The organism is Bacillus gaemokensis, from assembly GCF_001590835.1.
In the GTDB taxonomy this organism is placed as follows: Bacteria; Bacillota; Bacilli; order Bacillales; family Bacillaceae_G; genus Bacillus_A; species Bacillus_A gaemokensis.
The window spans coordinates 173015-230685 of the sequence record NZ_LTAQ01000001.1; the positions used below are offsets into that span (position 1 = coordinate 173015).

The 57671-nt window shown below is 36.9% G+C and carries 53 protein-coding genes, 1 pseudogene and 1 other annotated feature (1 of these 55 cut by a window edge); of the genes and pseudogenes, 8 read left to right on the forward strand and 46 right to left on the reverse strand.

The window, feature by feature from the left end; genetic code table 11:
* A protein-coding gene (locus AZF08_RS00875) for a YicC/YloC family endoribonuclease (RefSeq protein ID WP_033672139.1) crosses the window boundary here: on the reverse strand, positions 1-787 show its 5' portion. It extends 89 nt beyond the left edge of the window; only the first 787 of its 876 coding nucleotides appear in the window; it begins with the start codon at positions 785-787; its stop codon lies off the left edge, out of view.
* 99 nt (positions 788-886) lie between these two features.
* Positions 887-3607, reverse strand: coding sequence for a calcium-translocating P-type ATPase, SERCA-type (locus tag AZF08_RS00880; protein ID WP_033672140.1), 2721 nt, complete (start codon positions 3605-3607; stop codon positions 887-889).
* A gap of 104 nt (positions 3608-3711) precedes the next feature.
* On the opposite strand from AZF08_RS00880, the gene AZF08_RS00885 reads away from it, so the two are divergent.
* The 5 genes from AZF08_RS00885 to AZF08_RS00905 all read left to right on the forward strand — a co-directional run bounded on the left by AZF08_RS00885 (position 3712) and on the right by AZF08_RS00905 (position 9080).
* Complete coding sequence (locus tag AZF08_RS00885) at positions 3712-5421, forward strand: Rqc2 family fibronectin-binding protein (RefSeq protein WP_033672141.1); 1710 nt, start codon at positions 3712-3714, stop codon at positions 5419-5421.
* Positions 5422-5607: 186 nt separating this feature from the next.
* On the forward strand, positions 5608-5925 hold the full coding sequence (locus AZF08_RS00890) for a hypothetical protein (RefSeq protein ID WP_033672142.1): 318 nt from the start codon (positions 5608-5610) through the stop codon (positions 5923-5925).
* A 130-nt stretch (positions 5926-6055) separates the two neighbouring features.
* Positions 6056-6991 (forward strand): DUF4018 domain-containing protein, encoded by a 936-nt coding sequence (locus tag AZF08_RS31710; RefSeq protein WP_265182886.1) that lies wholly within the window; start codon positions 6056-6058, stop codon positions 6989-6991.
* Positions 6992-7317: 326 nt separating this feature from the next.
* Positions 7318-8385 (forward strand): M24 family metallopeptidase, encoded by a 1068-nt coding sequence (locus AZF08_RS00900; protein ID WP_033672144.1) that lies wholly within the window; start codon positions 7318-7320, stop codon positions 8383-8385.
* Between the two features lie 170 nt (positions 8386-8555).
* On the forward strand, positions 8556-9080 hold the full coding sequence (locus tag AZF08_RS00905) for a DinB family protein (protein WP_033672145.1): 525 nt from the start codon (positions 8556-8558) through the stop codon (positions 9078-9080).
* Between the two features lie 34 nt (positions 9081-9114).
* On the opposite strand, the gene AZF08_RS00910 is transcribed toward AZF08_RS00905, so the two are convergent.
* The gene (locus tag AZF08_RS00910; protein ID WP_033672146.1) at positions 9115-9492 is read right to left on the reverse strand and encodes a YoqO family protein; all 378 of its coding nucleotides are present in this window, start codon (positions 9490-9492) and stop codon (positions 9115-9117) included.
* A 41-nt stretch (positions 9493-9533) separates the two neighbouring features.
* Positions 9534-9820: pseudogene (locus AZF08_RS28155) on the reverse strand (YoqO family protein).
* 169 nt (positions 9821-9989) lie between these two features.
* Between AZF08_RS28155 and AZF08_RS00915 the strand changes: the two are divergent.
* Complete coding sequence (locus tag AZF08_RS00915; RefSeq protein WP_033672147.1) at positions 9990-11375, forward strand: hypothetical protein; 1386 nt, start codon at positions 9990-9992, stop codon at positions 11373-11375.
* Positions 11376-11540: 165 nt separating this feature from the next.
* Positions 11541-11792, forward strand: a complete 252-nt coding sequence (locus AZF08_RS00920) for a YbeF family protein (protein ID WP_033672148.1) — start codon at positions 11541-11543, stop codon at positions 11790-11792.
* 177 nt (positions 11793-11969) lie between these two features.
* Here AZF08_RS00920 and pyrE read toward each other — a convergent pair whose 3' ends face one another.
* The 40 genes from pyrE to panE form a co-directional block, all read right to left on the reverse strand.
* Positions 11970-12602 carry an orotate phosphoribosyltransferase gene (gene pyrE / locus AZF08_RS00925; RefSeq protein WP_033672149.1) on the reverse strand — a complete coding sequence of 211 codons (633 nt, stop codon included), beginning with the start codon at positions 12600-12602 and terminating at the stop codon, positions 11970-11972.
* Positions 12599-13315, reverse strand: a complete 717-nt coding sequence (pyrF, locus tag AZF08_RS00930) for an orotidine-5'-phosphate decarboxylase (RefSeq protein ID WP_033672150.1) — start codon at positions 13313-13315, stop codon at positions 12599-12601. Before pyrF ends, pyrE begins: the two co-directional genes overlap by 4 nt.
* A complete protein-coding gene (gene pyrD, locus AZF08_RS00935; RefSeq protein WP_033672151.1) occupies positions 13300-14229 on the reverse strand; it encodes a dihydroorotate oxidase B catalytic subunit in 930 nt (309 codons plus the stop codon). The genes pyrF and pyrD overlap by 16 nt, the downstream gene beginning before the upstream one ends.
* Entirely contained in the window at positions 14226-15005 is a 780-nt protein-coding gene (gene pyrK / locus AZF08_RS00940; protein ID WP_033672152.1) for a dihydroorotate oxidase B electron transfer subunit, read from the reverse strand. Before pyrK ends, pyrD begins: the two co-directional genes overlap by 4 nt.
* Positions 15002-18220, reverse strand: a complete 3219-nt coding sequence (gene carB / locus AZF08_RS00945) for a carbamoyl-phosphate synthase large subunit (RefSeq protein ID WP_033672153.1) — start codon at positions 18218-18220, stop codon at positions 15002-15004. Before carB ends, pyrK begins: the two co-directional genes overlap by 4 nt.
* Complete coding sequence (locus AZF08_RS00950) at positions 18205-19302, reverse strand: carbamoyl phosphate synthase small subunit (RefSeq protein WP_033672154.1); 1098 nt, start codon at positions 19300-19302, stop codon at positions 18205-18207. The genes carB and AZF08_RS00950 overlap by 16 nt, the downstream gene beginning before the upstream one ends.
* On the reverse strand, positions 19299-20585 hold the full coding sequence (gene pyrC / locus AZF08_RS00955) for a dihydroorotase (RefSeq protein WP_033672155.1): 1287 nt from the start codon (positions 20583-20585) through the stop codon (positions 19299-19301). The genes AZF08_RS00950 and pyrC overlap by 4 nt, the downstream gene beginning before the upstream one ends.
* A complete protein-coding gene (gene pyrB / locus AZF08_RS00960) occupies positions 20569-21483 on the reverse strand; it encodes an aspartate carbamoyltransferase (RefSeq protein ID WP_033672156.1) in 915 nt (304 codons plus the stop codon). The genes pyrC and pyrB overlap by 17 nt, the downstream gene beginning before the upstream one ends.
* Positions 21484-21631: 148 nt before the next feature.
* A complete protein-coding gene (gene uraA, locus AZF08_RS00965; protein ID WP_033672157.1) occupies positions 21632-22915 on the reverse strand; it encodes a uracil permease in 1284 nt (427 codons plus the stop codon).
* A gap of 147 nt (positions 22916-23062) precedes the next feature.
* On the reverse strand, positions 23063-23605 hold the full coding sequence (gene pyrR, locus AZF08_RS00970; protein WP_001156487.1) for a bifunctional pyrimidine operon transcriptional regulator/uracil phosphoribosyltransferase: 543 nt from the start codon (positions 23603-23605) through the stop codon (positions 23063-23065).
* Between the two features lie 204 nt (positions 23606-23809).
* Complete coding sequence (locus tag AZF08_RS00975; RefSeq protein ID WP_033672158.1) at positions 23810-24718, reverse strand: RluA family pseudouridine synthase; 909 nt, start codon at positions 24716-24718, stop codon at positions 23810-23812.
* 4 nt (positions 24719-24722) lie between these two features.
* Positions 24723-25181, reverse strand: a complete 459-nt coding sequence (lspA, locus tag AZF08_RS00980; RefSeq protein ID WP_033672159.1) for a lipoprotein signal peptidase LspA — start codon at positions 25179-25181, stop codon at positions 24723-24725.
* Between the two features lie 123 nt (positions 25182-25304).
* Positions 25305-25634: a TraR/DksA C4-type zinc finger protein gene (locus tag AZF08_RS00985; protein ID WP_033672160.1), complete on the reverse strand. Its 330-nt coding sequence runs from the start codon at positions 25632-25634 to the stop codon at positions 25305-25307.
* A 248-nt stretch (positions 25635-25882) separates the two neighbouring features.
* The gene (gene ileS2 / locus AZF08_RS00990; protein WP_033672161.1) at positions 25883-28648 is read right to left on the reverse strand and encodes an isoleucine--tRNA ligase; all 2766 of its coding nucleotides are present in this window, start codon (positions 28646-28648) and stop codon (positions 25883-25885) included.
* Between the two features lie 74 nt (positions 28649-28722).
* Positions 28723-28946 (reverse strand) — a binding site (T-box leader).
* A gap of 51 nt (positions 28947-28997) precedes the next feature.
* Positions 28998-29504: a septum site-determining protein DivIVA gene (gene divIVA, locus AZF08_RS00995; RefSeq protein WP_001131610.1), complete on the reverse strand. Its 507-nt coding sequence runs from the start codon at positions 29502-29504 to the stop codon at positions 28998-29000.
* 91 nt (positions 29505-29595) lie between these two features.
* The gene (locus AZF08_RS01000; protein ID WP_033672162.1) at positions 29596-30369 is read right to left on the reverse strand and encodes a YlmH family RNA-binding protein; all 774 of its coding nucleotides are present in this window, start codon (positions 30367-30369) and stop codon (positions 29596-29598) included.
* A gap of 15 nt (positions 30370-30384) precedes the next feature.
* Complete coding sequence (locus AZF08_RS01005) at positions 30385-30648, reverse strand: YggT family protein (RefSeq protein ID WP_033672163.1); 264 nt, start codon at positions 30646-30648, stop codon at positions 30385-30387.
* Between the two features lie 6 nt (positions 30649-30654).
* On the reverse strand, positions 30655-31125 hold the full coding sequence (locus AZF08_RS01010) for a cell division protein SepF (RefSeq protein ID WP_033672164.1): 471 nt from the start codon (positions 31123-31125) through the stop codon (positions 30655-30657).
* A 19-nt stretch (positions 31126-31144) separates the two neighbouring features.
* Positions 31145-31819 (reverse strand): YggS family pyridoxal phosphate-dependent enzyme, encoded by a 675-nt coding sequence (locus AZF08_RS01015; RefSeq protein WP_033672165.1) that lies wholly within the window; start codon positions 31817-31819, stop codon positions 31145-31147.
* A gap of 5 nt (positions 31820-31824) precedes the next feature.
* The gene (pgeF, locus tag AZF08_RS01020; RefSeq protein WP_033672166.1) at positions 31825-32634 is read right to left on the reverse strand and encodes a peptidoglycan editing factor PgeF; all 810 of its coding nucleotides are present in this window, start codon (positions 32632-32634) and stop codon (positions 31825-31827) included.
* Positions 32635-32750: 116 nt separating this feature from the next.
* Positions 32751-33035 carry a YlmC/YmxH family sporulation protein gene (locus AZF08_RS01025; RefSeq protein WP_200875196.1) on the reverse strand — a complete coding sequence of 95 codons (285 nt, stop codon included), beginning with the start codon at positions 33033-33035 and terminating at the stop codon, positions 32751-32753.
* A 142-nt stretch (positions 33036-33177) separates the two neighbouring features.
* The gene (gene sigG / locus AZF08_RS01030) at positions 33178-33957 is read right to left on the reverse strand and encodes an RNA polymerase sporulation sigma factor SigG (RefSeq protein ID WP_003199794.1); all 780 of its coding nucleotides are present in this window, start codon (positions 33955-33957) and stop codon (positions 33178-33180) included.
* Between the two features lie 182 nt (positions 33958-34139).
* Complete coding sequence (gene sigE / locus AZF08_RS01035) at positions 34140-34859, reverse strand: RNA polymerase sporulation sigma factor SigE (RefSeq protein WP_033672168.1); 720 nt, start codon at positions 34857-34859, stop codon at positions 34140-34142.
* A 19-nt stretch (positions 34860-34878) separates the two neighbouring features.
* Complete coding sequence (gene spoIIGA, locus AZF08_RS01040) at positions 34879-35796, reverse strand: sigma-E processing peptidase SpoIIGA (RefSeq protein WP_033672170.1); 918 nt, start codon at positions 35794-35796, stop codon at positions 34879-34881.
* A gap of 353 nt (positions 35797-36149) precedes the next feature.
* A complete protein-coding gene (gene ftsZ, locus AZF08_RS01045) occupies positions 36150-37304 on the reverse strand; it encodes a cell division protein FtsZ (RefSeq protein WP_033672172.1) in 1155 nt (384 codons plus the stop codon).
* A 39-nt stretch (positions 37305-37343) separates the two neighbouring features.
* Complete coding sequence (gene ftsA / locus AZF08_RS01050; RefSeq protein WP_033672174.1) at positions 37344-38645, reverse strand: cell division protein FtsA; 1302 nt, start codon at positions 38643-38645, stop codon at positions 37344-37346.
* Between the two features lie 158 nt (positions 38646-38803).
* Complete coding sequence (locus tag AZF08_RS29575) at positions 38804-38938, reverse strand: DUF1290 domain-containing protein (protein ID WP_407639449.1); 135 nt, start codon at positions 38936-38938, stop codon at positions 38804-38806.
* Between the two features lie 107 nt (positions 38939-39045).
* Complete coding sequence (locus AZF08_RS01055) at positions 39046-39834, reverse strand: cell division protein FtsQ/DivIB (RefSeq protein WP_033672176.1); 789 nt, start codon at positions 39832-39834, stop codon at positions 39046-39048.
* A gap of 98 nt (positions 39835-39932) precedes the next feature.
* Positions 39933-40838 (reverse strand): UDP-N-acetylmuramate dehydrogenase, encoded by a 906-nt coding sequence (gene murB / locus AZF08_RS01060; RefSeq protein WP_033672178.1) that lies wholly within the window; start codon positions 40836-40838, stop codon positions 39933-39935.
* A gap of 50 nt (positions 40839-40888) precedes the next feature.
* Positions 40889-41992, reverse strand: coding sequence for an undecaprenyldiphospho-muramoylpentapeptide beta-N-acetylglucosaminyltransferase (murG, locus tag AZF08_RS01065; RefSeq protein ID WP_033672180.1), 1104 nt, complete (start codon positions 41990-41992; stop codon positions 40889-40891).
* Positions 41993-42097: 105 nt separating this feature from the next.
* A complete protein-coding gene (spoVE, locus tag AZF08_RS01070; RefSeq protein ID WP_033672875.1) occupies positions 42098-43189 on the reverse strand; it encodes a stage V sporulation protein E in 1092 nt (363 codons plus the stop codon).
* 89 nt (positions 43190-43278) lie between these two features.
* Positions 43279-44631, reverse strand: a complete 1353-nt coding sequence (gene murD, locus AZF08_RS01075; protein ID WP_033672182.1) for a UDP-N-acetylmuramoyl-L-alanine--D-glutamate ligase — start codon at positions 44629-44631, stop codon at positions 43279-43281.
* Positions 44632-45606 carry a phospho-N-acetylmuramoyl-pentapeptide-transferase gene (gene mraY / locus AZF08_RS01080; RefSeq protein WP_033672184.1) on the reverse strand — a complete coding sequence of 325 codons (975 nt, stop codon included), beginning with the start codon at positions 45604-45606 and terminating at the stop codon, positions 44632-44634.
* Between the two features lie 22 nt (positions 45607-45628).
* Entirely contained in the window at positions 45629-47104 is a 1476-nt protein-coding gene (locus AZF08_RS01085) for a UDP-N-acetylmuramoyl-L-alanyl-D-glutamate--2,6-diaminopimelate ligase (RefSeq protein ID WP_033672186.1), read from the reverse strand.
* 268 nt (positions 47105-47372) lie between these two features.
* A complete protein-coding gene (locus AZF08_RS01090; protein WP_033672188.1) occupies positions 47373-49289 on the reverse strand; it encodes a stage V sporulation protein D in 1917 nt (638 codons plus the stop codon).
* A gap of 153 nt (positions 49290-49442) precedes the next feature.
* Positions 49443-51590: a penicillin-binding protein gene (locus tag AZF08_RS01095; protein ID WP_082245962.1), complete on the reverse strand. Its 2148-nt coding sequence runs from the start codon at positions 51588-51590 to the stop codon at positions 49443-49445.
* Positions 51591-51611: 21 nt separating this feature from the next.
* Positions 51612-51974, reverse strand: coding sequence for a cell division protein FtsL (ftsL, locus tag AZF08_RS01100; RefSeq protein ID WP_033672192.1), 363 nt, complete (start codon positions 51972-51974; stop codon positions 51612-51614).
* Between the two features lie 15 nt (positions 51975-51989).
* Positions 51990-52922 (reverse strand): 16S rRNA (cytosine(1402)-N(4))-methyltransferase RsmH, encoded by a 933-nt coding sequence (gene rsmH, locus AZF08_RS01105; protein ID WP_033672876.1) that lies wholly within the window; start codon positions 52920-52922, stop codon positions 51990-51992.
* Between the two features lie 360 nt (positions 52923-53282).
* On the reverse strand, positions 53283-54899 hold the full coding sequence (bshC, locus tag AZF08_RS01110; RefSeq protein ID WP_033672194.1) for a bacillithiol biosynthesis cysteine-adding enzyme BshC: 1617 nt from the start codon (positions 54897-54899) through the stop codon (positions 53283-53285).
* Between the two features lie 79 nt (positions 54900-54978).
* The gene (panE, locus tag AZF08_RS01115; protein WP_033672196.1) at positions 54979-55866 is read right to left on the reverse strand and encodes a 2-dehydropantoate 2-reductase; all 888 of its coding nucleotides are present in this window, start codon (positions 55864-55866) and stop codon (positions 54979-54981) included.
* A 315-nt stretch (positions 55867-56181) separates the two neighbouring features.
* Between panE and AZF08_RS01120 the strand changes: the two genes are divergently transcribed.
* A complete protein-coding gene (locus AZF08_RS01120; RefSeq protein WP_033672198.1) occupies positions 56182-56655 on the forward strand; it encodes an N-acetyltransferase in 474 nt (157 codons plus the stop codon).
* 162 nt (positions 56656-56817) lie between these two features.
* On the opposite strand, the gene AZF08_RS01125 is transcribed toward AZF08_RS01120, so the two are convergent.
* Both AZF08_RS01125 and rpmF read right to left on the reverse strand, forming a co-directional pair.
* On the reverse strand, positions 56818-57339 hold the full coding sequence (locus AZF08_RS01125; RefSeq protein ID WP_033672200.1) for an RsfA family transcriptional regulator: 522 nt from the start codon (positions 57337-57339) through the stop codon (positions 56818-56820).
* 130 nt (positions 57340-57469) lie between these two features.
* Positions 57470-57643, reverse strand: a complete 174-nt coding sequence (gene rpmF / locus AZF08_RS01130; protein WP_001984764.1) for a 50S ribosomal protein L32 — start codon at positions 57641-57643, stop codon at positions 57470-57472.
* Between the last annotated feature and the right edge of the window lie 28 nt (positions 57644-57671).

The window sequence follows — 57671 nt, forward strand, 5'->3', positions numbered from 1 at the left end:
TAGATCCAATCGTATTAATTTCACGATGCATCTCCTGGACAATGAAGTCCATTTTTCTACCAACAGGCTCTTTAATATGTAATGCCTCTTGAAATTGATCTAAATGACTTTGCAAGCGAACTAGTTCCTCGTGAATATCACACCGCTCTGCAAACATTGCAACTTCTGTCAGCAATCGTTGTTCATCTAAATCCTGATTATGTAATTCCTTCAAGCGATTTTCCAATCGTTCACGATATTTTTGAATTACAATTGGCGCATGCGGAATAATTCCATTGACACAATTGTGAATCTCTTGCAAACGATATGATATATCTTTATATAATCGCTCTCCTTCGCCATCTCTCATCCCTTTTAACATACGAGCAGCTTGACGAACAGCTTCATATAAACTTTGTTCAAATTGTTCGTTTCCATTTTCCATTTCCTCAATTGCCGTTACTTCTGGCATTCCCATTAATTGTTGAAGTGTAATGGAATCTTGTAATTGAAATTTTGTTTTCACGTCTTCCATAATGGATTTATACTGCTTGAGCAGCGGCCAATTCACACTCAGCTTTCTTTCCACAAGCCCTTCGCCTGTAATACTAATAGACACTTCAATACGTCCACGGCGAACTTGCTCTGCAATTAATTTACGGATTTTGTCCTCAAAAACCATCATTTGTTTCGGAAGTCGAATGTTCATCTCTAAAAAGCGATGGTTCACTGACTTCATTTCTACTGTAATTTGAAAAGCCTCGTTTTCTACCTTCCACCTTCCAAATCCTGTCATACTAGAAATCATCTTTATCACATCCAAGCCATGAAATAACTCAATGAAAAAGGTAATAGAGATGCAACTCTACTACCTTTTGTAAATTATATCACATTTTCATATCATTGACTATTTCAAGTTTACGCCTCTTTTATATAATATCGACTTCTTTTTTTCCTTTTTCCCAGTCAGTAAAGAACCTACTAACAAAAATGTTGGAATCGATGATAAACCACCGATTAATAACCAGTCTCTCGCTTGAATTGGCATTGTGCTAAAAATCGGTTGCAACGGTGGATAATAAATGACAACTAACATTAACAACATTGAAATAATAACTGCCCCTACTAGATACAAATTACCAAATGGATTACGGTGGAAGATAGAATGCTCGCTACGGCAATCAAACACATGAATAAGCTGCGCTAACACAAGTGTTGCAAACGCTACTGTTTGTGCATATTTCAATTCGTTTGGATGCTGATTATACGCAATAATAAATGCGAGCAAGGTTACAATACCAATCAAAAATCCTCGACTCACAATTTTCCAGGCAAGCCCTCTCGCAAACACCCCTTCTTTTGGATGTCTTGGATGTCTTCGCATTACATCACCCTCAGCCGCATCTAGTCCTAACGCCATTGCTGGTAAACCATCTGTTACTAAATTCACCCATAGAATTTGGATTGGTACCATTGGAAGCGGTAATGCGAGCATCATCGCAAACAACATAACCAAAATCTCCCCAACGTTTGATGCTAATAGATAACGAATGAATTTCCGAATATTTTCATATATATTTCTACCTTCTTTAATTGCTGATTTAATTGTAGCAAAGTTATCATCTAACAATACAAGAGAAGAAGCTTCTTTTGCCACATCCGTCCCTGTAATTCCCATTGCAATTCCAATATCAGCTGTTTTAATAGCAGGAGCATCATTCACTCCGTCACCTGTCATTGCCACAATATGATCTTTATTTTGAAGTGCCTTTACAATCTTTAACTTATGTTCCGGTGATACACGTGCAAACACATACGTATCTTCAACAATATCCTCTAGTTCGTCTACGGACATACTCGCTAGTTCCACGCCTTCTACAACGCGGCCATTCGGTGGCAAAATCCCTAACTGCTCTGCAATTGCCATCGCAGTTACTTTATGATCTCCCGTAATCATTACGGTTTTAATACCCGCCTCTTTACACTCTTTTACAGCCTGCTTTACTTCTGGCCTTGGCGGGTCTATCATTCCTTGTATACCAACAAGCATAAAATCTTTTTCGACTTCTCGTTCATGTTCAATCGAATCCGTTACTTTTAATGGTTTAAACGCAACTGCAATTGTCCGTAGCGCTTGACTTCCAAGGCTATGAATAGCCGCCTGTACTTCTTTACGATATAATTCACTTAACGGCTGCTGTTTATTTCCCCATAAAATGGTTTGGCTCATTTGCAAAAGAACATCCGGGGCACCTTTCGTAATAACAAATTTTTTACCATCACGATCGCGAACGATTACACTCATCATTTTACGTGTTGAATCAAAAGGAAATTCATGTACAATTTCAAATTTCCCCTGCAAGGCTTCACGGGATACCCCCGCTTTCATCGCTGCAGCAACAAGTGCACCTTCTGTCGGATCCCCATCTAACACATACGTTTTTTTCTTTTTAACAATATTAGCGTTATTACATAAACAACCAAATGTTAACAATTGATAGAGTGATTTAGTTGATGCTGGATTAATCTTCTGATCATCTTTCATAAATGATCCAGTCGGTTCGTAGCCTTGCCCTGTTACATGCCACGTTTCCCCACCTGACCACAAATGCGTAACCATCATTTTATTTTGTGTCATCGTTCCAGTTTTGTCCGAACAAATCACTGAAGCACAGCCTAGTGTTTCTACAGCTGGTAGTTTTCGTACAATTGCTCTCTTTTTAATCATACGCTGCACACCAAGTGATAAAGCGACAGTCACAATAGCTGGTAATCCTTCTGGAATTGCTGCAACAGCAAGTGATACACCAGCTAAGAACATGTGATATACTTCATTTCCTTGGTATACACCAGCTAATACGACAAGTGCTGTTAAAATAAGCGCTACAATGATTAAAATCTTCCCAAGCTGCTCTAATCTCCTTTGTAGCGGTGTTTCCATTTGCTCTGCATTTTGCAACATATTCGCAATTTGTCCCATTGCGGTATTCATCCCAGTCCCTACTACTACACCTATCCCAGATCCTCTCGTTATCATCGTTCCCATAAAAGCCATATTTTTTTGATCACCAATTGCAACACTCTCACCTTGTAATGCTTCTACTTTCTTTTGAACAGGTACAGACTCCCCTGTTAACGCCGATTCTTCAATATACAAACTTGATGCTTCAATAAGACGAATATCAGCGCCAATACGATCACCACTAGAAAATTTAATCACATCACCGAGGACAAGAGCTTTTGACGGTGCTTTTATCCATTTCCCATTTCGTAAAACTGTCACTTGCGGGGCTGCTAATTCTTTTAAAGCTTCCAATGATCTTTCTGCTTTTCTTTCTTGAAAAAAACCAAGAATCCCATTAATAATAACAATTGCGACAATCGCAATTGCATCGATGTACTCTCCCAAAAATGCTGAAATAATTGTTGCACCAAACAAAACAAGTACCATAAAATCTTTAAATTGCGCCAAAAATACAAGAAGTGCAGAAGGCCGCCTTGCTTCTTGCAACTCATTTGGACCAAGTTTCTTTAATCGCCCTTCTGCTTCTTGCTCTGTGAGCCCTATTTTTACATTCGTATTCGTTCTTTCCTCCACTTCATGTGCACGCATTTCATACCAATTCATCTCGCTATCGACCTCCTGATTGCAGACATGCTCTAATGAAAGCTTATTCAGCCTCGTCCAAAAAAATGCTATAATTAATATTTAGTTAGAAAGGAGTGTTCATAATGGCATTCGATGGATTATTTACAAGAGCGATTACACATGAAATTGCAAATTCTCTTCAAACAGGAAGAATTTCAAAAATATATCAACCCTCAAAATATGAGATTTTATTACATATGCGAGCAAACGGAAAAAATCAAAAATTAATTCTTTCCGCACACCCTACATACGCACGTATGCATCTTACAAATCAAAGTTATGATTCACCGGCACTACCACCCATGTTCTGTATGCTGCTTCGCAAACATTTAGAAGGTGGATTCATTGAAAAAATTGAACAAATCGATTTAGAACGTATCATTCAAATTACCGTTCGGAGTCGTAATGAAATTGGTGATGAATCACTAAAAACATTAGTAATCGAAATCATGGGTCGCCACAGTAATATTATTTTAATAGACACGAAAACAAATGTTATTTTGGATAGCTTAAAACACGTTTCTTTAGCCGTAAACCGACATCGTACCGTATACGCTGGAGCGGAATATGTTGCACCGCCAGCGCAGCATAAAGCAAATCCATTACAAGTTGAAACGAAAGAAGAATTCATAAGACCGCTAGACTTTTTATCAGGAAATATGGATAAACAGCTTGTTGGAGCCTTTATGGGGATCTCCCCGCTATTTGCAAAAGAAGTTGTAAAAAAAGCTGGGATGGTAAACGAAACTGCATTATCAGAGGCATTTTTCTCATTACAAAAGCCACTGCAAGTGCATCAATATGAACCAACGATGATAACCGTAAATGGAAAAGAGTTCTTTTACCTATTGCCTCTCGAACACTTAAAAGGTGACAAGAAATCTTTCCCATCTGTAAGTGAATTATTAGATCGTTTCTTCTTCGGAAAAGCAGAGCGCGACCGTGTAAAACAACAGGCTCACGATTTAGAACGATTTATGCACAATGAAAAAACAAAAAATGAAAAAAAATTAATTAAGCTAGAAAAAACATTACAAGATGCAGGAAAAGCCGATAAATATCAATTATTTGGTGAACTACTTACTGCTAATATATATGCATTAAAAAAAGGTGACAAAGAAATTGAAGTTATTAATTACTATGATGAAAATAGTGGTACAGTAAAAATTACGCTAGACCCACTGCGAACACCATCGCAAAATGCACAACGTTATTTCCAAAAGTATCAAAAAGCGAAAAATTCCGTTTCAATCGTCGAAGAACAAATTGAAAAAACAAACGAGGAAATCCTTTACTTTGATAGCCTACTACAACAAATGGAAGCAGCTTCCTCAAAAGATATTGAAGAAATTCGGGAAGAATTAGCTGAAGAAGGTTATATGCGTAATCGCAAAGCGAAAAACGCAAAGAAAAAGCAGGCGAAGCCGGTATTAGATAAGTATATCGCAAGTGATGGAACAGAAATTTTAGTTGGGAAAAACAATAAACAAAATGACTATTTAACAACCAAATTTGCACGCCGTGATGAAATTTGGTTACACACAAAAGATATTCCTGGTTCTCATGTTGTCATTCGCTCATTAGAACCTGCCGAGGAAACTTTATTAGAAGCTGCCAAACTTGCTGCTTATTACAGTAAAGCAAAGGACTCTAGCTCTGTCCCTGTCGATTTCACAAAAATTCGTCATGTCAAAAAACCGAGCGGTGCAAAACTTGGCTTTGTGACATATGATAATCAACAAACTCTATATGTTACGCCTGATGCTGATATGGTGATGAAGTTGAAAGCTTAATACAAAAAGGTAATAACGATGTTAAACGAATCGTTATTACCTTTTTTTATACTTATCACTTAATAAAAACTATTTTTTAACAAAAAGTTATTTTATCTTAATTTTCCGTTAAAATATTTTTAAACAGAATAGACTTCAAAAAATGATTCTAATACCCTATTAGAGGAGAAACGATGTTACACGAACATGGAAGACCTTATTTCTTATACAGCTTTTATTTGCCAAACTGCCACGGAAAAAAATATCCCCTTTGAATTATTTATTAGCATTCTATCCGATAGTAAACCGCTCCATATTCCAATAAATGAAGGTACCGAACACTATGCACAAGTTCTAGAAAACTTAGCGCGCATTGAGCAAAGAAATATATTATTACCCAAAAATCGATTTATTCATTATTTCTTAAATAAACGCAACAACTCTTCTTCTGGTATTAACAAAAAAGATATCCCCTCTGTTCAACAGCCTGTATATATCGTAACAGATAAAGGAGTTGTTGAGTAAAATGAGAAAATATGCATTATATATCATTGACATAACCTTGCTTCTTTTACTTTCATCTTTATTAGGAATGGCACATCCAGTATCTCTATTTCTCCTTTTAATTCTATGTTATTCCTTACATTACATTGTAATGAAATATATACCTAACTATTTGGGATACTTTTTCTTATGCCTCTTCCAAATCATCAGTAGTTATTTTGTATTTTCTACTTCCGTACTGAACACACTTATTTTTTCAGTTGTGTTCTTTATACTCTTATTCAAAAAGAATGTATCTTTAATAGAAAAAATTATATTTCTGTTCTTACACATGCGCCCACCATCATTTTTTGATGTTTTTTTACTTTTATTACAAGGAATTTTCACACTTCAACTAACAAGTCATAACAAACACCAACAAATCGCACGTGCTACACTCTTAAGCAGTTTAAGCATCGTTAGCTTAATTCTTTTATATGTAGGAAATTATTTTCGGATACTGTTATTTCATGTAATAAACATACTTCTTCCTGGTATTGGCTATATAATAACTCCTTTATTTGAATCAATTGAATTAAAACACGGTGACAAAATTATACAAGTATTGGACAAGACATATAGAGGTCACTCTGAATTACAAAAAATTAGCACCCGTTCTTCTGAACATTCATACAGTCTCTTCTACATACTGTTTTGGAGCATACTTATAGTGATTATTTTTTATACCACATATCGCCTTTTGAAAAGAAAAAATGTCTCCAAACTAAAAGAGGCTTCTATCCTTTCTGTTTTCTCTGCAACAAATATAAGTACGAAAGAAAAGAAAAAAGCCAAAGCGCCAAACGATCCTTCTCGTCTTATTATCTTTCGTCTAGAACAACAATTACAGGGTCCGTTCTCTCGAAAATGTGGAGAAACTTTAGAAAACTGGTTACTTCGTTTAAAAAGATTAGGGATTTCAATGAATGAGCGGTTAATCATTCAATCCTATAACAAGACTCGCTATTCTCAAAATAAATTAGACTCTCATCAATTAACCTCACTAGAAAGCGAGGTTAATTGTATTATTCAACAGCAAAAAAACTAAAAAAATCAAAATGGTAGGAATAAAAGCTGATTAAGCAATTAAAAATATATCATGTTAAAAAGTTTACATCATAGATTTTCATGTCAAAAAATGTAGACATATCTAATTTTATATGTCTACATTTTTTGACAGTGTATTCATTACTATGTATTTTTCCTCATAAAACGAAGCTTCCATCAATGAGATATTTTTTCATCTTCCCCCTCCTTCCCTTGTTCCTCTCTGAATCTTGAGGTGGGAGGCTTATTGCCCACGAACAGCTAAATTAAGAAGAGAATATTGGCATACTTATTGCTTGATCTAGAAAATGAAAGGGAGGAATCAAAATGACCACAAGAATCAAAAAAATTCAAGAACAACTAAACAAATATGGAATAGACGGATTACTCATTACAAAAAAGGAAAATTGCCAGTATGCAACTGGATTTACAGGAAGCGCTAGAGTCGTATTACTATCCGCAACTGAAGCTGTATTCATTACAGATTTCCGCTATGTCAATCAAGCAAAAGCACAGGTGCAAGAAGCTGAGATCATTATGCATAAAGGAAACATGGAGCAAGAAATTGCGAATCAGACAACTAGATTAGGCATCCAAAGGCTAGGCATCGAAGAAAACAATATGACTTTAAAACAATATAGTGCGTTAAAAAAGAATACAAATATTGAACTTGTACAAGTAAGTGAACTAGTAGAAACAATCCGTGCCATTAAAGAAGAGTCCGAAATCGAAACAATTAAAATTGCAGCTAACATTGCTGATCAGGCATTTCAGCATGTTACAAGTTTTCTAAAATCCGGTATATCTGAATTTGATGTTCGAGATGAATTAGAATTTTTCATGCGAAAACACGGCGCTTCCTCCTCATCATTTGACATTATCGTAGCTTCTGGAGTCCGATCTTCTCTTCCACACGGAGTTGCTACAAATAAGACGATTGAAAATGGGGATATTGTTACATTAGATTTCGGTGCACTTTATAACGGATATTGCTCTGATTTAACACGTACGGTTGCAATTGGAAGTTACCCCAAAGAATTTGAAAAGATATATGGTATTGTATTAGAAGCATTAAAACGAGGAACCGAAGCAATCCGGCCTAGTGAATCCGCAAAAACAATTGATGATGTGACAAGAAATTACATTACAGATCACGGATATGGCGAATACTTCGGTCATTCTACAGGACACGGCGTTGGATTAGAAATTCATGAGCCCCTTCGATTATCACAAGAAAGTAAGGCTACTTTACAAGAAGGCATGGTTGTCACTGTTGAACCTGGTATTTATATCCCGAACTGGGGTGGTTGTAGAATTGAAGATGATATTGTTATTACAAAAGATGGGCATGAAGTGATTACACAGGCGAATAGAGACCTTCTTGTTATTTGTTAACAATTGACCCTCCCCCCTAAAGAAGCAAACTAACTATCATAGTGGGATCCTTGAATAAACGTCTTCAGGTAATCTCTTATATTTATCGATTCTTTCGTTTACTAACAGGAATTTCTTTCTATATAGAGAAAACCTTCTCTGTAACTATCATTTATGAGGGGGAATTTCGATTGAATTTTGTAATCGATAAGATGGACGGATTAAACTTAGAGTTCTCAAAACTTGTTTCTATGATGGATTATGCTCGCTATACAACGATGCAAGCTGTGCAAGACTTAACAATGGAAGAACTCGATTATTTATACGATGATGAGGCAAATTCTATTGGCATGCTTTTGTATCATATGGCTGCAATTGAATTTTACTATCAGATTCATACCTTTGAAGATCGCGAGCCAACAGAAGCTGAATTAGAGCGCTGGTTACCAGGAGTTGAATTAGGCGACCTTGGACGGCAAACGATTAAAAATCATCCAATAGACTACTACATAAATGCGTTACAAGAAGTTCGCGCTAAAACAATTGCAACGTTTCAGTCACTGCCTGACGAATGGCTATATAAAACAACACCGTTTTGGCATGACAAACCAGCAAATAACTATTTCAAATGGTTTCACGTCTTCGAGGATGAAATCAATCATCGCGGACAAATTCGATTAATTAAAAAGATGCAAAAAGTTCATTCTGTAAAATAGTAAAAAGTGCTATCTCTTAGCGAGGTAGCACTTTTTATGTTATAGATCCGTCATCTACTAATATTTTTTTGTTTATTTTTGTGACGATTATTCCAACCACCAATAAAATTACAAGTAAATATACTAGTTCAGCAAAAAATAGCCACCCTTGAAAGATTGGCATCCTATTTATTTGTTTGTTACCTGCCATTAATATGAATGGTAGTGTAGATACTAAAATGACAAACTCAATTCCTAAAACAATCTTCTTTTTTCTACTATATGTTTTTAATTCATCCCAACGACCTACGAATGCACACACCACGCCTACTGCAAGAATAACTGCTATCCAATCACTATCTATAAAACTCCTTAAAATAATAGATAACAAGAAACAAATCATTACACCATAAAACCCTATTTTTTTCTTCATACACTCCTCCTATCTAGTAGTAAAAAATTTATACCGCTTCATTAATTCCTTGAATCATTTTCTTTTCCTAAAATATATCCCCCTATTCTCATCACAATTCTCATAAGAATAACAATAATAATTAAAATATAAAGGCCTTTTGCCGACGTTAACCAATCTTGAAAAATTGTCACCTTTTCCATTTCCCTCTGGTCCCCTATTAAAATAAAAGAAAGATCCCCCCTATAACAGACAGTACATCTATCCATTCGTTATCCGTAAATTGCCGTAATATTATTAAGAAACCGCAAGAAATAATAAATCCCCAAAAACCTATTTTCTTGAGCATAAGCCCCTCCCTTTATACCATTTTTAGGATTATTTGTATTGTATCATCCATTTATTCACCTTGTCATTACAGTACGTGAAATTATACTTTTTTCTTTCTTCCCTATGCTCACAAACTCCTACTCCCTTCATACAATAAACGACACGAACACCTAAAGGATGTGATCATCATGGGAGTAGAATTAACAATTCTGCACGCCATTTATATTCTTTGTTTACTTACAATTATCACTTTTTTTATTCTGCGAAAAGATACGACAATTATTTGTATCGTTTTTATCTTTTTATTAGGTCTAACCGCGACATATTCCATTCCTCTTGCCGTTAGCGGCATCTTTCAAAGCTTTATTTATGCCATTACCGAACTACTACCAACTATTTTAATTATCTCTATTATTGTTTCGATGAGTAATCTACTCGTGCATACAGGGATTAATGATACGATGATTTCACCATTTACAAAAATGATCCGTACACCTACTCTTGCCTACTGGATTGTCGGTCTCTTAATGATGACCATTTCCTTCTTCTTTTGGCCATCTCCTGCTGTTGCGTTAATGGGAGCAATTTTGTTACCAGTTGCCATTCGCGTCGGTCTCCCGCCAATCGGTGTAGCGATTGCTATGAACTTATTTGGTCACGGAATTGCTTTATCAGGTGACTTCGTTATCCAAGGTGCTCCCAAATTAACCGCAGATGCTGCTGGTCTTCCTGTTTCTAGTGTTGTTTCTGCCAGCGTTCCCCTCGTTATTGTCATGGGAGTCGTGACAACGACTGTCGCTTTTTTCTTCTTACGAAAAGAATTTAACAAAGGTGCATTGTATACAAATCATATAGCTCCTACTGAAGCACCAAAAAACCTCACCGCTCTTACTCCTCGCGTTAAAAAGTGGCTTGCAATTTGTATCCCTATCATTTATGCCATTGATATTCTTTGTATGATTCGATTTCATTTACAAGGCGGGGATGCAACAGCACTTATTGGAGGAACGACTGTTGTTATGATTATTATCATCTCCCTCATTGCATATAAGAGAAAAGGACTCGATAAAACAACCGAGTACTTTATAGAGGGCCTCCAATTTGGTTTTAAAATTTTTGGTCCAGTCATCCCCATTGCAGCACTCTTTTATTTAGGAGACAGTGGTTTTGTCAAAATCATTGGAGACTATTTACCAAAAGGATCACACGGAATTATTAACGATTTAGGGATTTCCTTATCACAAACTGTCCCTCTCAATCCATATATATCTGCGGTAACATTAACTGGTGTTGGTGCCATCACTGGTTTAGATGGCTCTGGCTTCTCTGGTATTTCCCTTGCCGGCTCTATCGCAAGTCTTTTTGGAACAGCACTTGGGCATGGAACAGCTACATTAACAGCACTTGGGCAAGTAGCTGCAGTCTGGACCGGGGGCGGTACATTAATTCCATGGGCACTCATTCCTGCAGCAGCGATTTGTAAAGTGGATCCATTTGAACTCGCACGGCGAAACTTTTTACCGGTCATTATCGGATTAATTGTTACTACGATTGTAGCGATGTTTCTTTTATAACGGTAAGCAATGTTTTCTTTGCTTACCGCTTTCTTGTAAAAATAGTTTGAATATACTGATTTTAGAAGGGGGTTTTGAAGCATATATCGAAATTATATTAGGAGAACAATTATTTCAAAACGTTTCCAAGCAACACATTACTTCTTAAGAAAAGGGGACATGACCATGAATGAATTGATTTTCGTCTTATTTGTTTGTCCATTACTTATCTTTATTGTTTCAGTAATTGGAACGCGTAGAACAAGAACGTATTACGTAATGCCAATTGTAACGTTTGCTATTTTTCTTATATTAGGAGTTATATTGTTTACCCCACTATTTTTCTTTTGGGTTGGCATGTATAGCATTTTCTCATTTATCGTTTCTTATATGACTTTATTATTTGTAAAGGGGTATGAAGCTGTAGAGAGGACTTAATGAAAAATTTCATTTAAAGAGCTCCATTTATGATTTTCTTTGATATTGAGGGTACTTTACTCGATTATGAACTTTTACAAATACTATAACTTATCTATGAAAGGATTTTTTTATTACCTACCTTATTTTCTATGAGAAAACACGACCGCGTTTCCCCCCGCAGTCGTGTTTTCTTTGTTACGCTGTAATCCATGCCTCATCAGCTGGATTTGTACGCCACTCTTGTAATTTCTTTGTTTCAGCTTGTCCGATCATACCTTTTTCTGCTGCTACTTCAGTTAATGCACTGTAGTCGCTTAGTGAATATGACGCTACATTTGCTGTTGCTAATTTTTCTTTTCCTGCTTCAAGCTCATACGTGAAGATTGATACAATTCCTAATACTTCACAACCTGCCTCGCGAAGTGCCTCTACACAAGTAATTGCACTACCACCAGTTGAAATTAAGTCTTCTACTACGACTACCTTTTGACCTTTTTCTGCTTTTCCTTCAATCTGGTTCCCTTTACCATGACCTTTTGCTTTACTACGTACGTAGCACATTGGTAAATTCATACGATCACTTACCCAGGCAGCATGTGCAATACCAGCAGTTGCTGTTCCGGCAATAACTTCTACAGTTGGGAAGTGTTCTTGAATTAATTCTTCTAATCCTGCTGCAATTGCTTGACGCACTTTTGGATAGGATAACGTTAAGCGATTATCACAATAAATTGGTGATTTCATACCAGAAGACCATGTAAATGGATCATTTGGTTGTAAAAATACTGCTCCAATTTCTAATAAATGAGATGCGATTTCTTTTTTCATATTGTTACACCTTCCCACTGTTGTTTTACTGTTTTATACGCTTCAAGCGGATTTTCTGCTTTTGTAATACTACGTCCCACTACAATGTAACTTGAACCAAGTTCCCTCGCACGTTTTGGTGTTGCCACGCGCACTTGATCATTCACATCATCGCTTGCAAGACGAATCCCCGGTGTTACTGTTACAAATCCAGGGCCACATACTTCACGTAATTTTGGTACTTCTAGCGTTGAACAAACAACGCCATCAAGTCCGCTTTCTTTCGTTAATTTTGCATAATGAGTAACCGCTTCTTCTAACGTTTTCTCAATGCCAATCTCTTTTTTCATCATAGCTTCCGATGTACTTGTTAGTTGTGTAACTGCAATACAAATCGGCCTCTCTTTTCCTTCTTGCTTACCTTCCTCTAATCCCTCAAGCGCAGCTTTCATCATGCTGCTTCCCCCAGCAGCATGAACATTTACCATATCAACATCTAGACTAGCTAGGCTGCGCATTGCGCTTTTTACTGTATTCGGAATATCATGAAGCTTTAAATCTAGAAAAATTTGATGTCCTTTTTCTTTTAAGTACGTAATAATAGCAGGTCCCTCTTTGTAAAATAGCTCCATACCAACTTTGACAAATAATTGTTCCCCTTCAAAGTGATGTAAAAACTGTTCTACCTCTGCTTTACCTGGAAAATCCAGTGCAACGATTAAAGACTGTGACATGTTTGTTTCCAGCTCCTTCCTTGACATTCCGAAATGTGGTCGAACCCTAGTTCATCTAATAATGCTGGTAATTCTTCAATAATTGTCGGACATACGAACGGATCCACAAAGTTCGCTGTACCAACTGCAACTGCGCTTGCACCAGCGTAGAAGAACTCAATTACATCTTCCGCTGATTCAACACCGCCCATTCCGATAATCGGAATGTTAACCGCTTGACTTACTTCATGTACCATACGGATCGCTACCGGCTTAATTGCAGGCCCTGATAATCCACCTGTACGGTTTGCTAAAATTGGTTTTGCTGTTTTTAAATCTAGACGCATACCAAGCAATGTATTAATCATCGTTAACCCGTCCGCACCTGCATTTTCGATTGCCTTTGCAATCTCCACAATGTTTGCCACGTTCGGTGACAATTTCACATATACCGGTACTTCAGAAACCTCTTTTACTCGCTTCGTTAAATCAGCAGCAATTTCTGGGACAGTACCAAAAGCGATACCACCCGTTTTTACGTTTGGACAAGAAATATTTAATTCTAGCGCATGAACATTTGGTGCTTTCGAAATTTCCTTTGCAACCGCTACATAGTCCTCAGCTTGTGAACCAGCAACGTTTGCGATAATCGGAAGATCGAATTGCTCTAGCCAAGGTAATTCTGCATTCATTACCTTTTCTAGCCCAGGGTTTTGAAGTCCAATGGCATTTAGCATTCCGCCTGGTGTTTCAGCTACACGCGGCGTTGGATTTCCAAAACGGGGTTGCTCTGTCGTTGCTTTAATCATAATGGATCCAAGTACGCTTAAATCATAAAACTGTGCGTACTCACGACCAAATCCGAAGCAGCCAGATGCTGGGATGATTGGATTTTTTAATGATAATCCTGGTAATTCAACTTGCAATCTGTTCATAGTACAACCTCCCCGATTGGAAATACTGGTCCGTCGCTGCACACCTTCTTATAAGAATGTCCACTTGGATCTTCTTGCAAGTGGCATACACATGCGAAACATGCCCCAATACCGCAGCCCATACGTTCTTCTAGTGAAATGTAGGCTTTTTTCTCTTTGTAGCGACCTTCTAATGCTCGTAACATCGCAAGAGGACCACATGAGTATAAAATGTCAAAGTCAATTCCATACGCATCGATAACATCTGTTACAAATCCTCTTGTACCATGCGTACCATCAACTGTTGCAACATACGTATCACCAAGCTCTGCAAATTTCTCTTCGTAGAAGACAACATCTTTTGTTTGGAAACCTAAGATGTGAATGACACGTACTCCTTTTGCAACCAAACGTTGTGATAACTCATAAAGTGGAGGTACACCAATTCCGCCGCCTACTAATAGAGCTGTCTGTCCAGCTTCCGCTTCTTCTACAGGAAATCCATGGCCTAATGGTCCTAATACGTCTACAAGTTCACCTTGCTTTTTCTTTGCTAGCGTTTTTGTTCCTTGTCCTTCCGCACGATATAGCATTGTAAATTCGTTTTTCTTTTGATCAACGTTACAAATACTAATTGGGCGGCGCAGCAGAGGCGTAATGCCTTCTGCTACTTTAATGTGTACAAACTGCCCTGGTTCGTTCATTTGCTGTACAAGATTTCCTTGAAGCACTAATTCGTAAATGTTTTTTGCGATTTCTTTTTGGTTAACGACAACCATATTTTGCTTTTGCATCATGCATGTACCACCTCGTGACGTTTCGTTGGCGCGATTTCTTTCATTGCGTGAGCTGAGAATGTCATAGATTCTAACACTCTTAGAATCGCTCTTGTTGTATCAAGTGATGTTAAGCAAGCTACACCATTCTCTACAGACTCACGGCGAATACGGAAACCATCACGCGCTGGTTGTTTTCCTTTTGTTAATGTATTGATGACAAACTGTGCTTTTCCTTGACGAATGATATCAAGTAAGTTGTAGTCTTCAGAATCAATTTTGTTTACAACTTGAACTGGAATGTTTTGCTCTGTTAATGTTTTTGCTGTTCCTGCTGTCGCTAATAAGTTATAGCCAATCTCATGGAAGCGTTTCGCGATTTCCATTGCTTCTTCTTTGTCTTTATCCGCAACCGTGATGATGACAGATCCATGTGTTGGAATACTAATTCCAGAAGCAACAAGACCTTTGTATAACGCTTTTTCAAGCGTCATGTCTTTCCCCATTACTTCTCCTGTTGATTTCATTTCAGGTCCTAATGTTGTATCAACCGAACGCAGTTTTGCAAAAGAGAATACCGGTGCTTTTACATATACTTCTTTCTCTTCAGGGTGATAGCCTGTTTTGTATCCTTGTTCTACTAATGATACGCCTAGAATTACTTTCGTTGCGATGTTTGCCATCGGTACGCCTGTAATTTTGCTTAAAAATGGTACTGTACGGCTCGCGCGTGGGTTTACTTCTAGTACATATACTTCATCTCTGAACACAACAAACTGGATATTTAGTAATCCAATGATATTTAATCCTCTTGCAAGTGAAATTGTATTTTCAATGATTTGTTCTTTAATTTTTTCAGATATACTTTGCGGTGGATATACACCGATTGAGTCACCTGAGTGAACACCAGCTCGCTCAATATGCTCCATGATACCTGGAATGTATACATTCTCACCGTCTGAAATTGCATCTACTTCAATTTCTTTCCCGACCATGTAACGGTCAATTAATACCGGATGCTCCGCATGAACTTTCACTGCATTTTTCATATAGTGCAGTAATTCTTCTTGACGATATACAATTTCCATCGCACGCCCACCAAGTACATAAGACGGTCTTACAAGTACTGGATAGCCAATTTCTTCAGCATTTGCTACCGCTTGTTCTACTGTTGTTGCTGTTTTACCAACTGGCTGCGGGATGCCTAATTGTGTAAGTGCTGCTTCGAATTTATCACGGTCTTCTGCACGATCTAAATCTTCAAGTGATGTACCTAGAATCTTCACACCGTGTTCTTCTAATTTTGCAGCTAAGTTAATTGCTGTTTGTCCACCGAACTGAACAATAACACCTTCTGGTTTCTCTAAATCGATAATGTGCATCACATCTTCAATTGTTAATGGTTCAAAGTATAATTTGTCAGAGATACTAAAGTCTGTTGAAACTGTTTCTGGGTTGTTATTTACAATAATCGCTTCATACCCAGCTTCTTTAATCGCCCATACAGAATGTACTGTTGCATAATCAAATTCAACACCTTGACCAATACGGATTGGACCAGACCCAAGAACAACTACACTTTTACGATCCGTAACAATTGATTCATTTTCATCACCATATGTGCTGTAGTAGTATGGTGTTGCAGATTCAAATTCTGCCGCGCAAGTATCTACCATTTTGTATACTGGAATCATATTGCTTTCTTTACGCATGTCGTATACTTCACGCGCTGTTTTGTTCCATGCTGCTGCAATATAATGATCACTAAAGCCCATTACTTTCGCTTCTTGTAACACTTCCATATCGCCTACATGCTCTTTCACAATACGTTCCATGTTGACGATATTTTCGACTTTTTGTAAGAAGAAGAAGTCCATTTCACACCATTCGTTAATTTCTTTCTTCGTTACGCCTTGACGAATTGCTTCTGCTACGATGAACAAGCGTTCATCATCTGCTTTTATAATGCGTTTTTTCATTGTTTCTTTATCAAGTTCTTTTAGATGATCTAGCTCTAAATGATAAATACCAAGCTCTAGAGAGCGAATCGCCTTTAACAATGACTGTTCTAGGTTACGACCGATAGACATAACTTCTCCAGTCGCTTTCATTTGTGTACCAAGCGTTCTGTTCGCTGATTCAAACTTATCAAACGGCCAGCGTGGAATTTTCGAAACGACATAATCTAATGCCGGCTCAAAGCATGCGTAAGTTTTTTGTGTAACTGGGTTTATAATTTCATCAAGTGTTAAGCCAACTGCTATTTTTGCTGCCAATTTTGCAATCGGATATCCTGTCGCTTTAGATGCTAGTGCAGATGAGCGACTTACACGTGGATTTACTTCGATTACGTAATACTGGAAACTATGCGGATCAAGTGCTAGCTGAACGTTACATCCACCCTCGATGCCAAGTGCACGAATAATTTTTAATGATGTATTACGAAGCATTTGATATTCGCGATCACTTAGCGTTTGACTTGGCGCAACAACGATGGAGTCTCCTGTATGTACACCAACTGGATCAATATTTTCCATGTTACATACTACGATGGCATTGTCGTTTGCATCACGCATTACTTCATATTCAATTTCTTTACAACCTGCGATGCTTTTTTCTAGTAAACATTGTGTTACTGGACTATGTTTTAATCCACCTGAGACAATTTCAATTAGTTCTTCTTCATCATTACAAATTCCGCCGCCTGTTCCTCCCATTGTGAATGCTGGGCGAACAATAACCGGATAACCAATTTCTTTTACAAATTCATGTGCTTCTTCTAGCGTGTGAATAATTGTACTAGATGGAATTGGCTCATTTAATTCCTGCATTAATGTACGGAATAAATCACGATCTTCCGCTTGCTCAATTGCTGATAATTTCGTTCCTAAAATTTCCACTCCACACTCTTCTAATACACCTGATTTGGCAAGTTCAACAGCCATATTTAAGCCTGTTTGTCCACCAAGCGTTGGTAAGATTGCATCCGGACGTTCTTTACGAATAATGCGACTTACAAACTCTAATGTTAATGGCTCAATATATACTTTATCTGCAGTTGCAGTATCTGTCATAATTGTTGCTGGGTTTGAGTTTACAAGGATAACTTTGTAACCTTCTTCTCTAAGAGATTGACAAGCTTGTGTTCCAGAATAATCAAACTCGGCTGCTTGCCCGATTACAATTGGTCCTGATCCGATTACTAAAATTGTGTTAATGTCTAGGCGTTTTGGCATAACTCTTCCCCTTCTTTCTTAAAGCTTTCAATCATTGTTAAGAAATCTTCAAACAAATCATTCGCATCTTCTGGTCCTGCTGATGCTTCTGGATGATATTGTACTGTAAATGCTGGAAACTTCGTATGACGAAGACCTTCTACTGTTCCGTCATTTAAAGCAACATGTGTAATTTCAAGATCTGTACTTTTAACTGATTCTTCTTCTACTGCATAACCATGGTTTTGAGAAGTAATTGCTACTTTTCCTGTTGCTACATGTTTTACAGGATGGTTTAAACCACGGTGACCGAATTTTAATTTGATTGTATTCGCACCAGATGCTAGAGCGAACAATTGATGTCCAAGACAAATTCCGAATAACGGTACTTTTCCAATAATCCCTTGTAACATTTCGATTGCTTCTGGTACATCTTTTGGATCTCCAGGTCCATTACTTAGCATAATTCCATCTGGACTTAAACGTAGAATTTCTTCTGCCGATGTATTATAAGGAACAACGATCACATCGCAATCACGTTTATTTAATTCGCGTAAAATACCATGCTTCATTCCGAAGTCAACAAGTACAACACGATGGCCACGGCCTGGGCTTGGATATGGATCCTTTGTTGATACACGCTTCACATGATCTGTAAAGACTGTTGCTTTTAATTGACTAACAATATAATCCACGTCTACATCCATGTTACAAAGGCGTCCGCGCAAAGTACCATATTGACGAATTTTTCTCGTTAACTTTCTTGTATCAATTCCTGCGAGTCCTGGAATATTTCTTCCTTTTAAATACTCATCTAATGAAATTTCGTTACGGAAGTTAGATGGATGATCACAAATTTCATTTACGATTAAGCCGTGTACAGATGGCTGAATTGATTCAAAGTCGTCACGGTTAATTCCATAATTTCCGATTAATGGGTACGTAAACGTTACAATTTGACCGCAATATGATGGATCAGATAATGTTTCTTGGTATCCTGTCATTCCTGTTGTAAATACGACTTCACCTGATTTTTCAATTTCTCCGCCGAAGCCTTTTCCAATTAATACTGTTCCATCTTCTAAGATAAGCTGTCTTTTCATACTAATGCACTCTCCTTTTGCCATGCGATCTTACCGCCAACTACTGTCATAACCGGCCAACCTTGACATTTCCAGCCTGCAAATGGCGTATTTTTTCCTTTTGATAAGAATGTTGTTGGATCAATCTCTTCTTCTTGTTCTAAATCGATAATTGTAATATCAGCCGCTCTTCCTTCTTGTAGACGACCTACTTCTAAACCAAATGTATCAGCTGGTTTTTCTGTTAAGAATTGAATCAACTGCTCTAATGTGATAATTCCTTTTTTCACAAGGTTTGTATATAGTAGTGGGAATGCTGTTTCAAAACCAGTAATTCCAAATGGTGCTCTTTCAATACCTTGTGCTTTTTCTTCTGCTGCATGTGGCGCATGGTCTGTTGCGATTATATCAATTGTTCCATCTAATAATCCTTCAATTAAAGCTTCATGGTCTTCTTTTCCACGAAGCGGTGGGTTCATTTTAAAGTTTGGATCAACACCTGGGATATCATCTTCACATAATACTAAGTGATGCGGTGTTACTTCTGCTGTCACTTTAATTCCAGCGCGTTTTGCATCACGGATTACTCGTACCGATCCTTTTGTACTTACGTGACATACGTGATAGTGACAATCTGCTGCTTCAGCAAGTAATATGTCCCGGGCAATATGTACAGATTCACATACTGATGGGATACCGTTTAATCCATGTTTCTCAGAAAACTTCCCTTCATGTACACAACCTTTATTAATTAACGTATTTTCTTCACAGTGTGCAACGACTGCCATATTTAATTTTGCTGCACGTTTCATAGCAGCTAGCATCATGCTCGCATCTTGTACGCCTACTCCATCATCAGTAAACGCGAATGCTCCAAGTTCTTTTAATGTTTCAAAATCTGTCATTTCAGAACCTGCTTGACGCACTGTAATCGCTCCATATGGTAAGACGTTTACATGTGCTTTTTCTTTAATTCGCTTTTGCAAGTCTTCCATATGTTCTTTGCTATCTGGTACTGGGCGTGTATTTGGCATTGCACAAATTGTTGTAAATCCACCCTTTGCTGCCGCAAGTGTACCCGTTTCAATTGTTTCTTTATGTTCACCACCTGGTTCGCGAAGATGAACGTGTACATCTACTAATCCAGGTGCGATTAATTTTCCATTTACATCGATTACTTCAGCATTTTCTGCCGTAATATTTTCTGCTACTTTCGCAATTTTACCATTTTGTACAAGAAGATCTGTTGCTGCGATTTTTCCTTCTTCATTTAGGTAACGTCCATTTTTAAACAAATAATTCATGTTTCATTCCTCCTAATACATTTGGTAATGCGCGTTTTAGTACAGCCATTCTTACGTAAACCCCGTTTTCCATCTGTTTGAAAATGCGTGAGCGTTCACACTCAACGAGTTCACTTGCAATTTCTACATCTCGATTTACAGGAGCTGGATGCATAATAATGCTTCCTTGTTTCATACGTTTTTCTCGTTCAGTTGTTAATCCGTGCTGCTCATGATACTCTTTCATGATGTCTGTTTCATAATGATCATGACGCTCATGTTGCACACGAAGTAACATCATTACATCAACTTCTGGAACAAGTTCATCTAAACTTTTGTATGTTCCAAATGTATTTACTTCATCTTTCCACTCTTCTGGGCTAGCAAAGTAAATTGTTGCTCCTAGTTTCATTAAAGCTTCAGCATTGGAGCGTGCTACACGGCTATGGCGAATATCTCCAACAATCGCAATCTTTAACCCTTCAAATCTTCCAAACTCTTGCTTAATTGTTAGAAGATCCAGCAGACATTGCGTTGGATGATTTCCACATCCATCTCCCGCATTTAAGATTGGAATATTTACTTGATCTTTTAGTTCATCGAAGTAGCGGTCTTGCTCGTGACGGATGACTACTGCTTTTGTTCCGATTGATTCTAGTGTTCTTATCGTATCGTATAATGTTTCTCCTTTTTGGACGCTAGATGAATCTGCTGAGAAATTTAATACATCCAGTCCTAATCTCTTCTCAGCAACTTCGAAGCTAAACTTTGTTCTCGTACTATTCTCAAAGAACAAGTTCGCTACAAATGTTTGCTCTGTAGTTTTTGTCTCTTTCCCATTCGCAAAATCTTCTGCGTCTTTTAGGATTTCTGAAATCTCTTGTTTCGATAATTCACTCATCGTTAACAAATGGCTCATTGTCATCCCTCATCTTTCTGATTTTTATGATAACACTTTTGTATTTATATAACAATAACTGCATAAAAATACCCTAGCCATGTGAGACTAGGGTGCAAGAAAGACGCCACCCTTTTCTGTCTCACAGGACTGAATTAAAAGGTTGTTTTTATGAAGCAATCTGCTTAGATTGTTGTTTCTGTTTCGTTTCTGGTAACAGTAGGTTTAACAGTACACCAACGATTGCTGCTAGTGCCATTCCTTCTACTTGGAATGATTCTCCGACATGAAGTACTGCACCACCAATACCGATTACAAGAATGACTGATGCAATCATTAAGTTTCGTTTATCGCTTAAGTCTGTTTTATCATCTACCATCATGCGTAAACCACTAGATGCAATGACTCCGAAGAGTAAAATTGATACCCCGCCCATAACCGGTGTTGGAATCGAGTGAATCAGTGCTGAAATCTTACCGATAAATCCGAACATAATCGCGAACACTGCTGATCCGATGAACAAGTATACGCTATATGCTCTCGTAATGGCCAGTACACCGATGTTTTCACCGTATGTTGTATTCGGTGGCCCACCAATTGCTGATGCGATTAATGTTGCTACTCCATCCCCAAAAATCGAGCGATGCAAACCTGGTTTTTCAATTAAGTCTTTTTTAATAACATTCCCTAGAACAATTTGGTGTCCAATGTGTTCTGAAATTGTCACTAATGCAACTGGTACCATTAAGAGTACAATCTTCCATGAAAACTCTGGAGTGTAAGTTACAAACGGTACTATAAAGTCTGGTACATCAAACCACTTTGCCTCAACTACTGGCTTTAAGTCTACTAAACCTTGGAAGTAAGCGAAGATATATCCTCCAATAATCCCTAATAATACTGGGATGATACTGAAAAATCCTCTTCCGAATATAGAGCAAATGATTGTAATCGCAAGTGTTACTAGTGCCACTGAGAAGTGTGTAAAACTATACTTACCATCCGCACCATTCATTGCCATATTAACAGCTGTGTGTGCTAATGCTAACCCGATAACCATTACAACTGGCCCCACTACAATTGGTGGAAGTAATTTCATAATCCATGCTGATCCCGATTTCTTAATTCCTAGTGAAATTAAGATGTAAACAAGTCCTGCTAGTAAACCACCAAGCATTGCCGCTCCTGGTCCACCTGCTGTCTTTGCTGTAATAATCGGTGCAATAAACGCGAATGACGATCCAAGATACGCTGGTACTTGACCTTTTGTTATAAGAAGGAACGCTAGTGTTCCTAATCCACTTGAGATTAAAGCCACTGATGGATTCAGTCCTGTTAAAAACGGAACAAGCACTGTTGATCCAAACATCGCGAACAAATGTTGTATACTTAAAAATAACCATTTTCCCGGTTTCGGTACTTCATGAATGTCTAACACTGGCTTTTGTTCCATTGTTACATCCTCCTTCAGTTTAAAAATTTGCAATAAAAAAACTCTTTGTGCCCTGTGCACAAAGAGTCCTATACTTTCATATGCCAAATTTGACATATGAAAGCCAAGACCCTTTGGCAGCCTCACAGGACTACATTTAAAAGGGCTTTACTTATCGTATATGCTTACTCGATCTTGTTGATCTGTCTCTTGCAGATCAACTTCAATACGTTCTTCACTTGATGTTGGAATGTTCTTTCCTACATAGTCAGCACGAATTGGTAATTCACGGTGACCTCTGTCTACAAGAACAGCCAGTTGGATTTGTGATGGTCTACCTAAATCCATAAGAGCATCCATTGCTGCTCGAACTGTTCTACCTGTATATAATACATCATCCACAAGAATAACTTTTTTCTTCGTAATATCTACAGGGATATCTGAACCTTTTACAAGCGGTTCTTTGTTTTTGGATTGTAATGTTAAATCATCACGATATAACGTAATGTCTAACTCCCCTACTTCTATTTCTTTTCCTTCAATTTGACCAATGCGTTCCGCTAAACGCTGTGCAATAAAAATCCCTCGTGTTTTAATTCCGACAAGAACACAATTATCGACACCTTTATTACGTTCCACAATTTCATGACTGATGCGTGTTAAAGCGCGGCGAATCATTTGGTCATCTAGAACAACAGCTTTTTCTTGCATTCTTTACACCTCCAAGCTTTTTCTTACGTGAGAGGAATCTTATAAAAAAAGTCCTCTCAGCGTGTGCGAGAGGACTTTTGAAAAAAAGGGTATAAGTATACCCTAAGTATTTCAAACCGTTACCTTCTCAACCTCACGGGGCTGTGTTAAAGGATCATTATTTAACTGTTGCTAGTATCTCAGCTTTTATTCGTTTTGTCAATACTATTTCCGTAAAACATGTAAGACTTCTTCAAATACTGCTGGTACTGGTGCTTCAAATTCAACATATTCACCTGTGCGAGGATGATCAAATCCTAATATTCCTGCATGAAGCGCTTGTCCGTTTATATCTAATGTTTTTTTCGGACCATATTTTGGATCTCCCGCAAGTGGATAACCAATATATTTCATATGAACACGGATTTGGTGCGTACGCCCTGTTTCTAAACGACATTCAACTAGCGTAAAGTCCTTGAAACGTTCTAACACTTGGAAATGTGTAACAGCGTGCTTACCATTCTCATCAACCGTCATACTTTGACGCTCCTTCTTATCACGACCAATCGGAGCATCAATTGTTCCTTTATCATGTGGAATCACCCCGTGAACAATTGCTTTGTAGCGTCTTGTTACTGTTTTTTCCACAAGTTGATTTACAAGAGATTCATGTGCCATATCATTTTTGGCAACCATTAATAGACCAGAAGTGTCCTTATCAATACGGTGTACAATACCAGGACGCATAACACCATTAATACCAGATAAGTCTGTACAGTGGTGCATTAGTCCATTTACAAGAGTACCACTTGTATGACCTGGAGCAGGGTGCACAACCATACCACGTGGTTTATTTACAACAAGCACGTCCGCATCCTCATAATGAATTTCTAAATTCATATCTTCTGGCAAAACATCAAGCTCTTCTGGCTCTGGAATCGCTACTGAAATCTCATCATTCACTTTTACTTTATAATTCCCTTTAATGTCATTTCCATTTACGGTTACAACACCGTCTTTAATCCATTGTTGTACTTGTGAACGTGACCATTCATTATTAACTCCCGCAAGAAATTTATCAATGCGTTCACTCTTTTGTTCTTCTGAAACTGTTACTTGTACTACTTCACTCATTCAATTACTCCTTCATTTTCTTTCCTTCTAATAATGTTTGAATAATAATCAATACAACCCCAATACATAAAGCTGAATCAGCTATATTAAAGACTGGATAGTTGTATGAAAAAATATACACGTGAATGAAATCCACCACTTCTTGTCTAAATACGCGATCAATAAAGTTGCCAATTGCTCCGCCTAAAATAAGACCTAATGAAATCCCTAGGAGTTTATCAGTTTTTGCGTACTTTTTCATATAAAATACAATAAATCCTACAAAAACAACTGTAATAATATAGAAGAACCACATTTTATTTTCTAAAATGCCCCAGGCAGCCCCTCTGTTCCGATGTGATGTTATGTATAATACATTATCGATAATCGGGATACTTGTACCTAATTCCATGTTCTTTACAATTAGCCATTTCGATATTTGATCGATGGCAATGACAAATAACGCTATTAAATAATATATCATTTTCATTTCCCCCACAAAGACAGTGTACCTCAAAATTTTAGCATAGCTGCTACCTTTTCACAATGAACCTTTATAGAAGAATAAAATAAAATGAAAAAAGGTAACATAATATCGTTGTGCATATCACACATTTATCTTTTCATATAAGAATTCACTGATCGCACGAGCCGTTGGCATCGTTTTCATCTGCTTTACAGGAATATATTTTCCAGTTTCCTCACAAATACCATACATATCGATGTCCATTTTAAACAACGCTCGCTCAACATCTTTTAGATCTTCTCTTATATCATGTAAAAATAATTTCTTTTTTTCATCTTCCTTCGGTTCATAGCCTAATTCCTGTCCAAATTCCACCTGATAAGTCTCTATCGCTTCTTTCGCCAGTCTCTCCTGTAGTTCTTTTCTCATCAATTGTAATTCTTCTCTGATTTCCATATAAATTTCATTCACGTGTACATTCCTCCTGGCTGCAATGTACCGTTAGTGTGTCCGAAATCCACCCGCTTACCGCTCACACATTTTTCCTTCACAAGAAAGTGAGAAAACGAAAATTTGATCACCAGGGTACTTTTCATTCCCCACTTATTATTAATCCTCAACTCTCCTTACTTTATGAATAACTGATCTCAATGACAAATAACATTACTTGCTATAAAAAAACTGACTGCCGTAATAGCAGTCAGTTTTTTATCATATCATTATTTCACATAATTTTCTTTTACAACTGTTGCACAACGCTCACATAATGTTTCATGCTCAGCATCTTTACCAATTGTTTCAGAAACAACCCAACAACGTTCACATGTTTCACCAGTTGCTTGTGTTACACCCACAGCTGTGAATTCATATTTTGGAGCACCTGCTGGAGCTTCTTCTATCGTTCCACCAAGTTTATACTCAGAAACAATAAACAATTGTTTTAAATCTTCGCTAATAGATTCTAACATTTGCTTCATTTCTACAGTTGGATACAGTGTAATACTTGCATTTAATGACTTACCAATTACTTTTTCATTACGAGCAACTTCCAATGCTTTTAAAACGTCATCACGAAGGTGCATGAATGCATCCCATTTAGATTTTAGTTCTTTAGAACCATCTAATTCCACAGCCTCTGGCATATCAGTTAACTGAACGCTTTCTTCAGTAACACCAGGAATATATGGCCATACTTCATCAGCTGTATGAGGTAAGATTGGTGTTACAAGTTTTGTTAATGCAACAAGAACATCGTAAAGTACCGTTTGGATCGCACGGCGATCCTGATGATCTGCAGCTTCGATGTATAGAATATCTTTTGCAAAGTCTAAATAGAATGAGCTTAAGTCAATTGTGCAGAAGTTATGAATTGCATGATATACTGCCGCAAAATCATATGTTTCATATGCTTCTTTTACTTTTGTAATTAAATCATTTAATTTCACTAACATATAGCAATCCACTTCACGTAGTTCAGCTTTTGCTACTGCGTCTTGACTTGGATTAAAGTCAGCTAGGTTTCCTAATAAGAAACGGAATGTATTACGGATTTTACGATATACTTCTGCAACTTGTTTTAAGATATCATCTGAAATACGTACATCAGATTGATAATCAACAGAAGATACCCATAACCGTAAAATGTCTCCACCTAATTGATCCATAATTTTCTTCGGTACAACAATGTTTCCGATAGATTTACTCATTTTACGACCTTCACCGTCTAGTACAAAGCCATGACTTAAAACGCCTTTATATGGAGCTTTACCTGTTACTGCAACTGCAGTTGATAACGAAGAGTTAAACCAACCACGATATTGGTCAGATCCTTCTAGATATAAATCTGCTGGGCGTTGTAGGTCATCACGCTCTTCTAATACAGCTTGGTGAGAAGAACCTGAGTCAAACCATACGTCCATAATGTCTGTTTCTTTACGGAATTCACCATTTGGACTAGATGGATGTGTAAATCCTTCTGGTAATAAATCTTTTGCTTCACGCTCAAACCATACGTTAGAACCGTTCTCACGGAATAAATCTGCTACATGATTAATTGTTTCATCTGTAATAATTGGATCGCCATTCTCTGCATAGAAGACAGGAATCGGTACACCCCATGCACGTTGACGAGAAATACACCAATCACCACGATCACGAACCATATTATGAAGGCGTGTTTCACCCCATGCTGGTACCCATTTTGTTTCTGCAACTGCTTCTAATAACTCACTACGGAATGCTTCAATAGATGCAAACCATTGCGCTGTCGCACGGAAGATAATTGGTTTTTTCGTTCTCCAGTCATGTGGATAAGAATGCGTAATAAATGTTAATTTTAATAACGCGCCAACTTCTTCTAGTTTTTCTGTGATTGGCTTATTCGCTTTATCGTAGAATAAACCTTCGAATCCAGGTGCTTCACTCGTTAATACACCTTTATCATCCACTGGGCAAAGAACTTCTAATCCATATTGCTTACCAACAAGGAAATCGTCTTCCCCGTGTCCAGGCGCCGTATGTACACAACCTGTACCAGCATCTGTTGTAACGTGCTCACCAAGCATAACTAAAGAATCACGGTCATAGAATGGATGCTTTGCAACTGTATACTCAAGTTCGTTACCCTTAACTGTTTTCACAACTTCAGTATTTTCCCACTCTAACGTTTTTGAAACTGTGTCAAATAGTTCAGAAGCAATAATATATTTTTCATCATTTACTTTTACAATGCTATATTCAAGCTCTGGATGCACAGAGATACCTAAGTTTGCTGGTAATGTCCAAGGTGTTGTCGTCCAAATGATAAATTTCTCGTCGCCTTCTAATACGTCTTTTCCGTCTTTTACAGGGAATGCCACGTAAATAGATGCTGATTTTTTATCTTTGTATTCAATTTCAGCTTCAGCTAAAGCTGATTCACTTGTCGGAGACCAATAAACTGGTTTTTGTCCTTTATAGATATAACCTTTTTTCGCCATATCGCCAAACACTTTAATTTGTTGTGCTTCATAAGCTGGCTCTAAAGTGATATATGGGTTGTCCCAATCTGCTCGTACACCAAGACGTTTAAATTGCTCACGTTGACGATTTACTTGTTCATATGCATACTCTGCACATAATTTACGGAATTCCGCAACCGTCATTTCTTTACGCTTTACCCCTTTATTCGTTAAAGCTTGTTCAATTGGTAAACCGTGTGTATCCCACCCTGGTACATATGGTGCACAGTAACCTGTCATCGATTTGTAACGAACAATGAAATCTTTTAATACTTTATTTAATGCATGTCCCATATGAATGTCACCATTCGCATATGGAGGGCCATCATGCAGCACAAATAAAGGACGACCTTTTGTATGTTCTTGTACTTTTTCGTAAATATTCATTTCAGCCCACTGTTCTTGCATTGCAGGCTCACGTTTTGGTAAATTCCCACGCATTGGGAATTCTGTTTTCGGCATTAGTAATGTATTTTTGTACTCCATGCTCAATTCCTCCTCGAATATATAAAAGAAAGACCCTTAAAAAATGGAATAAAAAAGAGACTTTCTCATCCCCAAAAAGGGACGAGAAAGTCTCCCGCGGTACCACCCTAGTAGACCATGCACATATGTACAAAGTCCTCTTATATTCTTAACGCGAATATACGCCTACGCTTACTTCTTTGTTCAGCGCGGAACTCCAGGGTGATCTTCCCATTATCCTCCTTATCCTGAGCTTACACCATCCTCAGTTCGCTATATAAGGTATGAAAAAGGTACTTATCCCTATCTTCGTTTTTCTTAATAAATATGTTGTTTAAAATTATATGTAATAATGAGAAAAACGTCAAGCTTACACTGTTTCTTCTTTTTTCAACAGCTCGTCTACTTCGTCTTCTAACTCAATTAACTTGTCCCAATCATCGTTGTTTAACATTTCAAGCTGCGCTTCTAATAGCATACGGAAACGTGTGCGGAATACTTTTGCTTGTTTCTTTAGTTCTTCAATATCAAATGCAACTTTTCTTGATTTCACTAAAGCTTCGTTAATGATACGATCTGCATTCTTTTCTGCTTCACGCACAATTAATTTTGCTTCTTTTTGTGCATTACGTTTTACTTCTTCCGCTGCTTCCTGCGCAACAACGATAGATTTGTTCAACGTATCTTCAATGTTAGAAAAATGATCTAATTTCCCTTCTAGTTGGGCAACTTTTTCTTCTAAAGCTTTTTTCTCACGAATGACTAATTCATAATCTTTAATGATTTGATCAAGGAACTCATTTACTTGATCTTCATCATAGCCACGGAATCCGCGACCGAATTCTTTATTATGAATATCTAATGGTGTTAACGGCACAAACGCCACCTCCAAGTAGTTATCTAAATTTTCCTCTTTTAATTATATCTTTTCTTCGACAAAATAAGAGAATTTCCTTCTAAAAAACCAATCATTTTAGTATACCATACAAAACTCTCCATTTGTCGCGTTTCGTTTTTCCTTCTACAGAAAATAATTTACTACGGCCGTATCCCCTAACTGAAAATACATCACCCGGAAAACATTCATACGAAGTTTGTTCTACAACTTTCCAATTCACCTTCACAAGACCATTCTTTATAAGTGACTGCATTTTTTGACGTGATATATGAAGCATTTCAGCCAGTAAGACATCAAGGCGAAGTGATGAAACAGTTCCAGACTGTTCTCTCCATTCTTCTTGTATGCATAATACTCGCTCTACTTGTACAGGAGAGAGTGAGACCTTCATTTTTCCTATCGATTGTAAATTCATTTCAATGTATGAAACAACTTCTTTTGCAACTACAATTTGGGCACGATTTTCTTGAAGAAAAATATCTCCACACTTTTCTCTCGTTAAGCCAAGAGACATAAATGCACCTAATATTTGCCTATGTTCAAGTGTGTAAAATTTGGAAGGATAGTCAATTTCTAATACTTCTACTTGAAATGCTTCTTCTTTTAATTCAAGATACTCTGGATATATAAGAGCTCTTTTTCTTTCCGCCTTCGGGGTAGCACCACCAAACTGTAAAGCAGCATCCCCTTGCTGTCCAATCACCGTAGCAACAATTTGCTGTTGGCGCGGATCAAGAAAATCTGTTAATTTCACTTGATGGTACTCTTCAGCTGCTTGTTTCCATTCTAATGCTTTATCTACAAAGACCGCTTCTTCAGGTCTAAAATGCTCATAGATGCTCATTCATTCAACCTCTCGCTACAAGAAATATTGAAACAGGCTCACTAAACCGCCTCTAGCAAGCTTCAATGCAATAATTGCAACAATTGGAGAGATATCGATCATACCAAAAGGCGGAATAAATCTCCGAAACGGCTCTAAGTATGGTTCACAGATACGTGCGAGGAAATCACCAAATGTTGATTCTCTTGCTCCCGGAAACCAAGATAGAAGAATATAGATAATAAGCGCCCAAGAATAAATCTCAATGGCATAGAGCAATACTTGTAAAATCGTTGTCATGGCGTATTACCACCTCTTTATATTTGTCTCTTCCTCTTCACCGAACAACTCAGAAATAGCCCCAACAATATCAACAGTCTCAGGGGTACAAATAAATGTTTTCGGTCCTAACTTTTGAATATCCCCGCCTATAGCGTATACAGTACCACTTAAAAAGTCAATCATACGCACAGCTTGGTCTGTTGACATTCTTTGTAAATTAATAACAACAGCCCGTCTCCCTTTTAAATGATCCGCAATACCTTGCGCTTCTGAGTATGTGCGCGGCTCTAATAAAACAACTTTAGAAGACTGTTTAGCCGTTTCAATACTCACAATATTTTGTTTTGGCTGTGCTTTTGTAAGTGGGATGTCCTGCTGTTTCTGCGGTGGATCTTGTTGTTTTTTCACTTCTGTTCGCTCCTTTTCATAAGCATATTGAGCTTCCTTTTCTTCCGGAGTGTCAAAAAAGAAGTATTTTACTTTTGACCAACTCATAATAACATTCTCCTTCCTTTTACGCTTTTCCTACTAGAATCGTCCCCAAACGAATATATGTAGCGCCTTCCTCAATTGCAATCGTGTAATCATTTGACATTCCCATCGATAACTCTTCGCATGGAGCGTATGGTAGCTCTAATCCTTGCACTTGTTTTTGTAACATACGCAATGCCTTAAAGCATCGACGAACCTCTTCATCTTCACCTGTAAATGGTGCCATTGTCATCAATCCAACAACCTCAATTTTATCAAAGCCTTGCAAATCACGAATAAACGTAATCGTTTCCTCCGGCAATAACCCTTGCTTTGATTCTTCAGATGATGTTTTCACTTGTACAAAACATCGAACCTTCTTTGTAGCACGCTTTTGAATCTCTTTTGCAAGAGAAAGGCGATCTAATGAATGTAAATAATTAATCTTATTGATTATTTCTTTTACTTTTCTCGTTTGTAATGAACCGATGAAATGCCAATTTACTTCCGAGCCAAAATGCTCATATTTTTGTAAAAACCCTTCATTTCGGTTCTCACCTAAATCAGTAAGTCCAGCTTCTACTACTTCATTTGTTTTTTCAATTCCTACTGTTTTTGTCACTGCTACAAGCTTAATATTTTGCACTGGGCGTTGTGCTCGTTCACATGCCTTTTTAATTTCTTCATTTACAACTGCTAAATTTTCTTGTACTGCCACTGTTTTCACTCCTCCTTAAAGCCTATGAAACTCAACATTCTTCCCGTTTTCCCTTGATCACGGCGATGCGAGAAAAACATTTGTTCTTCACAGCTTGTACAAAGAGACGACATCACAATATGCTCTTCTTTTATGCCAGTTTGTATGCATAATATGCGATTAACTTCTTTTAAATCAATTGCATATTGCCCATCTGAAATCAATTTATATGGAACAGGTCCGTCTACCGCTTGTTTTGCTGCTTCTAATACACGATCATCAACAACATAACAACATGACCCAATAGCTGGTCCAATTGCAACATGAATCTCTTGAACTAGTACTCCTTCCGCATTCCACTTTTGAATCATTTCTTTTACAATTCCTTTTACAGTTCCCTTCCATCCAGCATGTGCAAGTCCTATCATGCCATGTGATGGTGCATAGAAATAGAGTGGAACACAATCGGCATAACAAGATGTTAAACACACATCTCTATCAGTCGTATAAATACCATCTGTATTTGAAATACCGTCTTCATACAAATAGATTCCTCGCCCTTTTTCCCCGTGTCCTACTTTTTCAACATGATGATCATGAACTTGTTCTGAACAAATCCAAGTTTCTAATGGCTTTTGTAACTTGTTCGCTAAAATCCGTCTATTTTCATGAACATTCTCGATGATATCATTCACATGTAATCCTAAATTCATCGCGTGAAAGGAGCCTGTACTTACCCCACCATCTTTTGTCGTAAAGCCAGCAGTAATGTTTCCAAGTTCTTCCCAAGCTTGTAAATACAATATACCGTCCACATATTTAAATGGTTCTCTCATAAAGCGGCTCCTTCTAATTAAAATAACATAAAAATCATGGTACTTCCTGTCTATTTTACCATACTTTTATTTTTCCATAATGACAACAGAAAAAAAAGAGGAATTTGTAATATTCTTTAAGAAATTGTCGGTGTTTGTATTGATTCTGTTACAGAATTGACATGATCTACCCTTACTAGTATGACATCTTCTCCAATTTTTACAATTTGTTTCCATGGAATTATACATTCTTCTTCTTTTCCAAACAACCCTAACATGCGTGTTTGCTTTGAAATAATAACCGCTTGAATCTTCCCTGTATTCATATCAATATCAATATCTCCAATATTCCCAAGTTTTTTCCCATCTGAAACATTTACAACATCCTTCATCTGAAACTCTGAAATCCGTATCACTTTCATCCCCTCCTTTATCTTGTTATTAACAGGAAGTAACCGCCCACTAAACTTTTATTTTATTGCCATTATATGAATACCCTCCCTTCTCTATGAACAGAATCTCCATTACACACCATAAAAAGGTCTCACCATAAATGGTGAGACCTTATCCTTGAATCGTTTTATTCATTTGTTTAATTGCTGACTTTTCTAAGCGTGACACTTGCGCTTGAGAAATCCCAATTTCTTCTGCTACTTCCATTTGTGTTTTCCCTTGGAAAAAACGTTTTCGAATAATCATCTTTTCCCGGTCATTTAAGCGCTTCATTCCTTCTTTTAATGCCAATTCTTCCACCCACTGCTCGTCCCTTTGTTTATCATCGCTTAACTGATCCATTACAAAAATGGGATCTCCCCCATCATTATAGATTGGTTCAAACAATGAAACTGGGTCTTGAATGGCATCAAGTGCGAAAACAATTTCTTCATGTGTCACTTCGAGTACTTTAGCAATATCCATTGCCGTTGGTTCTTTTGAATTTTCGGCAATTAACTTTTCTCTTACCTGCAACGCTTTATACGCAATATCCCGCAATGAGCGTGAGACGCGAATTGGATTGTTATCTCGTAAATATCTACGAATTTCCCCAATAATCATTGGCACAGCATACGTTGAAAATTTAACATTTTGGCTTAAGTCAAAGTTATCAATGGATTTCATAAGTCCAATGCAGCCAACTTGAAATAAATCATCAACAAATTCTCCTCTGTTGTTAAATCGCTGGATGACGCTCAGTACAAGGCGTAAGTTTCCATTTACTAGCTTCTCTCTTGCGCTTATCTCTCCACTTTGCATTTCTCGAAATAATTTACGCATCTCTTCATTTTTTAGTACTGGAAGTTTAGCTGTATCAACACCACAAATCTCTACTTTGTTTCTCGTCAAAGTGTTCCCTCCTATCGGGAGTTGCTGTACAGTGTAAAGTATCTCCTTCAGAGGGAATTTTATGCATATCGTTTCTAACTAACACTTCATTTACCAATTATAAAAATCACAAGAAAACCAATCGGAATACCGATTGGTTTTACAAATTACTCTTGATAATACGGGGGTTTCCAATAAATTCTTTATACCATCTTATTAAATTCTTTTCGTAACCTTTTTATAATTCTCTTTTCAAGACGTGAAATATAAGACTGCGAAATCCCCAACATATCTGCTACATCTTTTTGTGTTTTTTCTTCTCCACCTGCAAGCCCAAAACGCAATTCCATAATTTGCTTCTCGCGATCATTTAATTGATGTAGTGCTTTCATAAGAAGATGACGATCTACAGTAGCCTCTAAATCTTTTGTAATAATATCGTCATCCGTACCAAGAACATCCGATAGCAATAATTCATTTCCATCCCAGTCAATATTTAATGGTTCATCAAACGAAACTTCTGAACGATTTTTATTATTTCTACGTAAATGCATTAAAATTTCATTTTCTATACAACGTGATGCATAGGTTGCTAATTTTATTTTCTTTTCAGGATTAAATGTATTCACAGCTTTAATAAGACCTATCGTTCCAATACTAATTAAATCCTCAATGTTAATTCCTGTATTTTCAAACTTACGAGCTATATACACAACTAAGCGCAAATTGCGTTCAATAAGTAAAGAGCGTGCCGCTGGATCTCCTTTTGGCAATTTATTCAAAAGAACCTCTTCTTCCTCTTTTGTCAAAGGTGGTGGTAGTGCCTCACTTCCACCAATATAGTAAATTTCATCGGTCTTAATTCCAAGTTTCAGCAATACTTTATACCAAAGATATATTAAATAAAATTTCAATTTCGCCATACTCCCCCACCTCTCATAATTAAGCAATTGTCACTTTTTGTGATATCAGCATTTTCGGATGGATAATACATTGATATTCTCCATGTGTAGACAATTGCTGTGTGTTTAACCCAATCAAAACTTTGTTTACAATCATATCGCTACCTTCATGATGAACTTGAACAACATCTGGCTTGATTGCCCATAAAAATTGATGATCAATTCCTACTGCTCGAAAAGGAATTAAGCGTAGCCTTGTTGCCCAACCAGAATCATTTTCTGGTATTTGTGGAATCTCTGTTTTAGAATAAACCTGTTCTGTTAGCCACGTTGGTAAACAATGCTCTAATGAGGAAATATGCATAATCATAACCGGTGTTTTTGTTATAGGATCATACAATTGGTTTCCACTATCAATCAAGCCATCTAGTTCAATCTCATTGTCAACTAGTTTAATATTTACTTTTACAATTTGATCATAATGAATCTTGGTCACTTCCACATTTTCAATACGTTTTTTCGAAAAATAGTAAACAATCGGAAATCCAAAAATGACAAATAACCAACTTACCGGGTCACCATAAGAAATTGATTTTGCCTGAACTAACCCATCTAGCATTTCATTTGTTTGAAGGAAAAAATGAGTTCCAATCAAACCTCCACCTACCATAAATGTTACAAAATAAAAGGTAAGAACGGTTTGTGTATAATCTCGAAAAGTCGTAAATCCATACGCTGTGTATACAATAACTAACGAGTAAAGCAATTTTATAATCGGGTGTGTCATCATAGAAGCAAAAGGGGTAAAGGCAAAAATAACAATTGTTGAACCAATGAATGCCCCTAATACAAGCCTCCATCTTTTGATCTTCTTTTTCAACACAGCTGCTGTTAATAAAAGTAAAAGAAAATCAATGCAGGCGTTTAGCAACCAAACAACGTCGGCGTAAACAACCAAACCATTCACCTCTTTTTTTAAGTTGAGACTAGTATAATGCATATCCAATAGGAAAGTGTGTCAATTTACGGAGGGGTTTTTTTGTTATTTTGTGGTTTCTAGACATAATCTGTCGCGAGAGAATAAAAGTATTTTTTTATAGGAGTACATATAGCTATCAGAGAATGATTGAAATAAAAAAAGACCTGCTAAACAGATCTTTTTTTATTGTAAAAATTAGCTCATACAGTAATGTTTTTTCATGTCCCTATCAATAAAACACTAATAAAATAGTAAGACAAGTACCAACTAATTTAACACTATTCTTTTTCTTTAGAAACAAAAAAAGGAGCTAAACTATAGCTCCTTTTCTTTTATCGTCTACGACGATTACGTAAAAATGCTGGAATATCGATATCATCTGAATCTGTATTACGATCATGTACAACAGGCTCTTCACGTTTTACTTCGCGTTTTACTTCGCGTTGTTTTTGTGGCTGAGCCACTGGTTGTTGTTGCGTGTGATTCCCATTTGCCGTCGGACGTACAAGTAGTTTTGGTGGTTGAATTGCAACGCTATCATCAAAACCAGTTGCAATAACAGTTACAACAATATCGTCTTTTAATCCTTCATTAATAACAGAACCGAAAATCATATTTACTTCTGGATCTGAAGCCGAAGCTACAATATCGGCAGCTTCTTGTACTTCATATAAACTTAGGTTTGCGCCACCTGTTATGTTCATAATAACACCTTGTGCACCATCAATAGATGTTTCTAGTAACGGGCTAGAAATTGCTTTTTTTGCAGCTTCAGCAGCACGGTTTTCACCATTACCAGAACCAATACCCATTAATGCTGAACCTCTATTATGCATAATTGTTTTTACGTCTGCAAAGTCTAAGTTAATAAGACCAGGTGTAGCTATTAAATCAGAAATACCTTGAACACCTTGACGTAATACATTATCCACTTCACGGAACGCTTCTAACATCGGTGTATTTTTATCTACAATTTCTAGTAAACGATCATTTGGAATTACAATCAATGTATCTACATTTTCTTTAAATGCTGCAATACCAGATGCAGCTTGCGTTGCACGTTTACGCCCTTCAAATGTAAATGGACGCGTTACAACACCAACTGTTAATGCACCTAGCTCTTTTGCAACTTGTGCGACTACTGGAGCTGCACCCGTTCCAGTTCCACCGCCCATACCAGCTGTTACGAAAACCATATCTGCACCACGAAGTGCTTCTTGGATTTGTTCTTTACTTTCTTCAGCGGCTTTTTTCCCTACTTCAGGGTTTGCGCCAGCACCAAGTCCACGTGTTAATTTTCCACCAATTTGCATTTTCGTTTCAGCTTTTGATAAATTTAACGCTTGTGCATCAGTGTTCACAGCGATAAAGTCTACACCTTGTACGCCATGATCGATCATACGGTTAACAGCATTATTTCCGCCACCACCGACACCGATAACTTTTATATTTGCTAATTGATCTTGAGTAGTATCAAACTCTAACATATCGAAATCCCCCTAGAACCTCATTTTTCGTGTCCAATTTTAATCCCATAAATAACGGAATACACGTTTTACTTTTGACATCATACGTTCATCATTTTGATTATTATTGCTTTGATTACGAGCTTTTTGTTTCGCAGGTTGCTGTTGTACCGGCATTGGTGCTGGTACTGGCTCAAAGTGCTCTTGCTTTTCCTGAGCAGCTTTCCCTCGTAATTTCGCTTTTTGATAAGAGTGTTTAATTAATCCAACTCCAATTGTATATTGAGGTTCACGAACACCAATATAATCTGGAGTTGCTATACGAACATTTTCATGTAAAATATCATATGCAAGATCAAGAACACCCGGCATAGAAGCAATCCCACCAGTTAGTACATATCCAGAAGCTACTTGTTTCACTCCCAATTTATGTACTTCCTCTTGAACAAACATTAAAATTTCCTCTACACGTGCCTCAATAATATCAGATAACTCCAATTGAGAATACTGTTCTGTTTGATCATTTCCCATGATAGGAACAGTAAATATCTCTTCTTCAGATGCAGTATCATAAAAAGCATGTCCATATTTCAGCTTAATTTGATCCGCGTTCTCTGTTGAAGTCTTTAGCCCAATAGCTATATCTTTTGTTATATGATCTCCACCTAATGGTAATACACTCGTTGCTTGTAACTCGCCATCTCTAAAAATTGATAGAGTTGTAGATCCTCCGCCGATATCAACAAGTGCCACACCTCTATTCTTCTCATCAGAAGATAAAGCAACTGTGGCAGCAGCTAAAGGTTGCAGACAAATATCAACAATTTCAAGACCGGCTTTTTCTACACAACGAAGTAGGTTATGTAGTAAAGTTCTTGAACCTGTAATTAATGTGCCTTCCATTTCTAATCTTACACCAATCATCCCGCGTGGATCGTTAATCTCGTCAAGACCGTCTACAATGAACTGTCGAGGTACCACATCAATAAATTCACGTTCAGGAGCAATTGACACAACTTGTGCTGCATCTAAAACGCGTAAGACATCTTCATTTCCGATTTCACGATCTTCATTTGAAACAGCTACTACTCCGTGACAAGGAAGAAGCTGTACTTGGTTTGCATTGACACCTACAACAACTTGTTCAATGTGAATTCCCACCATGCGCTCAGCTTGTTCAATTGCTTTTTTTATTGATCGAACAGTCTCGTCTATATCAACTATAGAGCCCTTTTTCAAACCATTTGATTTTACATTTCCAACACCAATAATGTTTAAGCTGTCATTAACCATTTCACCAATGATGACTTTAACATTGGATGTACCGATGTCAAGACTAACATATATTTCATTGCTGTTCATTCTTTGGCACCTCCTTCTTTATTTATACCATACAAGTCAATATATGGAACCACAATCGCAGCTTTACTATTTATAAGAAAAATATTCAACGTCTTTATGCGTTTCCCTTTTTTAACCCTATATTTTTCTTATTTTTATTTAACATTCACTTATTCAAATCACAGTAACTTGTGAATGCCTGCTTTATTTTGAAATAACTCTGCATAAAACGCAAAGATTACCGCCAAATATAAGTCTACACTAAGATGTACTCGTAGAAAAGCTAAACTTATACCAATCCTAACTTGAATCAAAGAAAATATGGATATTTTTCACCAAATTAATCATAATTGTAATGAAATTTACATATAGAAGAACACACTTGTCGTTATTGTATTTAAAAAGAAATAAAACTACTACTCTACTGCTTTTTTTCTTCACCGTCTAAATATCTAAGATAGGTAGCAATTTCTAAATCAATTAAAACTTTTCTACCCGGCTCTATATTTTTTATAATAAACGGATATGCTTCCATACGCTTTGCAAAGTCCTGAATAGTCGTACTAACTTCATAGCCTTCATTCATGTATAAGGTAAGATGATCCTCATTTGAATTTGTTGGAGCATAGCGAATTTCAGAAATAGATCTCAGAATAGTCGGTGTTAATTTTTCTAGTTCCCCAATTAACTCTTTCATCTTCTCCTCTTTAAATGGCTCAAAAATCGGAGCTGCCACAGGTAATTTCCCATTCGGAAGCACGCTAAGTGTTTTACCATTTTCTAAAAGCGGTTGTAGTTTTCCACCTTTGTTTATATAACCTATTGTTATATATTCTTCAATGTGAATATCAATTTTATTGGGGAATCGTTTCTTGACATTTACTTTTTTAATTTCTTTTCGTTTCGTTAAATTTTCTTCCGCCTTATGTGCTGTCACCCGAAAATAACTAGTATCATATGTAACTCCAGATTCCTTCATGACCTGTTCATCTGTCATATAATGATTCCCAAAAACACTTATCTTTTTTATATTACTAAGTGGAGACCTAAAATAAATTAAAAAAAGGACTAATAAAAATAAAATCGATACGTATAAAATCAATCGATGATTGACAGGTTTCTTATTTTTTTTCTTTTGATTTTGATTTTGATTTTGATTTTTTAATTTTGGTACACGATCTTGTAGTTTAATAATTTTACTATTTTTCATGTACGATCCCCCTATGTAACATAAAGAACGGCATGTTCCGCATGCCGTTCTTATCTTCTTATTATAACATAAATGATAATGAGCGGAACGGATAACAGTTATCTTCCAATGATTTCTACTTCTGTATGCATATCTACATCAAATTTTTCTTTGATTGTTTCTTTAACAAACGCAATTAAATCGAGCACATCTTTTGCAGAGGCAGATCCCGTATTGACAATGAAATTCCCATGCATTTCAGAAATTTTCGCGCCGCCAATTTGATGACCACGCAGACCAGCCTTTTCTACTAAATCCCCAGCAAAGTTTGGTAGTGGATTTCTAAATATACTACCTGCACATGGATGATTCCATGGCTGAGTTTCACGACGATAGTCTTTATTCTTTTGCATCCTTCGAACAATCTCTTCACGGTTTCCTGTCTTTAGCTGTAACTCAACTTCTAATACAATGCCAGAGTACTTTGTTTGTAAAACAGAAGTACGATAAGAAAAATCCATCTCTTCTTTTATTAACCACTTAACTGTACCGTCTTCAAACATAATACATGCTCTCGTCAAAATCTCTGAAACATCAGATTTATGAGCGCCAGCATTCATATATACTGCTCCGCCAACACTTCCTGGGATACCACTTGCAAACTCTAATCCCGATAGACCTTGTCGACTAATTAATGTTGACAATTTAATTAGGGGATAACCTCCGCCCACTCTTACAGTAGTTCCTTCTACTTCTAAGTGGTCTAATCCTTCTCCTAAACGAATTACAACACCTTCAATACCTTTATCAGATACAAGAAGATTAGAACCACGTCCAATTACCGTCCACTTCATTTCATGTTTCTTTACTAATTCTAAAGTTTTCTCAACACCAGCAACACTACTTGGCACGATTAGAATATCAGCTGGTCCACCGATTTTCATAGTTGTATAACGAGCTAATAATTCATTTTCTAATACTTTACCAACCTTTGCTTCCATAAGCTCATTTGCCAATTGTTTCATGATGCTCTCCCCCATAATAAGTCTCCATATTACAGTAGTATGCAGGGCATTCACCTAACGTTATTTTGTACAAGCTTTTTCATCACTTCAAATAACTTATTTGCTGCATCTGGAATCCCTAACTGCTCAGCAGCTAGTTTCATATTTTGTAATGTTTGAGTATGTAACAAAATCTCATCAATATCACGAAGAAGCGTTTCAGCTGTTAAATCTTTTTCAAGAAGCATTTTCGCTGCCCCCTTGTCCACAACTGATCGAGCATTTTTCTCTTGATGATTATTTGTCACATAAGGACTTGGAATTAAAACACTTGGCTTTCCTAGCGCTGTCAATTCCGCTAGCGTTGTAGCACCAGCACGTGAAACAACAAGGTCTACACCAGTAAGTACCTCTGGCATATTATGAATAAACGGTTTAATGATTACATTATCCGGATTTCCCTTTTGTTTCACAGCCTCTATTACTTTATCATAATGCACTTCACCTGTAATATACAACACTTCATAGTTTTTGTTACCAAATTGTTCAATTGCTTCTACAAAAGCATCGTTAATCGGTCTAGCACCGCGACTCCCACCAAAAATAAGAACAGACTTTTTAGGAAGAGCAAGTCCCACTGAACGCTTCCCTTTCAATCCATTTTGGTTCATCACTTCCGATGCACGTGGATTCCCTGTCATGACAACTTTAGATTGTGGGAAATGCTCAGAAGCCGCTTCAAAACATACAGCAACTTTATCTACATATCGACTTAAAAATTTATTCGTTACACCAGGCACACTATTTTGTTCGTGTACAATTGTTGGAATTCCTAATTTTGCTGCCGCGTATACGACTGGACCGCATACGTAGCCACCTGTACCAATCACGACATCTGGATTAAATCGACGAATATATCGTTTACTATCTTGTACACCTTTTAGAAAACGCATTACCGTTTTTACATTATCAAGGGATATTTTACGTTTAAATCCACTAATAACAATAGATTGAAAAGGTATACCTGCTTTTGGAACAATTGTACTCTCCAATCCATTTTCCGTACCAATGTATAAAAATCTTGCTTCAGGATGTAGTTTCTTTATTTCCCTAATTAAAGCAAGGGCTGGATATATATGACCACCTGTGCCACCACCACTAACTAATACTCGCACTACAAATTCCTCCGCTTCTCTGTTCTAATTTCAACTGTATTTATTATATTCATGATATATTTCACCGTTTTCCACATACGAAAAACCCTGTCTAAAAAACAGGGTTTAGTAGCGAGAGTGACGACTTATATTTAACAATACGCCAACTGCCATTAGCATTAAGGTCAAACTTGACCCACCATAACTTAAAAATGGCAAAGTAATTCCTGTAACAGGCATTAACCCCGTCACAACACCAACATTAATCATCACTTGAATCGCAATCATCGCCACAATACCTACTGCTAAAAACGTACCATATAAATCTGGCGCTCCTAATGCTATACGAATCCCGCGCCATAATAACAGACTAAATAATAATAACACAAACGATCCACCAATAAAACCTAATTCTTCGGATAAAATCGCAAAAATAAAATCCGTTTGAGGTTCCGGTAAATAAAGAAATTTTTGTCTACTTTGCCCAAGCCCCAAGCCAAATAAACCACCAGGTCCAATCGCAAGCAATGATTGAATAATCTGAAATCCACTCCCAAGCGGATCAGACCACGGATCTAAATAGGATGTAATTCGTTTCATTCGATATGGTGCCGATGCAATTAATCCAACCAAGCCCGCTGCACCAACTAGCCCTAACATTGAGAAATGAAAAACTCGTGCTCCTGAAATGAAAATCATGATAATACATGTCCCAACCATTACTGTTCCTGTTCCAAGGTCTGGTTGCAGCATAATCATTCCAAATGCGACAAATACAAAACCAAGTGCAGGAAGTAAACCACGTTTAAAGGATGTAATCACCTTTTGCTTCTCCGCTAAAAATTTCGCTAAAAAAATAATCATCGCGAATTTCATAAATTCTGACGGCTGAATGGAAAACGCTCCAATTCCAATCCAACTTCGAGCTCCCCCGCGTACAAGTCCAACTCCAGGAATCAGAACAAGAATAAGAAGAATAAAACAAACAAGCAAAATTACTTTCGAATAAGTACGCCATATCCAATAGTCAATTTTCATAATAAAAAACATCGCGGCTACACCAAGTCCAGCAAATAGCAATTGTCTTTTTGCAAAAAAGAATGAATCACCCATCTTATAGGAAGCCCAAACAGCACTTGCACTGTAGACCATAATCATTCCAATTGTTAACAGCAGGAGTGTAGCGATAATCAAAATAAAATCAGGCGTTTTCTTCATTGGCAATGAACACCACCTCTTTGGAAGAAGCTTTTTTTGTTCTATGTAACAAAACATCAGTAGGTGTTAACCTACTGATGTTTTGTACTTTATATAAGTTTATGCACAGCTTGTATAAAAATGTCTCCTCTTTCTTCAAATGTTTTAAATTGATCCCAGCTTGCACATGCTGGCGAAAGAAGAATGACATCTCCATCTGTAGAGTGAACATAAGCTCTCTCTACTGCCTCTTCTAAATTATCGACACTTTCAATTATATCTAATCCTGCTTTTTCTGCTGCTTTCACTAGCTTTGGTGCAGTTTGTCCAAATGTTACAATTGCTTTTACATGTTCAAAATATGGAATTAAATCATCAAATTCATTTCCACGGTCAAGACCACCTGCTAACAAAATAATAGGCCCTGTAAATGCTGATAAAGCCTTTTCCGTCGCTAACATGTTCGTTGCCTTTGAATCATTATAAAACTTACGGTTGTTAATTGTCGTCACATATTCTAGACGATGTTTGACACCTGTAAATCGTTTTAATACTAGGGCAATTGCCTCATTTGCTACACCTAGCAATTTTGCGATGCTCATTGCAGCTAAAATATTTTCTAAGTTATGTTTACCAGGTAAAACGATATCCTGAACTTCAACGACTTTCTCATCTTTAAAATAAAGAGCACCATCTTTAATACATGCACCATCTTCAATTACTTTCGTAGCCGAAAATAGTACTTTTTGTCCTTTAGTATTTGCTGATAAGGCCATTACATCTGCATCATCAGCATTCATTACACTATAGTCTGTTTCGGTTTGGTTTTTAAAAATATTCGCTTTCGCTAAACCGTACTCTTTCTTTGTACCATGATAATCTAAATGTGCTTCAAATAAATTTAAAAATGCTGCAATTTTAGGTTGAAACGTTTCAACACCCATTAACTGGAAGGATGAAAGTTCCGTAACAACTACTTCATTTTCTTTTGCCTCTTGTGCAACTTCACATGCTACAGTACCTATATTTCCAGCAATAACGGGGTGTTTCCGTCCTTCTTTCAACATTTCGAATGTTAACATTGTCGTTGTTGTTTTACCATTAGATCCCGTAATTCCAACAAAAGGCGCCTCTGAAATCCGATACGCTAACTCCACTTCTGTTACAATCGAAATTTGTTTTTCTTTCGCTGCAACAAGCAGTGGATTAGAATACGGAATCCCTGGATTTTTTACAACAAGCGAAATATTTCTTTCTAATAATTCTAAAGGATGACCGCCACATACGACGTCCATTCCTTTTGCTTGTAATTCCGCAGCCAATATATTATCAGCTAATGGCTTTCCGTCATTTACAATAACATTTGCCCCTAAGCTTTTTAATAAAGTAGCTGCCGCATAACCACTTTTGGCAATGCCTAATACAAGAATATTTTTATTTTGATAGTCAGTTACAGTTTTCAATTACATCCACACCCCGATATAAATTCCTAATACTGCTAATAAAAATCCTACAGACCAGAATGTTACAACAACACGCCATTCTGACCAACCACATAGTTCATAGTGATGATGCAGTGGACTCATTTTAAAAACACGTTTTCCTGTCGTTTTAAATGAAATAACTTGAATGATAACAGATAAAGTTTCCATTACAAATACGCCGCCAATAACCACAAGTAATAATTCTTGTTTTAATACAATTGCTACCGCAGCTATTGCCCCACCTAAAGCAAGAGATCCTGTATCTCCCATAAAAACTTTAGCTGGATTTGCATTAAACACTAAAAACCCAAGTACTGCTCCAACAACTGCCATACAAAAAATCGCTACCGCATATTGTTCTTGAGCTACTGCAATAATGCTAAACGCTCCAAATGCAATTGCCGCTGTCCCTGATAACAACCCATCTAAACCATCCGTTAAGTTAACTGCATTTGATCCTCCAATAAGCATAATAAGAACCAGAATAAAATATGCCCAGTGCAAATCAAATTCAATCCCCGTTCCAGGAACCATTAAACGCGTATCAAATCCTATACCTTTAGCAATTACAAAAAATGCAATTGCAATCACAAGTTGACCCATTAATTTTTGTTTTGATGTTAAACCAAGATTTCTCTTTTTAACAACTTTTATATAGTCATCTAAGAAACCAATCAATCCATAACCGAATGTAACTAATAATAGTAATGATACTTCCGCACCTAAATGATTAAATTTAATCGCCATTATAAGGGTTGTCACCATCATAGACACATAAATGACAATACCACCCATTGTTGGCGTTCCTGATTTTTTTTGATGTGATTTTGGACCTTCATCACGAATGCTCTGTCCAAACTTCAATTTGCGTAAAAATGGAATAAACAATGGCGAAAGGGCAACAGAAATTAAGAACGCTACCCCAGCCGTTACTAATAAACCTTGTTCAAGCACATGTAGTCCCCCTCTCATGTTGTTACTCTTTGTTGTTTAAACGCTCGGTGATTGCTTCTTTCGCAACTTCACGATCGTCAAAATGATGTACATCTTTTCCAATAATTTGATACGTTTCATGGCCTTTTCCAGCAATGATAATGATATCTTCTGCTTTTACTTCTGAAATCGCATGAAAAATCGCTTCTTTTCGATCAACAATTACCTCATAATTATTCCCTTTTGCACCTGTTAACATATCATCCAAAATTGCTTGTGGGTCTTCACTTCTTGGATTATCTGAAGTGTAGATTGCATGAGTCGCAAACTCTGTAGCAACGCTCGCCATAATCGGTCTTTTCGTTCGATCACGGTCGCCACCACAACCAACGATGCAATACACATTCCCTTTTGCAAATTGCTTTGCTGTTGTTAACACATTTTCCAAACTATCTGGGGTATGAGCATAATCGACAATGACTGTATAATCCTGTCCGCCATCCACAACCTCAAAACGTCCTGGAACTCCATGCAAATTCTTCACAACATCAATAATTGTTTGCAAGTTCACACCAGAAACAAGCCCAGCTGCTGTTGCAGCTAAAACATTGTATACATTAAACTTGCCAATTAACTTCATTGTAATATTAATACTTTCATTCGGCGTAACAAGAGTAAATGATGTACCACCGCTCGTCATAACAATATCTTTTGCCATAATATCGCTACGTGTATCAATTCCATACGTAATAACAGTAGCCGCAGTACTTCTCATATACTCTTCTGCTGCTGAATCATCACTATTTAATACCGCATACTTTTCACGATTATGATGATAACTATTGCCAAGCTGCGCAAAAAGCAGGCCCTTTGCATGCTTATATTCTTCCATCGTTTTATGATAATCTAAATGATCTTGTGTTAAATTTGTAAATACTGCAACATCATAATCACAGCCATGCACACGCCCAAGAGCTAATGCATGTGAAGAAACTTCCATTACTGCACTATTTACGTTTTTCTCAATCATACGGTGAAACGTTTGTTGAAGTGTCAGTGCATCTGGCGTTGTATTTTTCACCTCGAATGTTTCATCACCAATTTTCATATTAATTGTTCCAATTAACCCTGTTTTATGACCGTGTGCTCGCATAATTTCATCCATAATGTGCGATGTTGTTGTCTTTCCATTTGTACCTGTAATTCCAATTAAATGCAACTTCTGCGTTGGCTGCCCATAAAAATAATCAGCTAACACAGCTAATGAACGATAGGTATTTTTCACAAGTACAACTGGAACGTCAACATCAATCGGTCTTTCCGCAACAATAGCAGCCGCACCTTGCGCGGCTGCTTGTTTAGCAAAATCATGGCTATCAACCGTATACCCTTTCATACATACAAATAAGCTTCCATTTGTTACCTTACGTGAATCAGCTTCAATGGATGTAATTTCTGGATTTTCTTTTGGAACAACTGGAAAATCATGCAAACATGATACAAGTGTGTGCAACTTCATTTCACTAAACCCTCTCTACATTGTTTATTTATCTCTTACTTAACAGACAATTCATACCTCTCGTCTTCCATTCATGAAGAATCAGGACGAGAGGTTATTGCCTAAGAGCTCGAAAAACAGCTCCATTCATCAATGAAACATATACTAGTCTCAACTGAACAACTTCATTTTATCTTCTCTTCACAGAAATTCAATTTTTTATGAAAACAAGTCTTCTAAGTTGAACTAACTTCCACCAATTGTATCATAAAACACAACCACTTACCCTTTAATTGCCGAAGTAAATTCTAATTTTCGAACCCTCTTTTACTTTAGCACCCGCTTCTGGCGATTGTTTAATTACTTTCTCTCCTTCACCACTTACATCAAGTTGTAAGTCTACAAGCTGGGTTTGTAAGTCTTTCTTCTTCATCCCAATTAAATCAGGAACTTCTATCGTAGGAGTATCGCCCCATTTATATTCTTTTTCGACTTGCTCCTTGCGTGGTTCTACTCCCATAACAGGTAGCACATCACGAAGAATATTTCCTACAATTGGTGCAGTAACAACTCCACCGAATTGAGTAATTCCTTTAGGGTTATCAACCGCAACATACACAACAATTTGCGGATCATCTGCTGGAGCAAAACCAATAAAAGATACAATATAATTATTATCTAAATACTTTCCATCCTTCACCTTTTGAGCAGTTCCCGTTTTTCCACCAACACGATAACCATCAATATACGCTTTTTTACCAGAACCTTTTGCCACAACGTTCTCTAACGCATATCGAACTTTTTCTGATGTTTCCTTGGAAATAACATTTCGTTTCTCTACTGGTGTTTTCTTTCTTACCACTTGGTTATTAGATGGATCAACAAATTCCTTCGCAATATACGGCTGATATAATGTCCCACCATTTACAGCTGCTGCCACTGCTGCAACTTGCTGAATTGGTGTAACAGACACCCCTTGCCCGAAAGCAGTTGTTGCTTGTTCAACTGGTCCAACTTTTTTTAAGTCAAATAGAATTCCTTTACCTTCTCCTTGCAAGTCAATTCCTGTCTTCTGCCCGAAACCAAAATCATGAATATATTCAAATAACTTCTCTTTCCCGAGACGTTCTCCTAATTCAACAAAACCTGGGTTACAAGAGTTTTGGACGACTTCCAAAAATGTTTGACTACCATGTCCACCAGCTTTCCAGCAACGTAACCTAGCCCCGTCAACTTCAGCTGCTCCATCATCATAAAACGTATCTTTCTCTAAGTCTACTAATTTTTCATTTAAAGCGGCAGCCAAGGTAATGATTTTAAAGGTCGATCCTGGCTCATATGTACTCCATACAGGCAAGTTTCGATTAAACACTTCTGGTGAAACACTTTGAAAGTCTGCTGGATCAAAACTTGGGCGACTCGACATCCCTAAAATCTCACCATTTTTCGGGTTCATCGCGATTGCTATCATACCGTCTGGATTATACGTAGAATCTGCAATATTCAGTTCTCTCTCCATAATCGTATTGATTCGAGAATCAATTGTTAACTTTAAATCCAAACCAGCCTCTGGTTTTTTAAAATCATCCCCGACATTCGGCATACGTTGTCCTTTCGCATCCGCAAAAAAGCGAATATGTCCTTTATCACCATTTAGTTCTTTATCATAATACGCTTCTAAGCCCATAAGCCCTTGGTTGTCACTACCAGCAAAACCTAATACATGCGATAAATATTTTCCAAACGGATAATAACGAATCGAATCTTCGGCAATATAAACGCCTTTTAAACTTAAAGTACGTACTTCCTTCGCTTTATCGTGGGAAATTTTCCTCCCGCCTTTATCCAATCTTACAATTGACTCTTTTTTTGTAACCCGTTTATAAATCTCCTCTTTTTCCACACCTAAAACTGCAGCTAATTTCTCTGCAGTCTCTGCTGGTTTTTCAATTTGCCTTGGTACAACAAAGACAGTTGGTGCACTTTTATTTGTTGCAAGTTCCACACCATTTCGATCTAAAATTTTTCCTCGCTCAGGCTCAAAAGTAATATTACGACTCCAAGAATCCTTCGCACGATCTGTTAACATATTTCCAAGAAAAAACTGTACATATCCAAGACGAATATCAATGATTGTGAAAATGAGTATACCTGATACAAGTATAAAAATAAGTCGTTTTCTAACCGTTACATTCGATACACGCATATTGGAACAAGCCCCCCTTACGCCTAGCTTGTTCCAATATATGCTTGTACCTATTTGAATAGAACTTTTTACTCTTCCTTACTTACATAGCTAAATGTTTCATCTCATCCTACAATTCGCAGAAAGTACTGCCTCACTCATTTAATTTTCACCTTATGGTTTTTCTGCCTCTTGTTGCGGCTCTAGTGGAGGCACAAGTGTTACAGCTAATTCTGTACCAGGTTGTAACAACGCTTCTTCTGCTACACTTTGCTCTGTCACATATCCTGTACCAGATGGTTTCAAGTTAAGATTTAACGTTTTCGCTAAATTCATAACATCACGAAGTGCCCACCCTTGTATATTTGGCATTTTAGGATTATCTCCTACTAAGAAGACACGATCACCCTTCAATGTTTTTTCAGTCGCTTTCGGTACCTGTTGTTTCACTTTACCTTCACCTAATATAACCGGGCGGAATTTCGCTTTTTCTAATGTCGCTTTCGCTTCTTCCATTGTTTTCCCAGTAACATCTGGAACAACTGCTTGTTGTTCTTTCACATACTTTTTCGGATCTTTTACTTCATGTGGTTTAATTTTCAAATACTCTAAACTGTTTTTCGTTACAGACTTAAACATCTCAGCAAGAGGTTGTGCTCCGTATTCATTATCTTTTAGTTTCGGTTGCTTAATTGCTAAGTATACAATCAGCTGAGGATCATCCATCGGTGCCATACCTAGGAATGAGAAAATATAATTTTCTCTTCCAGTCATATATCCACCTTTGCCATCAGGAATTTGCGCTGTCCCTGTTTTACCACCAACTGAATACCCATCAATCTTATACGCATTCCCGGTACCTTTCGGCGATGTGACAACACGTTCTAGTAATTGCCTCACTTGTGCCGCTGTTTCTTTTGAAATGGGCTTTCCTACTTCTTCTGGTTTATGTTGTAATTTCACTTTATCTGTTATGGGATCTACAATTCGATCAATGGTATATGGTTTCATCATTTTTCCGTCATTTGCAATTGCTGTTGCAGCTTGTACAAGCTGCATCGGTGTTACAGTTGACCCTTGTCCAAAGGCTGTTGTTACCTGTTGAATTTGTTGATCAAATATAATTTTATTTTCAGCTTCACCAGGTAAGTCAATATGCGTTTTTTCATCCATTCCAAATTTATGAATATATTGACGGAAACGATCAGATCCAAGTTTTTGATCTCCTAAAATCGCAAACGCAACATTTGAAGAACGTTCAACCCCTTCGTCAAACGTAATAGATCCCCAACCTGCACCGCCATTATGATCTCTTATTTTACGATTTCCAACTGGATACGTACCTGATTGGTAATACTCCTGTCCATTATATACACCTTCATTGATTGCCGCCGCTAATGTAAAGATTTTCATTGTAGATCCTGGTTCAAATGCATTTGCAATTGGATCATTTAAAAAGTATTGAATATCACGCTTATTTGGATCATAACTAGGGCTACTAGACATCGCTAACACTTTTCCCGTTTTCGGATCCGCAACAACCCCAATTAACATTTCAGGTTCATAGTGTTTATCAGCAGCTTTCATCGCATCTTCTAAAAAGCTTTGAATTCGCTGATCTATTGTTAGATACACGTTATCTCCATTTTTCGGTGCCTTTACATTTACTTTTCCACCTTCAAGAGAAACACCGTTACGCCCCCCTGTATACGCTACACTTCCATTAGAAGCACGTAAATACTTATCTAGACTTTGTTCTAATCCAAATTTCCCTTCTGCAATTCCTTTATCATTAGGTTTGGCAAAACCTAATATGTAAGAAGCAAAGTCTCCATTTGGGTATACTCTCGCTTTCTCAGTAACAAATGAGATCCCTGGTATGTCAAGAGCTTCTATTTGATCTTTTTTCTCTTTCGTCAAATTCTTGCCTAGCGTTCCAAACTCCACTTGTGTTCTATCTTTGTTTAAATACGCTAAAACTTCATCTTCATTTTTTTCAAGTACACCCGCAATTTTTTTTGCAGCATCCTTTTTATCTTTTACAGGGGCATCACCCTTCAACTCCGCAACGAGTTTATATGAGTTTGCATCTTGCGCTAACACATGCCCGTTTTGATCGTAAATCGTTCCACGATTCGCTTCTAATACACCGTTTTTATTATGCTTATTTTTTGCAAGTTCCTTTAAGTCTTGATCATACACTGTTTCTGTTGCTTGAATATAAAAAAATCGGGCTAACAACAGCAAAAAGAGCAGGAGGAAAAATATCATAAAGTAACCTGCTCCCCTATTGGTATGAAATTTGTCCATATTTATCTTCATATTTGCTTCACACCTATTGTATTAATGTAAACCTTTCACATTATTCGCATTAATTTCTAGCCCGTGTTTTTTTGCGATTTCTGCGATACGCTCATAACGACTTAACTTTTCAACTTCAGCTTGTAACTCTTGATTTGATTTTTGCTGTTTAACAATTTCACTCTCTATATTTGCTGCTTCCGCATTAACTTGATATAGTCCCGCTTTATTTCCAATAAAAGCGACACAGGAATATAATAAAAAGCCAATAAAAGCGACATACAACAATTTTTCAATTCTTGTGATTTTTGTTTTCACCTTTGGTTGTATTGCCTGCTGCGGGGCTTGAGATTCTACTTGTTCCTGTACTTGTTGTTGTTTATACTTTACAGCTAAATTTGTCATACCTCTCTCTCCTTTTTATCGTTTTTCGGCGATTCGTAGTTTCGAAGAACGCGCCCGATTATTCTCTTCTAACTCTATATCAGAAGGTAAAATCGGCTTTCTTGTAATGAGCTTTAGTTTCGGCTTAAACTCATCTGGAATAATTGGTAACCCTGGAGGAAGTTGTGGTGTTGTACTGTTTCTTTTAAATGTTGTTTTACATATACGGTCTTCTAACGAGTGGAACGTAATAACACTAATTCTTCCGCCCGGCTTGACCATTTCAATCGCTGCTTCCAGTGCCTCTTCAAATACTTTCAACTCGTCGTTTACAGCAATTCGAATTGCTTGGAATACTCGTTTAGCAGGGTGTCCGCCCGTTCTACGAGCCGGAGCAGGAATTCCTTCTTTAATTAATTCTACTAACTCGCCGGTTGTTTCAATCGCCTTATTCTCACGATACGCTTCAATCTTCCTTGCAATTTGCTTAGAAAACTTCTCTTCACCATATTGAAAAAAGATTCTTACAAGTTGTTCATATGACCAGCTGTTTACAACATCATATGCCGTTAATGGGGCATCTTGATCCATTCGCATATCTAATGGTGCATCATGATGATAACTAAAGCCACGTTCTGGTGTATCTAGTTGCGGGGATGAAACACCTAAATCGAATAAAATCCCATCTACTTCTGTTATTCCTAATTCATGTAGTTTTTCTGATAAGTAGCGAAAATTACTCTTTACCGTTATAAATTGATCACCATAAGAAGAAAATCTTTCTTTTGCATTTTGAATCGCAATTTCATCTTGATCAAATGCAATTAATTTTCCTCCTTCTGTTAGCTGAGATAATAAGTAAGAACTATGTCCTCCTCCCCCCAGCGTACAGTCTACATATGTACCACCTGGTTTTATATCCAAACCATCTACCGTTTCTTTCAAAAGAACTGTTACGTGTTTAAACATTGTTGCACCTACTTTTTGCAAAATAATTATGTTGAATGCCTCTCTTTCTCCTTCCTAACAAACCTTGGAGAAATAAACGCTGTTAAAACGCGATTCATTCAACTTACCATGAGTGGAAATCTAATATCCACAAATCGCAGTCTCATTTTATTATATACTAAATTTTATCATCTTTTGCGGGAATTTAAATAAAAACATGTCGAAAAACATAATAATACGTTTACATTTTGTTCTATTTTGTCATATACATGTTTTTTCCCCAGCAATATCGATTCACAACCAATTTGTTTTATAATTCAAAAATCTTTTAGAGGTAATTCCACAAAACAAAAATAAAATCCTGCTCCTAAGAGCAAGATTTTATAGTTTGATAATATGATGCTTTCCATTCCAAGAATACGACTGCTGCGTCACTCGTTCAACAAAATCTAACCCATACTGATTTAAATAGTAACATATACTCCACACGCGTTCTTGCGGCGCAGCTAATGGGCGAAGCGCAAATTGCAAACGACGAAATTTGTTTAGTTCAACTTCATGCTTTTTCTCAACATTTCGCTTCAACATTCTTTCTAACAATTCAATTTGCTCTTTGATTTTTTGTTCATTTTTCCCAGCAAATTGTTGCAATCCAGGATCTATCCTTTTCACAAAACGTTGTAAATTTTCATGAATCTCTATTATTCCCTTTGTCGCTTCTGTAAATTGCTCGTCAATCGGTTCTGCCATTTGATCAGAAAGCCACTTTTCACGTAGTTCATCTATATTTTTTACAAATAGATCACTTTCTTGTAATTGTAAATCATATAAATCCGTTGCAATATCACGCTCTAAATAACTAATTGTCAGACGAGGGACGACCGGTGGCATTCGTAAGCCCAACACATGAAATACTTGCTGCAATTCACTCCAATAAGCTATTTCACCAGGACCTCCAATAAATGCCAATGTTGGAAAAACAAATTCTTGCATAAGCGGTCTTGTTACCACATTATTGCTAAATCTTTCTGGACTCCTTTCCATTTCCGCTATCAATTCCTCATACGAAAATGAATAAGCACCTTCTTTTCCAATAAATCTCCCGTTTTCCTCTTCTAACAGCACACGTTCTTCATCCAGTTGCATAAAGACATGTACTGCATTTGATTTTGTTTCAATAATCGTTTTATATCCTTGTTCCCTCATGAACAACTGTTGATTACGAAGACCTTTTTGCACTTCTTTATATTCGCTTATCATTTGTTTAAAGAAGGAAACTTCTAATTTCCTTAATGCAGGATGATGAGAATCTACGAGAATCAAGCCAGAATCTACAAATAATTTCATAACAAGTTGCGCAAAGAAATCTACATATGTACGAGACTTCTGCAATGCATCTTCAACAAATCGCAATACATCCTTCGTGAATTTTGTCTCTGGATATGTTTTAAAAATCTCCTCAATCCACTTTCTACAGTCTTCAATTGAAAGATCAGATTCAGAAGCACTCGCCTTCTTCGGATGACGATCATGAAAAATCGTCTTTTTTATTTTTTTATTTTTCGTTACAAAAGTATGATTAATTTCATCAATATCATGATCTTCACCAGCAATCCAAAATACAGGGACAACACGGACTCCTAGGCTCTCTTCTTTTTCTTTTGCAAGTTGTAAAATCGAAATGATCTTATGCACAGTATACAATGGCCCTGTCAATAACCCCGCTTGTTGTCCCCCGACAACAACATATGTATTTTCACTTGTAAGCGCCTCTATATTCCGAAGTGTACGTTCTCCCGCATATAATTGTGTATTATATTCTAATAAATGCGCCACCAAATCTTGACGGAAAAACTTTCTATCACTTAGATCATGCAGACGCTGTCTAAATCCATCTTCTGTTAACAGATAGTCGAAGCATGCCTGTATCTCTTTTTTACCATTCATATAGTCCGCCACAACACCTTGTAGTGGAACAGAGATCTCTTTTATCTCCATATAATTCTTCCTTTCATATCCTGTTCTCTCACCAATCCACATTGTAGTCAATGTTCAGTGCAAAAGCAAAGAATATCTCTTATGTTTCTAATCCCTTTATAGCATTATACAAAAATTGTAGCGTAGGAACTTGCTTTTGTTGCGTCCTTGCTTCTTCTATCACATAACCAACAATCGCATCAATTTCCGTTTTTCGGTTCTCTCTCACATCAGCTAGCATAGATGATATGTTACTTGACGTTTTTTGACACACATGGCAAACCATTTCCCATAGTTCTTCTTTCAATTCATCACCTATAAGAAATACAACCTCTTGAAATACCTGTTCCATCGTTTTATAAAAGAAAGGGTTCGATAACAACTCGCCATTTTGTATATTAAATAGGGCTGTTAACGGATTAATACATACATTTACCACAAGTTTGTTATACATCGTTTGTTTCCAATCCTTCTTTACCTCTAATGGGAACAATGAAGAAGAAAAACAATTCAATAATGATCGATATCGATCATTATCACCACGTACTAATCCAAACTTTGTAATTCCAACTCCTGTATGATGTATTATATGTTCATTCTCCTTTTTCGCCCCATGTTCTACGATACCTATTGCTATATTTTCACATGGAAGTCCTTGCAATATTTGAAGATGAGACATCCCATTTTGCAAAAAAATAAGTCGTTGTTGACCAGCGATAAAAGGCATTACATACTTTAAGTGATATTGTTTTACAGCTACAAATGTATAATCTAACCTCTCATCTAAAATTGTTTCTATCGGCTTTACATCAGGAAACACCCGTTCCAAATTTCCATTACGTATGCATACGACCCCCGTTTCCACTAATTTTTCAGCTTGTTCTACCGTTCTAGCAAACAATGTAACATCTTGCCCATTCTTTTTTAAATAAAATGCATAAAGAAGACCAATCGCCCCCGGGCCAATAATTCCAATCCTCATCTTAATTCATACAAGATCCCTTCAACTAATGAACAGGCCAAAATGCCTCTTTATCAATTAAAAGTCTCCTGACTCCCCCTCTCTATATCTATTGTCTTAGCATCAAATATATCTTATTTATATTTCAGTAAAGGAAAATTCTTATCAACAATGTATATACCGATTACGAATACAGTTCATTCTCTAGTTTAGCAAATCCCTCAAAAAAATACTGAAAGAAATATTCTATTTTCTTCATAAAAATGAAAAAATGAGTTATAATATTATTGAAAATATTTATACTTTTCTTTATTTTATAAGACAAGAAGAGGATGTGATAAAATGACATTCCCAAAAGTTGAGCGTTTGCTCATCAATTATAAAACATTAGATGAATTTAAAAAATTTAAAGGCTGTGGCGCCCAAGAGCTTTCCATGTTCGAAGAATTACAAGCAAATATCATCGAGAACGATAGTGAATCTCCATTTTACGGAATTTATTACGGAGGCTCTCTTATCGCACGGATGAGCTTGTATATGAGAAGACACGGTGAGGCTAGTCTTGAATTTACTGGATCTTACGTAGAACTTTCTAAACTTGAAGTATTGCCAAATTTTCAAAAACAAGGTTTTGGTCAAATGCTTGTTGATTTTACGAAACAACTACAATTTCCTATTAAGACAACAGCTCGCATCCAATCTGCTGCATTTTGGGATAAATTAAACTTCCAACAAATATCGACCACGGATGGTGATTTTTACATTTGGTATCCAGAAGTTAATTTGAATGCGGTTACAAATGAAGAATCTGCATAAAACAAAACTTTTATCAGTAAGGTTTTCTTCATCCCCTACTGATAGTTCCCCCTCACTAATCGAGCTTTTACTGGCAGTTATTCTCCTATCAAGTTTTAAGACGGAGGCTTATCACCCGTAAATAGCAGGATAAAAATAAAAACAGCTGTTATCCAGCTGTTTTTATTTTTTCAACTTTTCTAATGTTTCATGCCCATGAACTGAATCTTTCCCTTTTGCTTCTAGCACCATAACATTTCTTTTTCGATCAATGTAATCAAGTAACGTTCGGTATTCTTCCTCATATATAGATAAACGTTGAAGAAGACTTTCTTTTTCTTTTTGCAACACTTCAATTTTTCGTTGTAATTCTTTTGGTTCTTCTTCGTTTTTATATTTTTGTAAAAAGTTAATCACATCATCCACTGTAATAGAAACTAGGGGAACCTCTATCGCTTTTGATTGTTTCACTTCATAATTTTCTATCTTACGAATTTGTTTTGCCTCTTCAATACGTTCTTTATACTGCTTTCTAACGTAAGAATTCCACCTAAAACCACACGCTGCTGGTGTACGGGATAAATTTCTTCCTACCTCTTTAAAGGCAGACAGTTGCGTTCCACCTTCACGAATATGCCGGAGTACTACTTCAGCCAGAAGCAAATCTTCATCATTAGTCCATGCATCTTGTCTTGTTGTTGCCATCCCTCTAGTCCTCCTTATGCATTTTTTATTAAACATATGCAGTTACTAGAAGAGATAGAATACCAACATGAAAAGAATAAAACAAAAAAAATAAACGCAGAAGATATTCTTCTACGTTTATTTCCTGCAATTACTTGCTGATTACTTCTTTACCTTTGTAAGTACCGCATGCTTTACATACACGGTGAGCTAATTTCGCTTCACCACAGCTTGGGCACTCTACCATACCAGGTACTGATAATTTGAAATGCGTACGACGCTTTCTTTTTACTGTTTTAGAAGTTCTTCTAAAAGGTACAGCCATTCTTCCCACCTCCTTAAAAGAAATAGTT

Bases quoted from the DNA above. Each gene is read 5' to 3' on its own strand.
- AZF08_RS01120 (WP_033672198.1), top strand. From the start codon at position 56,182: ATGACATTCCCAAAAGTTGAGCGTTTGCTCATCAATTATAAAACATTA.
- AZF08_RS31710 (WP_265182886.1), top strand. From the start codon at position 6,056: ATGAAATATATACCTAACTATTTGGGATACTTTTTCTTATGCCTCTTC.
- rpmF (WP_001984764.1), bottom strand. From the start codon at position 57,643: ATGGCTGTACCTTTTAGAAGAACTTCTAAAACAGTAAAAAGAAAGCGT.
- AZF08_RS01085 (WP_033672186.1), bottom strand. From the start codon at position 47,104: ATGAAGTTGCACACACTTGTATCATGTTTGCATGATTTTCCAGTTGTT.
- lspA (WP_033672159.1), bottom strand. From the start codon at position 25,181: ATGATATATTATTTAATAGCGTTATTTGTCATTGCCATCGATCAAATA.
- AZF08_RS00900 (WP_033672144.1), top strand. From the start codon at position 7,318: ATGACCACAAGAATCAAAAAAATTCAAGAACAACTAAACAAATATGGA.
- AZF08_RS00920 (WP_033672148.1), top strand. From the start codon at position 11,541: ATGAATGAATTGATTTTCGTCTTATTTGTTTGTCCATTACTTATCTTT.
- carB (WP_033672153.1), bottom strand. From the start codon at position 18,220: ATGCCAAAACGCCTAGACATTAACACAATTTTAGTAATCGGATCAGGA.
- rsmH (WP_033672876.1), bottom strand. From the start codon at position 52,922: ATGTTTAAACACGTAACAGTTCTTTTGAAAGAAACGGTAGATGGTTTG.
- sigE (WP_033672168.1), bottom strand. From the start codon at position 34,859: ATGGCGAAATTGAAATTTTATTTAATATATCTTTGGTATAAAGTATTG.
- pyrK (WP_033672152.1), bottom strand. From the start codon at position 15,005: ATGATGCAAAAGCAAAATATGGTTGTCGTTAACCAAAAAGAAATCGCA.
- ftsA (WP_033672174.1), bottom strand. From the start codon at position 38,645: ATGAACAGCAATGAAATATATGTTAGTCTTGACATCGGTACATCCAAT.
- spoVE (WP_033672875.1), bottom strand. From the start codon at position 43,189: ATGAAGAAAACGCCTGATTTTATTTTGATTATCGCTACACTCCTGCTG.
- pyrC (WP_033672155.1), bottom strand. From the start codon at position 20,585: ATGAATTATTTGTTTAAAAATGGACGTTACCTAAATGAAGAAGGAAAA.
- AZF08_RS00880 (WP_033672140.1), bottom strand. From the start codon at position 3,607: ATGAATTGGTATGAAATGCGTGCACATGAAGTGGAGGAAAGAACGAAT.
- pyrB (WP_033672156.1), bottom strand. From the start codon at position 21,483: ATGAGCCATTTGTTAACGATGAGTGAATTATCGAAACAAGAGATTTCA.
- AZF08_RS01010 (WP_033672164.1), bottom strand. From the start codon at position 31,125: ATGAGTTGGTCAAAAGTAAAATACTTCTTTTTTGACACTCCGGAAGAA.
- pyrR (WP_001156487.1), bottom strand. From the start codon at position 23,605: ATGCAAGAAAAAGCTGTTGTTCTAGATGACCAAATGATTCGCCGCGCT.
- pyrF (WP_033672150.1), bottom strand. From the start codon at position 13,315: ATGTCACAGTCTTTAATCGTTGCACTGGATTTTCCAGGTAAAGCAGAG.
- AZF08_RS01125 (WP_033672200.1), bottom strand. From the start codon at position 57,339: ATGGCAACAACAAGACAAGATGCATGGACTAATGATGAAGATTTGCTT.
- AZF08_RS00950 (WP_033672154.1), bottom strand. From the start codon at position 19,302: ATGAAAAGACAGCTTATCTTAGAAGATGGAACAGTATTAATTGGAAAA.
- AZF08_RS00975 (WP_033672158.1), bottom strand. From the start codon at position 24,718: ATGAGTGAAGTAGTACAAGTAACAGTTTCAGAAGAACAAAAGAGTGAA.
- AZF08_RS01095 (WP_082245962.1), bottom strand. From the start codon at position 51,590: ATGAAGATAAATATGGACAAATTTCATACCAATAGGGGAGCAGGTTAC.
- AZF08_RS00890 (WP_033672142.1), top strand. From the start codon at position 5,608: ATGGAAGACCTTATTTCTTATACAGCTTTTATTTGCCAAACTGCCACG.
- AZF08_RS00910 (WP_033672146.1), bottom strand. From the start codon at position 9,492: ATGAAGAAAAAAATAGGGTTTTATGGTGTAATGATTTGTTTCTTGTTA.
- AZF08_RS00915 (WP_033672147.1), top strand. From the start codon at position 9,990: ATGGGAGTAGAATTAACAATTCTGCACGCCATTTATATTCTTTGTTTA.
- AZF08_RS01025 (WP_200875196.1), bottom strand. From the start codon at position 33,035: ATGAAAGTGATACGGATTTCAGAGTTTCAGATGAAGGATGTTGTAAAT.
- bshC (WP_033672194.1), bottom strand. From the start codon at position 54,899: ATGGAGATAAAAGAGATCTCTGTTCCACTACAAGGTGTTGTGGCGGAC.
- ftsL (WP_033672192.1), bottom strand. From the start codon at position 51,974: ATGACAAATTTAGCTGTAAAGTATAAACAACAACAAGTACAGGAACAA.
- pyrE (WP_033672149.1), bottom strand. From the start codon at position 12,602: ATGAAAAAAGAAATCGCATCTCATTTATTAGAAATTGGAGCAGTATTT.
- murB (WP_033672178.1), bottom strand. From the start codon at position 40,838: ATGAAACAATTGGCAAATGAGCTTATGGAAGCAAAGGTTGGTAAAGTA.
- ftsZ (WP_033672172.1), bottom strand. From the start codon at position 37,304: ATGTTAGAGTTTGATACTACTCAAGATCAATTAGCAAATATAAAAGTT.
- AZF08_RS01000 (WP_033672162.1), bottom strand. From the start codon at position 30,369: ATGAGCATCTATGAGCATTTTAGACCTGAAGAAGCGGTCTTTGTAGAT.
- ileS2 (WP_033672161.1), bottom strand. From the start codon at position 28,648: ATGGAGTACAAAAATACATTACTAATGCCGAAAACAGAATTCCCAATG.
- AZF08_RS00885 (WP_033672141.1), top strand. From the start codon at position 3,712: ATGGCATTCGATGGATTATTTACAAGAGCGATTACACATGAAATTGCA.
- AZF08_RS01055 (WP_033672176.1), bottom strand. From the start codon at position 39,834: ATGAAAAATAGTAAAATTATTAAACTACAAGATCGTGTACCAAAATTA.
- AZF08_RS01005 (WP_033672163.1), bottom strand. From the start codon at position 30,648: ATGACAACGATTTTACAAGTATTGCTCTATGCCATTGAGATTTATTCT.
- pgeF (WP_033672166.1), bottom strand. From the start codon at position 32,634: ATGAGAGAACCATTTAAATATGTGGACGGTATATTGTATTTACAAGCT.
- pyrD (WP_033672151.1), bottom strand. From the start codon at position 14,229: ATGAACAGATTGCAAGTTGAATTACCAGGATTATCATTAAAAAATCCA.
- AZF08_RS01090 (WP_033672188.1), bottom strand. From the start codon at position 49,289: ATGCGTGTATCGAATGTAACGGTTAGAAAACGACTTATTTTTATACTT.
- uraA (WP_033672157.1), bottom strand. From the start codon at position 22,915: ATGGAACAAAAGCCAGTGTTAGACATTCATGAAGTACCGAAACCGGGA.